Source organism: Nocardia halotolerans (genome assembly GCF_042650145.1).
Classification (GTDB): Bacteria; Actinomycetota; Actinomycetes; order Mycobacteriales; family Mycobacteriaceae; genus Nocardia; species Nocardia halotolerans.
The window spans coordinates 1-55914 of sequence record NZ_JBHSDL010000045.1; the positions used below are offsets into that span (position 1 = coordinate 1).

A 55914-nucleotide genomic window follows, 5' to 3' on the forward strand; every position below is an offset into this window, starting at 1 on the left:
GCCGATGGTACTGCACTCGACAGGGTGTGGGAGAGTAGGTCACCGCCGGACAATTATTGTGAAGAGGCCCTCCAGCTGATGCTGGAGGGCCTTTTTGCGTTGCGGAACGTCACCCGCCCCCGGGCTTTCGGCCCAGGCCCGGGGAGGCGGTACTGTGCTGGGGTGCGCCTTGTCATTGCTCGTTGCCAGGTCGACTATGTCGGTCGATTGACCGCCCACCTTCCGATGGCTCGCCGGCTGTTGCTGATCAAGGCCGACGGTTCGGTACTGGTGCATTCCGACGGCGGTTCGTACAAGCCGTTGAATTGGATGAGTCCGCCGTGCCGGCTCGAGGAACGCGATATCGCGACGCTCGAGCCCCCGTCGGAACTGCCCAACGGTGTACGGCCACTGCGGGAGGGGCAGACGGCGGTGCCGCACAACATCAAGGCGTTGTGGGTGGTGACCAACAAGGCCGGTGAGGAGCTGCGGATCTCGATCGAGGAGATCGAGCACGACTCCTCGCACGAGCTCGGTGTCGATCCCGGTCTGGTGAAGGACGGCGTAGAGGCACACCTGCAGGAGTTGCTGGCCGAGCACGTCACCAAGCTCGGGCCCGGCTACACCTTGGTGCGCCGCGAGTACATGACCGCGATCGGACCGGTGGATCTGCTGTGCCGCGACGCCGATGGCGCGTCGGTGGCGGTGGAGATCAAGCGGCGCGGTGACATCGACGGTGTCGAGCAGCTCACCCGCTATCTCGAACTGCTCAACCGGGATCCGCTGCTGGCGCCGGTGTCCGGGGTGTTCGCCGCCCAGCAGATCAAGCCGCAGGCGAAGACTTTGGCCGAAGACCGGGGGATCCGTTGCCTCACGCTCGATTACGACGAGCTGCGTGGCACGGAGAGCAACGTTTTCCGGCTTTTCTAGGGACCGGTGCGATGCCGCGTCGTAAACCACGCCAGGACCGCCACAGCGGCTCGAGGCCGATCGGTGATGTGTACGGTCGCACCGAGGCAGGGCCGCGCGGCGACGAGACCTACATCGTGCGAACGGTTCCCGGTGCGCGTGCGCTGAAGAGCTACCGCTGTCCGGGCTGTGATCACCAGATCACCCCCGGCGTCGCCCATATCGTCGCCTGGGCGGCGGAGGGCGGCGAGGACGACCGCAGGCACTGGCATCAGGGCTGCTGGAACGGCAGGCGCACCCGCGGGATCACCCGGCGCTGGTCCTGACCGCACCGGAAGCCGGCAGTAACGGCGAAAACCGGAGGCCGCCTCGATGATTCGAGGCGGCCTCCGGTTGTTTCAGGTGCCGGTGATGTCGTCGTGGAGCCGACGGATCAGTTGCTGACGTCGGCGTCTTCGCGATCCTCGTCGACGACGTCCTCATCGGAGACCTCGGGGATGGCCTTGTTCTGGCGCGAACCCGACACCGACTTGCCGTTGTTGTTGCTGTTGTTGTTGCTGATCGACTTGCGCTCCGGAGCGCCGTCGAGCAGTTCGCTCTCCCGGTTGACCGCCGCGAGCATGGCGGGCACCGAATCGAGCTGACCGCGGATACCGAGCAGCTGGGCCAGGACCCGGCCGCGCAGCACGCGCATCTCCTCGGCCAGTTCCTTCGCGTGCGCGATCTTGCGCTCGGAGGTCTGGGTGGCGGAGCTGATGAGACGGTTGGACTCATCGGTCGCGTCCTTGATCCGCTGAGCGGCCTCGGCGCGACTGGTGGCCTCGAGCTCCTCCATGGCACGAGTCAGCTTGGTGCGCCGATCGTTCATGGTGGCCTCGAAGTCCTGCTGGGTGGCCTTGCGCTTGGCCTCGGCCTCCTTGCCGAGACGTTCCACCTCGGCCTGGGCGGCCTCGATGATCTTGGCGGACTCGGTGCGCGCGTTCGCGAGGGTCTGCTCGAACTCGACTTCGAGGGCCTCGCGCTTCTCCTTGGTCTCCGCCAGCAGCGACTCGTACTTGCCACGCATCTCGGTGGCCTGCTGCTCGGCGATCGACACCATCTCCGCGGCCTCGGCCTGGGCCAGCGCCCGGACCTCGGACGCTTCGTCCGAGGCCAGGCGCAGCATGCGCGAGATACGGTCGGACATGCCTTCGGCGGTGGTCGGCGGCACGGAAAGCCGGTCGACCTCCTTGCGGAGCTCGTCGATCTCGTCACGCGCGTCTTCCAGCTGGCTGGCGAGATTGCGGGCCTGCGCGGCGGCAGCGTCCCGGTCGGTGGCGGTGACGCGAAGCTCCGCGTCGAAGCGGTCGAAGTAGTTGCGCACCTCGTCTTGCGCATAACCCTTGCGCACAACGGTGAAGGGCAGTGCAACGAAGCGATTGCGATCGGACTCAGGTGACGACATGGCACACAAAATACAGCCTTTACCGATCGGATGGAGACTCGACCGGGAATGTGATCTCGCTGAGATTTCCCGGTCGGACCGCCCTACTAGTGCGTAACATCCGGGTTGGGCTCCACCAGCTCCACCAGCACACCGCCAGCATCCTTCGGATGGATGAAATTGATGCGGGAATCGGCGGTTCCGCGCCGGGGGGCCTCGTACAGCAAACGCACGCCGCGCTCGCGCAGGAAGCCCGAGACGGCCTCGATATCGGTGACCCGGTAGGCCAGCTGCTGCAGACCGGGGCCGCTGCGGTCGATGAACTTGGCGATGGTGGAGTCCGGTCCCAGCGGTGCCAGCAACTGCAGGGCGGTCGCCCGGTCGGCGGCCGCCGGGCACGACAGCATCGCTTCCACGACGCCCTGTGCCTCGTTCACCTCGCGGTGGGTCTCGACCATGCCGAGGTTGTCGGTGTACCAGGCCACCGCGGCATCCAGGTCGGGCACGGCGATGCCCGCGTGGTCGATGGCGATGACGTAGTCGGCGGGGATGAAGTTCGCATTGGTCACCTCACGAAGTTAGCCGAGGTGGGTCCACCTGGATGCCGCGCCCGCGTACCCGCCGGTTACCGTGGAGTACAACTCCTGTGCGTGCGTGGCGCCGCCGAGTGCGCCGGGTGCGGTTCGACTCTATGAATGCGAGGCTTTCGTGACGACTTCTGTCATCGTGTCCGGTGCGCGTACCCCGGTCGGTCGGCTGCTGGGCGGTCTGAAGGACTTCAAGGCCTCCGACCTCGCCGGAGTGGCGATCAAGGCGGCCCTGGAGAAGGGTGGCGTGGCGCCCGAGCAGGTCGACTACGTGATCCTGGGCCAGGTGCTGCAGGCCGGCGCCGGGCAGCTGCCCGCCCGCCAGGCCGCCATCGCCGGTGGTATCCCGCTGGATGTGCCCTCGCTGCTGATCAACAAGGTGTGCCTGTCGGGCATCAACGCCATCGCGCTGGCCGATCAGCTGATCCGCGCCGGTGAACACGAGATCGTGGTGGCCGGTGGCATGGAATCGATGAGCCAGACCCCGCATCTGCTGCCCAAGAGCCGTGAGGGCTTCAAGTACGGCAACACCACCCTCGTCGACCACATGGCCTACGACGGCCTGCACGACGTCATCACCGACCAGGCGATGGGCCTGCTCACCGAGGATCGCAACGACCTCGACAAGGTGAGCCGTGCCGACCAGGACGCGCTGGCCGCTGCCTCCCACCAGCGCGCGGCCGCCGCGTGGAAGAACGGTGTGTTCACCGACGAGGTCGTGCCCGTCGCGGTGCCCCAGCGCAAGGGCGACCCGGTCTATGTGACCGAGGACGAGGGCATCCGCGCCGACACCACCGTGGAATCGCTGGGCAAACTGCGTCCGGCCTTCCGCAAGGACGGCACCGTCACCGCGGGAACCGCCTCCCAGATCTCCGACGGCGCGGCCGCGGTGATCGTGATGAGCAAGACCAAGGCCGAAGAGCTGGGACTCGAGTGGATCGCCGAGATCGGCGCCGCCGGTCAGGTCGCCGGACCGGACTCGACCCTGCAGGACCAGCCGGCCAACGCGATCCTGGCCGCATGCGCCAAGGAAGGCATCACGCCCGCCGACCTGGACCTGATCGAGATCAACGAGGCGTTCGCCGCGGTGGGGGTGTCCTCGACGCGCAAGCTCGGCTACGACCCGGAGAAGGTCAACGTCAACGGTGGGGCGATCTCCATCGGGCATCCGCTCGGGATGTCGGGGGCTCGGATCCTGCTGCACCTGGCATTGGAGCTGAAGCGTCGGGGTGGTGGCGTGGGTGCTGCCGCGCTGTGTGGTGGTGGTGGTCAGGGCGATGCGCTGATCATTCGCGTGCCGTAGGTGGTTGCTCCCGGGGGTTTGGTGCTCGGGAAACGGTGTGGGCTGTGTTTTTGGAGCGCTGGCGCGCTCGAGCGCGGCCCCCAAGGGCCGCGAGTTAGCCGCCGTTGCTGGCGGCTGCGCCGCGGACGCAACGGCGGCTAACTCGCGGCCGGGCCGCTACCGCCGCTGCGCGGCGGGACCCTCCTCGAGGTCGGGTCGTGCGGGGCTGGGAGTGCGGGAGGGGGGTGGACCCCGGGGGTGGCTGAGAGTGCGGGAGGTGGCGTACTCGGGTGCGGCCGGGCGGCGCACTTCCGGGGGCGTTGGGTGGCTGGGAGTGCTGGAGGTGGTGGGCTCGGGTGCTCTTGTGCGTGGGTGTGACCGGGTCAACTACGTGGTGTCGTAGAGCATGCTGCAGAATGGGTGTATGGGTTTCTTTGATCTGCGGTCTGTTGCTAGTCGGTTTCGGTTCTTCGCGGTGCTCGAGGCGCTGTCGTGGGCCGGACTGCTGATCGGTATGGCGTTCAAGTACCTGCCCGCCGAGGGCAACGAGGTCGGGGTGAAGATCTTCGGGCCGGTGCACGGTGCGATCTTCGTGCTGTTCGTGATCACCGCGCTGATGGCCGCGCGGGAACTGAACTGGAACTGGAAGACCACCGTGCTGGCGCTGGCCTCCAGCATCCCGCCGCTTTTCACCGTGATCTTCGAGGTCTGGGCGGTGCGTACGGGGCAGCTCGGTGAGCTCAGCGCCGACACCGAGGGCACCGCGGCTGCCTCGCCGAGCGCTTCGTGACAAACTGGAAACCGTGACTCGACCCGCTGCCCGTCGTCCTTCGCCCGCCGCCGCCGCTGCCATGTCCGGTGCGGTGGATCTGTCCGGTCTCAAGCAGCCTGCCGCCGCCCCCGGCGGAGCGGGCACGCCCGGTGATCACGCGGTCACCGAGGCGGATTTCGAGACCAAGGTCATTCGCCGCTCGATGCAGGTGCCCGTGGTGGTCGCGCTGTTCTCGCAGCGCAGTCCGGGCAGCGTCGAGCTGGTGCGCACCCTGGAACAGCTCAACGCCGGTGACGGGGGCACCTGGGACCTGGCCGTCATCGAGGCCGAAGCCAACATGAACATCGTGCAGGCGCTGCGCGTGCAGGGCATCCCCACGGTGATCGCGGTGGCCGGCGGTCAGCCGCTGGCCGACTTCGAAGGTGTCCAGCCCGAACCGCAGGTGCGGCAGTGGCTCGACGCGGTGCTCGACGCGACCGCAGGCAAGCTCGAGGGTGACGGCGGCACCGAGCCCGAACCCGAGGCCGAGGACCCGCGCTTCGTCGCCGCCGAGGACGCGATGGCCGAGGGCGACATCGCCGGTGCCGAGGCCGCCTACGAGGCGATTCTCACCGAGGAGCCCAACAACGAGGAAGCCAAGGGCGCGCTGCGTCAGCTGCGTTTTCTGACCAGGGCCCAGCAGATCGACCCGGCAGTGCTGGCCACGGCCGATGCCGACCCGGCCGACGTCGAGGCCTCCCTCGACGCCGCCGACGTGGAACTGCTCGAGCAGCGCCCGGAGGCGGCCTTCGACCGGCTCATCGGTCTCATCAAGCGCACCGCCGGGGACGAGCGCACCACGGCCCGCACCCGGCTGCTCGAACTGTTCGAACTGTTCGACAAGGCCGAACCGGTCGTGGTGGCCGCGCGCCGCAAGCTCGCGACCGCGCTGTACTGAGCAGCAACCCCCACGGGGCCGTCCCGCCTGGAATGCCGGGGCGGCCCCGTTTTCTGTGTCTGGGAGCAGCGGACAGGTGTCAGTGCCCAGCACGCGGACGCGGTAACAGCTCCCAGGTGCCGCGCATTGCCGATCGACGGGCTGGAACGCCGAGCCGCGTTCAGGCCGGCGCGGCCAGCCAGAGTGCACTGTTGGGTGCCAGGGTGACCGTGGCCGAGGCGGGGTGGCCGTGGGCCGGGGTGGCCGCGGCGGTGACCGCGCCGAGGTTGCCGATGCCGGAGCCGCCGTATTCGTGGGCGTCGGTGTTGAGGATCTCGCGCCAGGAGCCGGTGTGCGGCAGGCCGATCCGGTAGTTCTCGTGGGTGGTGCCGGAGAAGTTGAAGACGCAGGCCACCGCGTTGCCGTCGGCACTCCAGCGCAGGAACGCGAAGACGTTGGCGGTGCTGTCATCGGCCTCGATCCAGGAGTGGCCCCCGGGGTTGGTGTCCTGGGTCCACAGCGCCGGGTGCGTGGTGTAGGTTCGGTTGAGGTCGGTGACGAGGGTGGAAATACCCTGGTGCAGTGGGTTTTCCAGTTCATCCCAGTCCGGGCCGCGCTCGTTGTCCCATTCGCGGTACTGACCGAACTCCTGGCCCATGAACAGCAGCTGCTTGCCGGGATGGGCCCACATGTAGGCGAGCAGGGCCCGCACGCCGCTCGCCTTGGCGAAGTCGTCGCCGGGCATCCGGGTCCACAGCGTGCCCTTACCGTGCACCACCTCGTCGTGGCTGATCGGCAGCACGTAGTTCTCACTCCAGGCGTAGACCAGCGAAAAGGTCATCTCGTTGTGGTGCCAGGTGCGGTGGATCGGGTCGCGGCCCAGGTAACCGAGGGTGTCGTGCATCCAGCCCATGTTCCATTTCATGGTGAAACCCAGGCCGCCCACGTCGGTGCCGCGGGTGACGCCGGGCCAGGTGGTGGATTCCTCGGCGATGGTGACCACGCCGGGGTGCGCGCCGTGCACGGTGTCGTTGAGTTCCTGTAGGAAGTCGACGGCTTCCAGGTTCTCCCGGCCGCCGTAGATGTTGGGCTCCCAACCGCCGGCGGGACGCGAATAGTCCAGGTACAGCATCGAGGCGACAGCGTCCACGCGCAGCCCGTCGATGTGGAATTCCTCGATCCAGAACGCGGCATTGGCCACGAGAAAGTTGCGGACCTCGTTGCGGCCGAAGTCGAAAACGTAAGTGCCCCAGTCGGGTTGTTCACCGCGGCGGGGGTCGGGGTGTTCGTAGAGTGGGGTGCCGTCGAAGCGGGCCAGCGCCCATTCGTCGCGTGGGAAGTGCGCGGGCACCCAGTCCAGGAGTACGCCGATGCCCGAGTTGTGCAGGTGGTCGACGAAGTAGCGCAAGTCGTCGGGGGAGCCGAACCTGCTGGTGGGGGCGTAGTAGGAGGTGACCTGATAACCCCAGGAGCCGCCGAAGGGATGCTCGGCGACCGGCAGCAGCTCCACGTGGGTGAAGCCGGTGGCGCGCACGTAGGCGGCCAGCTGCTCGGCCATTTCACGGTAGTTCAGCCCCGGCCGCCAGGAACCCAGGTGGACTTCGTAGACGCTCATGGGCGAGCGGGTGGCGTCGGTGCGCGCGCGCCGGTCCAGCCAGGCGTCGTCGGTCCACACATGGTCGGTGCCGGTGACCACCGAGGCCGTCGCGGGCGGTACCTCGGTGGCGAAGGCGAACGGGTCGGCGTGGTCCACGACGCGGCCGTCGGCGCCGTGCACCCGGTACTTGTAGCGGGTGCCGGGTCCGGCGCCGGGCACGAAGACTTCCCACACCCCGGAGTTGCCGAGAGCGCGCATCGGCGCGGAACGGCCGCCCCAATGGTCGAAATCACCGAACACGGTGACGCCGCGCGCATTCGGGGCCCACACCGCGAACGAGGTGCCCGCGACCTCGCCGTCGAGGGTGGTGTAGCGCCGCGCATGCGCGCCGAGCACTTCCCAGAGTCTGGCGTGGCGGCCCTCGCCGATGAGGTGCAGGTCGAGCTCGCCGACGGTGGGCAGGAACCGGTAGCCGTCGGCGGTGACCACTGTCCGGCCGCCGGGATACTCGGTGCGCACCCGGTAGTCGTCGATCTCCGGGTACGGGAGCACTTCGGCGAAGACGCCGTGCCCCAACGATTTCAGGCTGTGTTCGGTGCCGCCGACGAGGACGGTGACGGTGTCGGCGTGCGGTCGCAGTACGCGCACCGTGGTGCCGTCGGGATGTGCGTGCGAGCCCAGGACGGTGTGCGGGTCGGGGTGGGTGCCGGCCGCGAGCAACATCAGGTCGCGACGTTTCATCGCAGGGTCCGGCGGTAGGCCAGGGGTGCGCGGGCCGCGGCGGGGACCGTGGGCAGCGCCAGGATGTGCGCGACGGCGCGGGCCGGGTCCAGGCGCACGAAATTGTGCTGGCCCCAGTGGTATTCCTCGCCGCTAACCTCGTCGAAGACCACCGGATGGTCGTGCCATTCGCGCCCGATCGCGGGCAGTTCGAGCGAAATGTGGCCCTGCTCGGCGGCGTACGGGTTCAGGTTCACGATCACCAGTACGGCGTCGCCGGTGGCCGGATCGAACTTCGAGAACGCCAGCAGTGCGTCGTTGTCGATGTGGTGGAAGTGGATGCAGCGCAACTGTTGCAGCGCGGGATGATTGCGGCGGATCTCGTTGAGCCGGGTGAGCCACGGTTCCAGTGACTCACCACGATCCAGGGCGCCGGCGAAGTCGCGGGGACGCAGTTCGTACTTCTCCGAGTTCAGGTATTCCTCGCTGCCCGGTCGCACCGCCTCGTGCTCGAACAGTTCGTAACCGGAGTAGACACCCCAGGTGGGGCCCAGGGTCGCGGCGAGCGCGGCGCGGATGGCGAACATGCCCGGCCCGCCGTACTGCAGGCTCTCGTGCAGGATGTCGGGGGTGTTCACGAACAGGTTCGGCCGGGCCTCGTCGGCCTTGGCGGCCAGCTCGTAGCCGAAGTCGGTGAGTTCCCACTTGTGTACGCGCCAGGTGAAATACGTGTAGGACTGGCTGAAACCGCGCCGGGCCAACCCGTAGAGCCGGGCCGGGTAGGTGAACGCTTCGGACAGGAAGATCACGTCGGGGTCGGTGCGGCGCACCTGCGCGATCAGCCACTCCCAGAAGTCGGCCGGCTTGGTGTGCGGGTTGTCGACGCGGAAGATGGTGACACCCGCGGCGATCCAGTGCCGCACCACGCGCAGCACCTCGGCGTAGAGGCCGTCGGGGTCGTTGTCGAAGTTGACCGGGTAGATGTCCTGGTACTTCTTGGGTGGATTCTCCGCGAAGGCGATGGTGCCGTCGGGCAGCGTCGTGAACCACTCCGGGTGACTGGTGACCCACGGATGGTCGGGCGCGCACTGCAGCGCGAGGTCCAGGGCCACCTCGAGGCCCAGATCCTGTGCCGTCGACACGAATTCGGCGAAGTCGGCCTCGGTGCCGAGCCGCGGGTGGATGGCGTCGTGGCCGCCCGCCGCCGAACCGATCGCCCACGGCGAACCGACATCACCCGGCTCGGTGGTGAGGGCGTTGTTGCGGCCCTTGCGGTTGATTTCGCCGACCGGGTGGATCGGTGGCAGGTACACCACGTCGAAACCCATCGCCGCGATGCGGGGCAGTGCACGCGCCGCGGTCGCGAAGGTGCCGTGGACGGGGTTGCCCTCGGCGTCGCGGCCACCGGTGGAACGGGGGAAGAACTCGTACCAGGAGCCGACCAGGGCACGGCGGCGTTCGGCCAAGACCGAGAACTGGGGGCCGCGGGTGACCATCTCGCGCAGCGGGGTGGCGCGCAGGATCTCGGCGACCTCGCCGGTGAACGCGGGCGCTACCCGGGCCGGGAGCTGTTCGTCGCTGCGCAGGGCGGTGGCCACGGCGCGCAGGCGCTCGAACTGTTTCTTCGGCACGGCCTGGGCGGCGCGCTCGAACAGGGTGGCGCCGATCTCGAGGTCGTTGGCCAGGTCGGCGGCGCTCTGGCCGACCGACAGTTTCGCTTCCACGGCGCCGCGCCAGGTGGCGATCGGGTCGCTCCAGCCTTCGATGCGGTAGGTCCACAGGCCGGGTGCGTTGGGGGTGAACACGGCGTTGAACACGTCGGGCTCGTAGTCGGGCGACATCCGGATGCGGGTGATCCGCGAGGTGCCGGGCGCGCGCACGGCCAGGGTGGCGGCAACCGCGTCGTGACCTTCGCGCCAGACCACGGCGCGCACGGGGAACACCTCGCCGACGACGGCTTTGGCCGGGCGTCCGCCGGGGATGGACGGGGCGATGTCGTCGATGGCTATCCGGCCGCTCACTCCGCCAACCTACCTCGCGCAGGCGCCCTGTCGCTGCACGGTGACTCGGCGAGCGGCGCGTTCGGCGGTGATGCGCGGACGACGTGGGCAGTATCGACGTGCCGTCTGCCGGGATGCGAGGGGGAGGACCGGTGGCGCCCAGAACGGCTCGGTGGGTGCCTGTCGCGTGGCGTCAAGGCGTGAGTGGCCGGTCCGGTGTGGGATCACTGATGCGCAGGCCGGTGAGGAGGCGGTCGAGGGCGGTGACGGTTTCGGGGAGCGCGCCGGGGTCGGTGGCCAGCCAGAGGGCGGCTTCGTTCATCGCGCCCGAGAGCAGGCGGGTGAGCGGGGCCGCCGGTTGCGGGGGCAGGACGCCGTGGTCGATGAGCGATTGCAGGGCGTCGTGGAGGTGGCGCGCCGAGTTGGCCTCGTCCATCGCGCGCCATTCGTGCCAGCCGAGGACGGCGGGTCCGTCGATCAGCATGATGCGCTGGATCGACGGGTCGGCGCAGGATCGCAGGAAGGTGGCGCATCCGGTGGTGAGCTGGGTCCAGGGGTCGGATTCGGCGTCGGCGGCGGCCGACACCTGCGCGCCCACCTCTTCCTGCACCTGGGTGAGAACCGCCGTGAACAGGTCGGCTTTGCTGTCGAAGTGGTGGTACAGCGCGCCCTTGGTGACGCTCGCGGCCGCCACGATCTCCGACAAGCCCACGGCGGCATAGCCTTTCGTCGCGAACAGGGCCCTCGCCTCGTGTAGCAGGGCCCGCCGCGTCTGCTCGCGCTGCCGCATTCGTGCCGTCGAAGTCATCGACCGCCTTCCCATTGACCTACCGCTGGTATGTGAACTATCGTACGATACATACCAACGGTATGTGAAAGGGAACTCATGAAGCTCAGTAGCTGTTACCCCGTCCTCGCCACCTCCCGGATCGCGGAATCGCGTGACTTCTACACCCGCTGGTTCGGCTTCGAAATCGTTTTCGAGGCCGACTGGTACGTGAGCCTGCGCCGCCCGTCCGCCGACGGTGAGCCCGACTACGAACTCGCCCTGCTCGATCCCACCCACCCGACGATCCCCACCGGCTGCGGCAAACCGGTGCAGGGCCTGCTGCTCAATTTCGAGGTGGACGACGTCGACGCCGAGTGGGACCGCCTGGTGGTGACCGGCGGCCTGCACCCCGAACTCCCCCTGCGCACCGAAGACTTCGGCCAGCGCCACTTCATCGTCGCCGACCCGGCAGGTGTGCTCATCGACCTCATCACCGAGGTCGCGCCCACCGAGGAGTTCGCCGCCAACTTCAGCTGACCCACGTTCCGGCTCGCCCTCGAACGCGTCCGAGCGCAGGTCACGGCCCGGTCCTGCCGGCCGTCGCCCGGTCATGTGCGACCGGCTGCCGACAGGCCACGCGCCGGACGGCCCGTTGACCACGCGGCCCGATGGGCCAGTAGGGTCGTCGGGGTGAAGGCACTCCGTCGGTTCACTGTTCGTGCCCATCTGCCGGAGCGGCTCGCCGCTCTCGGTGAGTTGTCGACGAATCTGCGGTGGTCGTGGCACGGCCCGACCCAGGATTTGTTCGCCGAGCTCGATCCGGTGTTGTGGCGCACCGTCGGCCAGGACCCGGTGCGGATGCTGGGGGAGGTGCCCGCCGAGCGGCTCGACCAGCTCGCCACCGACCCCGCCTACGTCGCGCGTGTCGACGCGGCCGCTGCCGGTTTGCGGGACTACCTGAGCAGGCCGCGCTGGTTCCAGGAGCAGTCGGGTACCGAAGTGGCGGGAATCGCGTACTTCTCGATGGAGTTCGGTGTCACCGAGGTGCTGCCGAACTACTCCGGCGGGTTGGGGATTCTGGCCGGAGACCACCTCAAGGCCGCCTCGGACCTGGGCCTGCCGTTGATCGGGGTCGGGTTGCTGTATCGCTCCGGCTACTTCCGGCAGTCGTTGTCGGCCGATGGCTGGCAGCGCGAGCACTATCCGGCGCTGGATCCGCAGGGGCTGCCGTTGCGGCTGTTGACCAGCGATGGTTCGCCGGTGCTGATCCATGTCGGGATGCCCGAGGGGCGCGTGCTGCGGGCCAGGGTGTGGATCGCGCAGGTGGGCCGGATTCCGTTGCTGCTGCTCGATTCCGATATCGCCGAGAACGACCCGGAGCTGCGTGCGGTGACCGACCGGCTCTACGGCGGGGATCAGGATCACCGGATCAAGCAGGAGATCCTCGCGGGCATCGGCGGGGTGCGCGCGGTGCGCGCGTACACCCGCGCCCACGGTCTGCCCGACCCCGACGTGTTCCACATGAACGAGGGGCACGCCGGCTTCCTCGGTGTGGAGCGGATCCGTGAATTCGTGGCCACCGGACTGGATTTCGACACCGCCTTGGCCGCGGTGCGCGCGGGCACGGTGTTCACCACGCACACCCCGGTGCCCGCGGGCATCGACCGGTTCCCGATGCCGTTGGTGCGCAGGTATTTCGGAGGTTCGCACGGCGAGACCGAGTCGGCTCTGCTGCCGGGGCTCGCCGTCGACCGGATTCTGGGTTTCGGCCGGGAATCGGATCCGTCGGTGTTCAACATGGCGCACATGGGTTTGCGAATGGCCCAGCGCGCCAACGGTGTATCGCTGTTGCACGGCGAGGTCAGCCGGGACATGTTCGCGGCGCTGTGGCCGGGCTTCGACGCCGCCGAGGTGCCGATCGGTTCGGTGACCAACGGCGTGCACGCCCCCACCTGGGCCGCGCGCGAATGGATCGACAAGGCCCGCGAACTCGTCGGCCCGGAGCTGGTCGAGGAAGCGCGCGGCTGGGAGCGGCTCAGCGACGTCGACCTGGGGCAGCTGTGGTCGACCCGCGATGTGTTGCGCGGCGTGCTGATCGAGGAGGTGCGCCGCCGGCTGCGCGCCTCCTGGCACCAGCGCGGCGCCGCCGACGCCGAATTGGGCTGGATCGACGACGTTTTCGACCCGAACGTGCTCACCATCGGCTTCGCCCGCAGGGTGCCCACCTACAAGCGGCTCACCCTGATGCTGCGCGACCCCGACCGGTTGCGCGCGTTGCTGCTCGATCCCGACCGGCCGGTGCAGCTGGTGGTCGCGGGCAAGAGTCACCCCGCCGACGACGGTGGCAAGGCCCTGATCCAGCAGGTGGTGCGGTTCGCCGACGACCCGGCGGTGCGGCACCGCATCGTGTTCCTGCCCGATTACGACATGTCGATGGCCCGCTACCTGTACTGGGGTTGCGATGTGTGGCTGAACAACCCGCTGCGCCCGCTCGAGGCGTGCGGCACTTCGGGGATGAAGTCCGCGCTCAACGGCGGGCTCAACCTGTCCATCCGCGACGGCTGGTGGGACGAGATGTTCGACGGGGAGAACGGCTGGGCCATCCCCACCGCCGACGGCGTGCGCGACGAACAGCGGCGCGACGACCTCGAGGCCACGGCACTCTACGAACTGGTCGAACGCACCGTCGCCCCCCGCTTCTACGATCGGGACGCGGCGGGTGTGCCGGTCCGCTGGACCGAGATGGTGCGCCACACCCTGCAGACCACCAGCCCGCAGGTGCTGGCCTCGCGGATGGTGCGTGATTACGCCGAGCGGTACTACGGACCGGCCGCCGCCGCTTTCGAGCGCGTGGCCGCCGACGACTTCACCGGTGCGGCGCAGCTTGCCGAGTACCGCCGCCGGGTGGAGGCGGCGTGGCCGTCGGTGCGCATCACCCAGGTCGACAGTGCCGGCCTGCCCGACACCCCGGTGATCGGCGCCGAGCTGGCGCTGTCGGCGCGGATCGAGCTCGGCGGGCTGGCTCCCGCGGATGTGGTGGTGCAGGCGGTGCTGGGCCGGGTCTCACCGGCCGACGACCTGTCCGACACCACCACCATGGAAATGCGCCACACCGGCAGCGATGGCGGCACTCAGCTCTACGAGGTGCGTGCGCCGGTACCGCTCTCGGGTGCCGTGGGTTACACCGTGCGTGTGTTGCCTCACAACGCGTTGCTGGCTTCGGCCGCAGAACTCGGGCTGGTGGCCGTCGCGGGCGCGTGAACGGTACACCGTGTCACGGTCGGTGAGTTCTACGATCGGGTGAACTTTCCGCTACCGTTCCGGGGCATCCTTCTTCTTTGAACCCCGGACTGGAGAGTCATGGCCAGCGATGTCCTAACGCGCGCCCGCACGCGCATCGACGGATACTTCGGTGTCTCGTCGAGTGGGTCCACCTTCCGGCGCGAGGCGATGGCGGGCACGATCACGTTCCTGGCGATGTCGTATGTGCTGGCGGTGAACCCGTCGGTTCTCGGCGACGAGGGTCCGCTGGGGGACAAGGGCATCCCGATGCAGGCGGTGTTCACCGCGACGGCGGTGGCCGCGGTGTTCGGCACCCTCGTGATGGGCATCTGGGCGCGCTACCCGATCGCGCTCGCACCCGGTATGGGGCTCAACGCGTTCTTCGCGTTCACCGTGGTGCTCGGCATGGGCATTCCCTGGCAGGTGGCATTGTCGGGCACGTTGCTGTCGGGCATCATCTTCTTCGTCCTCGCGATCACGAAAGTGCGCGAGAAGATTCTCAACGCGATTCCCTTGCAGTTGAAGTTCGCGGTGGCGGCCGGTATCGGCATGTTCGTGGCGTTCCTCGGGTTGAAGAACGCGGGCATCGTGGTGAACAGCGACGCCACGCTGGTGACGCTGGGCGACTTCACCGAGGGCACCACCCTGCTGGCGCTGTTCGGGCTGGTGGTGACGGTGATCTTCCTGGTCATCGGCTGGCACGGCGCGGTGCTGTACGGCATCGTCGCGACCACGGTCGTTGGCATGGTGTCGGGTCTGGTGGCGGTGCCCGATGGTGTCGCCGAGATGCCGAAGGGCCTGGATCAGACCTTCGGGCAGGCGATCACCCATCTGCCCGACGTGTTCACCGGGCAGATGGTCGTGGTGGTGCTCACCATGCTGTTCGTCGACTTCTTCGACTCCTCTGGCACCCTGATCGGCGTCGCGAACCAGGCGAATCTGCTCAACAAGGACGGCACGCTGCCGCGCGCGGCGAGTGCGCTGGCCGCGGACTCGGTGGGCACCACGGCCGGTGCGATCATCGGTACCTCCACGACCACCGCCTACGTGGAATCCACGGCGGGTGTGTCGGCGGGTGGGCGCACCGGGCTCACCGCGGTGTCCACGGCCGGGTGGTTCGCGATCGCGATGTTCTGTTATCCGATTTTCTCGGTGATCGCCGGGGTGGGCGAGGTGACCGCGCCCGCGTTGATCGTGGTGGGTGTGCTGATGGCGCGCGCGCTCGGTGACATCGACTGGCAGCATCTCGAGTATTCGGTGCCGGCTTTCGTCACGGTGATCATGATGCCGCTGACGTATTCGATCGCGAACGGTCTGGCGATGGGCATGATCTTCTACCCGATCGTCATGGTGGCCAAGGGGCGCGTCAAAGAGATCCATCCGGTGATGTGGGCGCTGATGGCGATGTTCCTCGGGTACTTCTTCTTCCTGGTCGAGTAGACGTGTGCGACATAGGTATGTCTATACTCAGCCTAGGCTTGCCTAACTTGAAGGAGATCTACCTATGAAGCGCTCGCTCGTTGCCGCGTCGATGGCGGTTGCCACCATCTTCGCCCCGGTCACCGCTGCCGTCGTCGCCACCGCCCCCGCTGCCATCGCCGCCCCGGCCACCCCGTCGGCCGGCGAGCTGCAGGGCAAGCTGACCGCGGCCATGAACGGCTCGACCGCTGAGCTCGAGTCGGGCGATGCCAGCGGCCTGGCCGTGGTGAACCAGACCGTGAACCGCATCCCCGGCTACAGCTGGGATGTCTCCGGCCCGGTCACCGTCGACGGTGACACCCTCTCGGCCACGCTGAACAGCCGCCTCGGTGACTACACCTTCCCGATCCCGCTGACCTGGAAGAACATCGGCGGCACCTGGAAGCTGTCGCAGGAGTCGGAGTCCACACTGGTCAGCTACGCCACCATGGCCTGGTGAACTGACTTCTCCGCGTCGAGGGCCGTCCCGCTGGGGCGGCCCTTTTCGTGCGCTGTGTTCGGCGTCACGTAATTGCCGGGAGCGGCGTGAAATAGTAGCCGACGACCGAGGGTTGTGAACGGCAAAGGCAATCGGACTACGGTCCGGTTGTGGGCAAGTTTCGAATCGCAGATGAGGACACGATGACCGACACCGCTACCCGCGCCACTTCGAACACCATCACCAGCGTCGCCGACACCACCACCGCCACAGGTATCGGCCTGCTGGTCGTACGAATCGGCTTCGGCGGTCTGATGGCAGCCTACGGCGCCCAGAAACTGTTCGGCTGGTTCAACGGTCCGGGCTGGCAGACCAACGCCGACGGCTTCACCGCCATGGGGTACAACCCCGGCGAACTCTTCGGGACACTGGCCGGGCTCAGCGAGCTGGTGGGCGGCCTGCTGCTGGTGTTCGGCCTGGGCACGCCGCTGGCCGCCGCCATCGTGCTCGGGACGATGATCAACGCGATCCACGTGATGTGGAGCGGTGGCCTGTTCCCGTCGGACCCCGCGGTGCCGGGGTACTCCACCCCGCTGCTGTTCGCGCTGGTCGCGGTCGCGCTGGCCTTCACCGGTCCCGGCCGCTTCTCCCTCGATGCCGGCCGCCCGTGGGCGCGCCAGGGCGTGGTGTTGGGCGCGATCGCCGTCGGGGCGGCGGTGGTCGCCGCCGTGCTGACGCTGATCGCCAAGGCCGTGCTGTGAGCTGATCCGATCGCGAGACGGGCGGCGTGGTGACTTCGGTTGCCGCGCCGCCCTTCTCGTATTCGGTGCGGACCGGCCGAGGCTGCCTGTTCGCCCCGGGTATGCGTGGTTGTCGCCGGTGGGCACTACGCTCGTCGGCGGCGCCGGACGACGCGGTGCCTGCATTGTCCGCGCATCGAAGAGGAGAGCTGCGATGAAGGCTTACGACCTGGGTTTCGGAGACTCGGCGGACAAACTGGCCGAAACACCCGGCGGGGAACCGCTGAATCTGACCGCGCCGGTGCGCTCGGGCTGGATCGGCAGCGAAGGCCCCGCCATCGATCCGGCGACCTGGCCGCGCGGACCGGTCACCGGCCTGCCGATGATGCACGCGCTCACCCTGCGCCTGCCCACCGATTTCCAGCGCCGTGGCCCCGAGTTCCCCGCCATCGCCTTCTTCCAGGGTGAGGGGCAGTACGCCGATGCCACCAACCCGGTCGAAGCCGACGCGAGTTCCGCGGACCCGCTGGCACGCGAGCTGGTCGCCACTCGGCTGCACCCGCAGCTGCGGTTGCTGCACGACGAGATCGGCGGTGTCTTCGCCCTGATCTGGTTGACCGACAAGGAGTTCGGCGACGGACCACTGGCGCCGCCCGCCGATATGCGCCCGCCCGGTTCACCGGTAGCCGACGATGGGGGCTGCAATGCCTGGGACGATGTGCATCCCACGATCGGTGTCTGGCTCGCCGAACGGGTCGGCGACCCGAACGTCGGGGTCCCGCCGGTGGAATACGAACCCGACACCCGCTACGAGGACCCGCTCACCGAGGACTCCGGCTGGAACCCCTGGGCCGAACCCCTGTTCGGCCGCTCCCACCTGGGCGGCACCGCCTTCCCGGTGCAGGCGCTGCCGGAGGGGCTGACGCCGTACTACCTCGAGATCGAAGAAGTCGCCGGTGTGAACTTCGGCGGCGGCAACGCCCAACTCGACTTCGAGTCAGGCGTTTTCGACTGGGCGTGCGGGTAGCTCGACGGCCGCCAGGGCAAAACGTCGCCGAACCCGCAAGCAGCTCTCGGGAGACGGTGTCCGTGGGCGAGGAGGCTGTCGGCGTCGGAACTCACTCTCCTGGCTGCGGAGGTAAATCATCCGCGCGGAAACGGCACCCGGTCACACCACCGAGCATGACAGCCTTGAAGGTGCCCATCCTGATCCGGTTGCCATGATCCGGCGAATGTAGCGTGACGTCGTGATTGCCCGGGCTGTCAGCGTCGATGGTGAGGCTGGTAATGCCGTGTGTCGCGGCGAGATCCCGGACCAGTTGCAGAACTTCGGGCCACTCATCGTCGGAGATCGGCGTCGAAGACGTCAGCATGTCAGTGGTCATCGAGACACTCTGTGAATCTGAATAGGCGCCGAGACAACCCAGCTTGCCCTGGCTACCCTTCACCGCCACCTCCCATTCGAGGTCGGGTGCAACGGTTTTCATGGCTTCAGAAATATTCTGGATCAATGTGGCGAGTCGCTTCTCGGTGTCGGCCAACGATGGAAGCCGCGACATCATGTCCTCGGCATGCGCGATCTCTGCCGGCGAATACTCCTTGTACGGGCTCTCCAACTCGGAGAGACCGCACCCGGCCACTATGGCGACGGCGGCCAAGCATCCGATGACGCGCATCAACGCTGTGCGTTCCATCGTCGTTTTCATCGCACCAACAGCTCCGGGTATTCATCGGCGAGTCCGGCGGTGATGATGGCCATGTTGTACCCGGCTGTACGCAGTTCCCCGTCGGCGCTCGAGCGGGGGGATTCGCTGTGGCCGTTGGCGTCCTCACGGGCGACACCATCGGGAGTGGTGGTTGCACGCACCGATAGTTGCTCGAGGTCGGTGGTCACCGGGTCGGGGCCGAAGGTATGGAAGGTATCGGACATGGCGATCGGGTCGTCCGGAGCGCGCATCACGTAACCGCGACCATTCGCGAGCCCGAGATCGGACTCATCGCGCTCTCTCACCGAGCCCTGGGGCGAGTGGGTAGGCCGACAGCGGTCGTCGGGCTCAGCCGCGCCGGATCCGATTCGGGCGCAGCCGGTTCGACCGCATCCGGTGTGCCCATGCGCACGTGCACGGCGATGCCGATCAGCACGATCAGGTAGACCACGACGTAGATGTTCACCAGCACCTGGTGCAGCGGCCACCACGGTGGCAGCAGGAAGGTGCCGACGCTGACCCAGGTGGGCGTGTACTGGTAGGTCCAGGCCGCGATCGCCACATACAGGCCCGCGGCGGCGAACCACCAGGGCAGGCGGGTCTGGGCACGATGGATCAGGTAGACCAGCAGCGGAACGAACCAGACCCAGTGGTGGCCCCAGGAATACGGCGACACCGCGCAGGCGGTGAGCCCGCCGAGGGCCACCGACAGCAAGGGCTCGTCGCGGCGCTCCAGTGCGGCCGCCAGCCACAGGGCGACCAGCGCGAGCGGAATCGCGATCAGCAACCACAGCCAGATGGGTGCCGGGCCGTGGGTGAGATGGGCGACGGCGCCGCGCAGTGACTGGTTGGCCGGGTGGTCGTCGGCGGCGATCCGGCCGGACTGGAAGAACGTCGAGGTCCAGTACTGGTAGGAATCGCGCGGCAGGATCAGCCCGGTCACCGCGATCGTCGCGAGGAAGGTGAGCGCGGCGGTGCCCGCCGCCCGCCAGCGGCGCTGGGCCAGGTACTGGGCGATGAAGTACAGCGGCGTCAACTTGATGCCCGCGGCGATACCGACACCGAGGCCGCGCAGGCGGCTGTGCTCGCCACGGGAGAAGTCCCACAGCACCACCAGCATCAGCCACAGGTTGATCTGCCCGTAGTACAGCGTGGTGCGCACCGGTTCGGCGAACACGCAGGCCAGCGTGATCAGCACGCTGAGCAGCGCCAGGCGCGGGGTCAGCCGGTAACCGAGCATCCGCCAGCTGCGCAGCACACAGGCGAACAGCACCACCAGATTGAGCACCAGCCAGGTGGTGGTGACATGCGCCCACGGCACCAGCATCAGTGGCAGGAACACCAGTGCCGAGAACGGGGTGTAGGTGTAGAGCAGCCCGTAGTGGGTCGGCTCCAGGTAGAGGGCGCGGTCGTGGAGCAACCGCCAGGCGCCGTCGCGGTAGATGTGGACGTCGAGGCCGCCGACGAGGATGCCGCCGCTGTCCATCCATGGGTCCATGGTGGTGAACAGGGCTGTCACGCCGGCGATGGCGGTACCGAGGAGCAGGAAGAGCGTCAATGTCATGCGCGGGAGTTCCGCGCCTCGAGATCTCTGCGCCACGGTCGTGCTACCGGCCGGCTCGCGTCGTATGCACGAAAGAGAACCTACCGCGCCGGGGAGGTGGGCCCCGGCGGCGGCTCACTTCTGGTAGGCGCGGCCTATGACCCCCGCGGGTGTTCGGCTGCGCGCGGGTGGTCATGGCCTCACACCGTGGTGTGCAGTGCCAGCATGGTGTCGGCGCCGTGGTGGAACTCATAGGCGAGCTTGCGCAGCGAGGTGCGGATGCCCTTGTCGTGCAGTTCGGTGCGCAGGTGGTCGATCAGCTCGTCGAGCGGGGCGCCGGTGTGATCGAGCAACGGGTACACGCGGACTTCGGTGGTGGCCACCCGGGTGAGTTCGAGCAACGCGGCCAGGTGGAAGTCGGCGTCGAGCCGATCGGCGTAACTGAACAACAGGTGTGAGCTCAGGGCCAGGTCGAACGCGCCGTCGGGGCAGGGCAGCGAGGGCAGGGCACCGGCCAGATAGCGGTGCGGTGCGGTGCGCACGTCCGCGGCGAAGCGGGCCGCGGCGCCGCGCCGGATCGTGGCGTGCTCGGCGGTACCGCCGTACCAGTCCCAGCGATAGCGCCCGGCGTGGCGCTGCGCCCAGGCCACCGCACGTTCGGTCTCCGGAGCCGCGCGCGCCGCCAGTTCGGCGGCGGTGGCGTCGTAGATGGGATCGATCGCGGTCACCTCGGCGCCCAGTGCGCTGGCTTCAGCCGTGAAACTCGCTGCGCCACCGGGGCAGTCGAGGATCCGGCGGCCCACCAGATCGCGATCGGAGAGCTGGAACATCGCGCGGTACTCGGCCAAAGATCTTGCGCTGACCAAAAATTCGCCGAGTGCCGCGCCATCGGCGTGGTGCTTCATCAGCCCACGTTCTCACGAGATACGTTCAACCGGTAGCGAATTCACCGGGTGTGGTCACCCGGATTGCACGACCCGGCGACCACGGATGGACCGGCTCACGCCGAATCGGTGAGCCGGCGCAGCGCCTTCGCGACGACCTGGGGATCGGTGGTTTCCCAGTACGGCGGCAGCGAGGCCCGCAGGTAACTGCCGTAGCGGGCGGTGGCCAGGCGGGAATCGAGGATGGCCACCACCCCGCGGTCCTCCACACTGCGCAGCAGCCTGCCCGTGCCCTGGGCCAGCAGCAACGCGGCATGGTTGGCCGCCACGGTCATGAAGCCGTTGCCGCCGCGCGACTCCACCGCCCGCTGGCGCGCGGTGAGCAGCGGGTCGTCCGGGCGAGGGAACGGAATGCGGTCCAGGATCACCAGACTCAGCGACGGACCCGGCACATCGACGCCCTGCCACAGCGTGAGCGTGCCGAACAGCGAGGTGGCCGGGTCGTCGGCGAATTTGCGGACCAGCGCGCCCATCGAATCGTCGCCCTGACACAGCACCGGGGTGTCGAGCCGTTCCCGCAGCGCCTCGGTGGCGGCCTTGGCGGCGCGCATCGAGGAGAACAGGCCGAGCGTGCGTCCGCCGGCCGCGGTGATGAGCTGCTCGATCTCGTCGAGGTAGGTGGGCGAGAGCCCGTCGCGGCCCGGTGCGGGCAGATGCTTGGCGACATACAGGATGCCGGACTTGGCGTGGTCGAACGGGGAGCCGACATCGAGGGAACTCCAGCGCACCGACTCCAGGTCGGCCGGGGGCTGGGCGCCGTTGGCCAGCGCCGGATCCATCGTGCCGCGGGACTGCGACGGCAGACCCCACGTGATCGCCAGGCCGTCGAAGGAACCACCGATCTGCAGGGTCGCCGAGGTGAGCACCACGGTCGCGGTGCCGAACAGCCTGCTGCGCAACAGCCCGCCCACCGACAGTGGCGCCATCCGCAAAGTGCGTCGCGCGACCCCGCGCAGCTCGTCGGCCGAGAGCCAGATGACATCGCGCCGCGCCGCCGGATCGGATTCCTCGAAGGCGGTGAGCGCGCGCACCGCGGCGTCGTGCACGTCGTCGAGGGCGGCCACCGCCATGGTGCGGGCGGCGGCATTGTCGGGGTCGTCCTGGGTTTTCACGCTGCCCTGCGGCGCGATCGCGGTGCGCGCGTTCCACGCGGCGTCGCGGACCAGGGCCAGTACGGGGGCGATGCCGTCGGGCAGCTGATCCCAGCGGCCGGGCGGCAGCTCCTCGATCGCCTCGTGGAAGGCCTCGGCGGCGCCTTCGAGCCGGTCGACCTCGCGTTCGTCGATCAGTTTGGTGCAGCGGCGCGCGGCGGCGCTGATCGCGGTCGCGGCGAGCTCGGCGGTGGCCACGCCGGTGACCCGGTCGACCAGTTCGTGCGCCTCGTCGATGACGACCACATCGTGTTCGGGCAGCACCCCGATGCCACTGATGGCGTCGATGGCCAGCAGCGCGTGATTGGTGACCACCACATCGGCCTGCGCCGATTCGGTGCGTGCCTTCTCGGCGAAACAGTCCTGACCGAACTGGCAGCGGGACTTGCCGAGACATTCGCGCGAGGACACACTCACCTGCCGCCACGCGCGGTCGCTCACCCCGGGCGCGATCTCGTCGCGGTCGCCGGTCTCGGTGTCGGAAGCCCACTCGTTGAGCCGCTGTACCTCGCGGCCGAGCCGGGAGACGGCGAAGGCGTCGAACAGTTCCGCCTCGCCGCCGGTGTCTTCGGGGATCACACTGTTGATCTTGTTCAGGCACAGGTAGTTGTTGCGGCCCTTGAGGATCGCGAACTGCGGTGAGCGCCCGAGTGGTTCGGTGAGGGCCTTGGCCAGGCGTGGCAGATCCCGGTCGACGAGCTGACGTTGCAGTGCGATGGTTGCCGTGGAGACCACCACGGTGCGGCCGGTACGCACGGCATGACGCAGGCTCGGCACCAGGTAGGCCAGCGACTTTCCGGTGCCGGTGCCCGCCTGCACGGCCAGATGCTCCCCGGTGTCGATCGCGTGATCGACCGCGCTGGCCATGGTCGTCTGCCCGGTGCGCTCGGTGCCGCCGAGCGCGTGCACGGCGGTGGCGAGCAGGTCGGCGACGGGGGGAAGTTCGGGCACGCAGGCAGCTTATAGGGAGCCTCGGACAGGTTCGCCCGAGTGCCGTCGAAGCTGTGCGAGCGCCGGCTCAGCGGTCGGCGACGAAGTCGTCGAGGTGGTCGCGGACGTAGTCGAGCACGCGTTGTTCGAAGTCCTCGGGTTCGTTGACGTCGTAGATCTCGTCGGGGTCCTCGGCGCGGTCGCCGGCCGGGCGGCGGATCTGGCCGGGATTGGCCAGCACCTGGTGCTCGTCTTCCCAGAAACGGTCCAGGGCGTCGTCGGCGCGGCTGAGCGAAGCGTCGCGGGCGGCCAGGATCGCGGCGGCGGCCAGGCGGGGCATACCCGCGGCACGCAGACCGCGGGTGGCCCAGGGCAGTTCGGTGCGGCGGGTGCGCAGGTAACCGCTGAATCCGGCGTCGAGGACGCTGGTGTGCAGGCTCGCCAGGGCCAGCAGATGGGCGAAGGCGGGTGGGAGCTGACCGAAGGCGCCGATGCCGATGCGGTGCAGGTCGTCGGTGGCCGGGTTGGACCAGAAGACGATGTCGGCGGCATCGTGGATGCTGTCGACCTCGGCCAGCGCGGTGGTCAGAGCGGCCCGGGCCTGCGCCGGAAATCGGTAGTCCATGTGGCAAGTATTCAGGGGTGCGTGCGCACCCCGGCGTCGCGGAGGGTGCGAACAGCGGTCTCGGTCGTGTCGGGGGCCACCCCGGCGGTGAGCTCGAGCAGGACATGAGTGTCGAACCCGGCCGCGCGCGCGTCCAGGGCGGTGGCGCGCACGCAGTGGTCGGTGGCGATGCCCACGATGTCGACGGTGTCGATGCCGCGGGTGCGCAGCCAGTCGGCCAGCGCGGTGCCGTCGGGTGCGGCGCCCTCGAAACCGGAATAGGCGGCGGTGTATTCGCCCTTGGCGAAGATCTCCTGGATGCCGGAGGTGTCGAGTGCCGGGTGGAAATCGGCGCCGGCGGTGCCCACCCGGCAGTGCGGTGGCCAGGTGTCGACATAGTCGGGGTCGGTGGCGAAATGGGCGCCGGGGTCGATGTGCCAGTCCCTGGTCGCGACCACCGCGTCGTAGGGCTCGCGGGCGACGTGGTCGCTGATCGCCGCCGCCACCGCCGCACCACCGGTCACCGCCAGCGACCCGCCTTCACAGAAGTCGTTCTGCACGTCCACGATGATCAATCCGCGTGCCATCTCGTCCTCCTTCGTCGATGACACCATTGTCCACCGATCTCCCCGGCGTCTCAGTCCAGGAAGGTGGTCGGCACCGCGGGCTCACCGTCGGAGAGCTTGAGCCCCTCCCACGGCAGGCTCACCAGCCCCTGGGCGACCAGCTCACGACTGCGCGCCAGAGTCGCCACCCCGTCGACCGGTTCGCCCGCGCGGACCAGCGGCACCTGCAGCTCCCTGACCTGGAACCCGTCGGTGGCCGGAGCGGGCGCACCGGCCGGGTACACGATCTCCTCGACGATGGTGCCCGTGGCCCGCGCCAACCGCACCGCCTTCTTGGTGCCACCGCGCGACTGCTTGTGGCTGCTGCGCTTGGCCACCGGAATGCCGTCGACCTCGACGAGCTTGTAGACCATGCCCGCCGTGGGCGCCCCCGAACCGGTGACCAGCGAGGTGCCCACGCCGTACACGTCGACGGGTTCGGCGCGCAGGGCCGCGATCGCGTATTCGTCCAGGTCGCCGGAGACCACGATGCGGGTGCCGGTGGCGCCGAGTTCGTCGAGCTGATCGCGGACCTGCCTGGCCAGCACACCCAGGTCACCGGAGTCGATGCGCACCCCGCCCAGCTCGGGCCCGGCCACCTCGACGGCGGTGGCCACGCCCCTGGTGATGTCGAAGGTGTCCACCAGCAAGGTGGTGCCGACGCCGAGCGCGTCGATCTGACCGCTGAACGCGGCCGCCTCGTGCTCGCCGTCGGCGCCGCTGTGCAGCAGGGTGAACGAGTGCGCGCTCGTGCCCGCCCCCGGCACACCGAAGCTGCGCACGGCCTCGAGATTGGAAGTGGCGTCGAAACCGGCGAGGTAGGCAGCGCGCGAACTCGACGGCGCGGCGAGCTCGTGGGTGCGGCGCGAGCCCATCTCGATCAGCCGGCGTCCGGCCGCCGCGCTCACCATCCGCGCGGCCGCCGAGGCGATGGCGCTGTCGTGATTGAAGATCGACAGGATCAGGGTCTCCAGCACCACGCAGTCGGCGAAATTGCCGCGCACCGACAGGATCGGCGAGCCGGGGAAGTACAGCTCACCTTCGGCGTAACCGTCGATGTCGCCGGTGAAGCGATATTCGCGCAACCAGTCGACGGTGTTCGCGGGCAGGAACTTCGCCGCCACCGCCAGCTCGCCGGGTCCGAACCGGAACCCGGACAGCGCGTCGAGCAGCCGTCCGGTGCCGGCCACCACGCCGTAGCGGCGACCATGCGGCAAGCGTCTGGCGAACACCTCGAAGGTGCACTGCCTGCGCGCCGAACCATCGGCCAGGGCAGCGGCCAGCATGGTGAGCTCGTACTGGTCGGTCAGCAGCGCGGTGCTGGCTTCGTCACGGATCTGCACACCCGAAACTCTAGTCACCGCGGGTGTTGTTTCTGGGCGGGCTCGTCGTACCCTGGGGTTTATGGCCCTGTGCAATTCCGTTCGAGCCGGCGCCGTGACCGACGCCGTGAACGCCGCACTGTCGGCGCCACAGGCGACGCCGGAGGCTACCGAACACACCGAAATTCTCGAGGCCGAGGACCGGCCGTGGGTGACCGTCGTCTGGGACGACCCGGTCAACCTGATGCACTACGTCACCTACATCTTCCAGAAGCTGTTCGGCTACAGCAAAGCCAAGGCGACCGAGTTGATGCTGCAGGTGCACAACGAGGGCAAGGCCGTGGTGTCGTCGGGCTCGCGCGACAAGATGGAACAGGACGTGCGGCGTCTGCACGCCGCCGGCCTCTGGGCAACCATGCAGCGCGACGACTGAGCAGAGCGCTGCGCATCTGAGTAACCTGGCCCTGTGCGCAAGTGGAGCAGAAAGAACTCGCTGAGCGGTCTCAAGCTGCGATCCGAAATGGACGAGCACGAGGCCACCGTGTTGCGCTCTCTGATCGGTGCGGTGTCGGGCCTGCTCAGTGACCGCGCCACCGAGTCACCCGAGGACGAACTCGCCGCGCTCACCGGGCTGCGAACCGGCAACGCCCGCCCGCCCGAGGACCCGCAGCTGTTGCGTCTGCTGCCCGATTTCCACCGCGCCGAACCGGGTTCGCCCGACGCCAAACGCGCCGACCTCAACAGCGCCCTGCGCAGCTTGCACGAGCCCGAGATCATCGACGCGAAACTGGCCGCGGGCCGGGTGGTGCTCGACAGCTGCCCCGAATCCGGCGGCAAAGTGGTGCTCACCCCCGAGCAGGCCGACGCCTGGTTGGCCGCGCTCACCGATGTGCGGCTGGCCCTGGGCACCCTGCTCGACATCGATGACGACACGCCCGAGCACTTCGATCCCGAAGACCCGCGCGCCCCGCACCTGGACGTGTACCACTGGCTGACCTGGATGCAGGACTCGCTGCTGCAGGCCCTCGCGCCCTGATGCCCGGCGCCACGGGGCCCCGCGATTCGATCACCGATGTGGCCGGTGTGCTCGTCGGTCACCATCAGCGCCTCGACGAGCGGGTCACCCTCGGTTCCGGCGCCGCGACCGGTACCACGGTGGTGCGGGTGCCGGGTGGCGCCACCGCCTCGGTGGACGTGCGCGGCGGCGGACCGGGCACCAGGGAAACCGATCTGCTCGACCCCGCCAACACGGTCCGCCAACTGCACGCGGTGCTGCTCACCGGCGGTAGCGCCTACGGGCTGGCCGCCGCCGACGGGGTGATGCGCTGGGCCGAGGAACACGGCGAAGGCATCCCGATGGACCCCGCCGACCCCAGCCGGGTGGTGCCGATCGTGCCCGGCGCGGTGATCTTCGATCTGCCCGTCGGCGCCTGGGACATCCGGCCCGACGCGGACTTCGGTTACCGCGCCGCCGCCGCGGCCGCCACGGAATTCGCTCGCGGCACCGTCGGCGCGGGTGTGGGCGCTCGCGCCGGAGCACTCAAAGGCGGGATCGGTTCGGCCAGTGTGGTGCTCGGGGACGGGCCCGGCGCGGGCGTCACCGTCGGCGCGTTGATCGTGGCCAATCCGGTCGGTTCGGTGGTCGACCCGCGTACCGGTCTGCCCTGGGGCGCGGGTACCGACGGCCCGGAGTTCTTCGGGCTGCGTCCCGGCACCGCCGCCGAACTCGCGGCCCTGGCCGAGATCCCGGTGAAGGGCACGGCCCTCAACACCACCATCGGCGTGGTCGCCACCGACGCGGACCTGGATCCGGCGGGCTGCCGGCGCCTGGCCGCCACCGCCCACGACGGGTTGGCGCGCGCGATCCGGCCCGTGCACTCGCCCCTGGACGGCGACACCGTCTTCGCCCTGGCCACCGGTGCGGTGCGCGTCCCGGCCACTGCGCTGCCCGCGGCCTTCCCACCGGACCTGCTGTTGCTCGACCAGCTGTGCACCGCCGCCGCGGTGGTGGTCGAACGCGCGATCGTCGACGCCGTACGCAGCGCGACCTCGATCGCCGGCATCCCCGCCTACCACGATCTGTTCCCCCGCTGAACCGGTCGTCGCAGGTGGGGACCGGCGTGCGGGACCCCCGGAATACCCGCATAGGGTGAGGTGGTTGTGCCGGATGTGGAAAGGGTCGACAAGTGCTGGTGATCAGAGCCGATCTCGTTGACGCGATGGTGGCGCACGCGCGCGCCGATCACCCCGACGAGGCATGCGGTGTCATCGCGGGCCCCGAGGGCAGTGATCGGCCGGAACGCTTCATCGCGATGGTCAACGCCGAACGTTCGCCGACGTTCTACCGGTTCGATTCCGGTGAGCAACTGCGGATCTGGCGCGAAATGGACGATGCCGACGAGGTTCCCGTCGTCGTCTACCACTCCCACACCGCCACCGCGGCCTACCCGAGCCGCACCGACATCTCCTACGCGGGCGAACCGGAGGCGCACTACGTGCTGATCTCCACTCGCGATCCGCAGGAGCACGAAGTGCGCAGCTACCGCATCGTCGACGGCGAGGTCACCGAGGAACCGGTGCGCATCGTCGAGTCCTACGACGCCTGAAACCGACAAAAGTCATCACCTGAGGAGTTCCCATGCCGGTAACCGTGTCCATTCCGACCATCATGCGTGGTATCACCGGAGGTGAGAAGCGGGTGCAGGGCGAAGGCGCCACCCTGTCCGCGCTGATCGACAACCTCGAGGCCAACCACCCGGGGCTGGCCGAGCGCCTGCTCAAGGACGGCAAGCTCAACCGCTACGTCAACATCTACGTCGACGACGAAGATGTGCGCTTCTCCGGTGGGCTCGCGGCCGAGGTCCCCGACGACGCGTCGGTCACCATCCTGCCCGCCGTCGCGGGCGGCAGTGTCGACCTCGGCACGCACCGCTGAGCCGTGGCCCGCTACGAATCGCTGATCGCGACCCTCGGCAACACCCCGCTCGTCGGCCTGCGCACCCTCTCACCCCAGTGGGACGGTGACGATCACGTCCGCCTGTGGGCCAAACTCGAGGACCGCAACCCCACCGGGTCGATCAAAGACCGGCCCGCCCTGCGGATGATCGAACAGGCCGAAGCCGACGGGCTGCTCACCCCAGGTTGCACCATCCTGGAACCGACCAGTGGCAACACCGGTATCTCGCTGGCCATGGCGGCCAAGCTCAAGGGCTACCGCATCGTGTGCGTGATGCCGGAGAACACCTCGGTGGAACGGCGTCAGCTGCTCACCATGTTCGGGGCCGAGATCATCGATTCGCCCGCGGCCGGTGGTTCGAATCAGGCGGTGGCGCTGGCCAAGCAGATCGCCGCGGAGAACCCGGAATGGGTGATGCTCTACCAGTACGGCAACCCGGCCAACGCGCTGGCGCACTACGAGGCCACCGGTCCCGAACTGCTGGCCGACCTCCCCGGGATCACCCACTTCGTCGCGGGCCTGGGCACCACCGGCACCCTGATGGGCACCGGCCGATACCTGCGCGAACAGGTCCCCGGCATCGAGATCGTGGCGGCCGAACCGCGCTACGGCGAACTGGTCTACGGGCTGCGCAACATCGACGAGGGTTTCATTCCGGAGCTCTACGACGAGAAGGTGCTCACCACCCGTTTCTCGGTGGGCCCCTACGACGCGGTGAAGCGCACCAGGGAACTGGTCGGTGAGGAAGGCATCTTCGCCGGCATCTCCACCGGCGCCATCCTGCACGCGGCGCTCGGCATCGCCAAGAAGGCGCACAAGGCGGGCAGGCGGGCCGACATAGCGTTCGTGGTGGCCGACGGTGGCTGGAAATACCTGTCCACCGGCGCCTACGACGGAACCCTCGACGAAGCCGAGGAGAAGCTGGACGGCCAGCTCTGGGCCTGAGCCCCAGCCGGTGTTCGAGACGTGGCGCGGCAGTCGAAATATGTTCGCTCCAGCTGGGAGGCGCGATTTCGGTACGCTCGGTGGTAATGGGCTGAGAATCGGTCCTGGCTCGAGTGGAGGCGGTGCACGGTGAGCGGTGGGGTCGGTGCCTCGTTCGATCCGGAGCGGATCGCGGGGTTGAGCGGACAGACCGGCGAGCCGCCCCCGCGGCGTGCGGCTGGTTGGGTGCGGGCCGCGGTGGTGATGCTCGGGTTCGTCGGCACGCTGTATGTGATCGAGGGCGTCGACATGGTGCTCTCCAGCGATCGGCCGGTGGGCGCACCGGGGCAACTGGACGCGGCGGGCATCGAACCGCGCTCGGCCGACGGGCTCGACGGCATCCTCTGGGCCCCGCTGCTGCACGGCGGCTGGGACCATCTGATCGCCAACACGCTGCCGCTGCTGATACTCGGCTTTTTCGTCCTGGTGTCGGGTCTCGGGCGTGGGATCGCGGCGACGGCGATCATCTGGGTGGTCGCGGGGGTGGGTACCTGGCTCACCGGTTCGGCGGGCAGTGTGCACGTGGGCGCCTCCTCGATCGTGTTCGGGTGGCTCACGTATCTCATCTGTCGCGGCTGGTTCGCGCGCAATACTTGGCAGATCGTCGGCGGGCTGGGGATCTTCCTGTTCTACGGGTCGATGCTGTGGGGAGTGCTGCCCAGCGACCCCCGGATTTCTTGGCAGGGGCATCTTTTCGGGGCGGTGGGTGGAGTGCTGGCAGGCTGGGTACTCTCTTCAGATGAACGTCGACGCCGCCGTGAAGCACCGTTCGGCCGCGCAGTCCCAACGCGGTAGCCGGGGATCCGGTCTGGAAAATGGGGGGATCCCGCAGTGAGTACCAGCACGTCGTGGCAGCATGATGGCATGCGCCTTACCGTCCTCGGGTGCTCGGGCAGTGTGTCCGGCCCGGATTCCCCCGCGTCGGGATATCTGCTGACGGGCCCGGATATGCGGCCGACCGTCATCGATTTCGGCCCCGGGATCTTCGGCGCGCTGCAGAAGCACATGAACCCGGCCGAGGTCGACATCTTCCTCACCCACCTGCACGCCGATCACTGTCTGGATCTGCCCGCGCTGCTGGTGTGGCGCCGCTACCACCCGAGCCCGCCCACCGGGCAGGCCGTGGTGCGCGGCCCCTCCGACGCGGCGCTGCGGATCGGCAACGCCTCGGCCGAGATCGGCGGGGAGACCGACGACTGGTCCGACGTGATCGACTCGCAGGTGTGGGCCGAGAATGTCGCGGTCCCGTTCGGGCCCGGGCACACCGTGGAAGCCCGGCGGATGTATCACCCGCCGGAGTCCTACGGACTGCGCATCACCGCGAACAACGGCCGGGTCTTCGTCTACACCGGTGACACCGCCATGTGCGACGCGGTGGTCGAGCTGGCGCGGGGCGCCGACGTGCTGATGTCGGAGGCGTCGTGGACCCACGATCCGGCCAATCGCCCTCCGGGCATTCATCTTTCGGGCACCGAGGCGGGCGAGATCGCCACCCGGGCCGGCGCCAAGGAACTGCTGCTCACCCACATTCCGCCGTGGACTTCCCGCGAGGACGTGATCGCCGAGGCCAAGGCCGCTTTCGCCGGGCCGGTGCACGCGGTGTCGCCGGGGGAGACGTTCGACCTCTGAGGCGTCGAGGTTAGTGTGTGAGCCGTGTCGAGACGAGCCGATGGCAGGGCGGATGACGAACTCCGCGAGGTAAAGATCACCCGGGGCTTCACCGAACATCCCGCGGGGTCGGTGCTGGTCGAATTCGGGCAGACCAGGGTGATGTGCACGGCCAGTGTCACCGAGGGGGTGCCGCCGTGGCGCCGCGATTCGGGCCTGGGCTGGCTGACCGCCGAATACGCGATGCTGCCCGCCGCCACGCACACCCGCAGCGGGCGTGAGTCGGTGAAGGGCAAGGTCGGCGGTCGTACCCAGGAGATCAGCAGACTGATCGGACGTTCGCTGCGTGCCTGCATCGATCTGGCCGCGCTCGGCGAGAACACCATCGCCTTGGACTGCGACGTGCTCCAGGCCGACGGCGGTACCCGCACCGCCGCGATCACCGGCGCGTACGTGGCGCTCTCGGATGCGGTGACCTATCTGGCCGCAGCGGGCAAACTGGCCGATCCGCAACCGATCTCCTGCATGATCGCCGCGGTGAGTGTGGGTGTGGTCGACGGGCGCGTGCGCCTGGATCTGCCCTATGAAGAGGACTCGCGCGCCGAGGTCGACATGAACGTGGTGTCCACCGACACCGGCACGCTGGTCGAGATCCAGGGCACCGGCGAGGGCGCGACCTTCCCCCGCTCCACCCTCGACAAGCTGCTGGACTCCGCGCTGGCCGGCTGTGAGGAACTGTTCGCGATCCAGAAGGCGGCTCTCGCGCTGCCGTACCCGGGCGTGCTGCCCGAACCGGCCGCGAAGCGCTAGTCGTGGCCGTGCGAGTGCTGGTGGCCAGCCGAAATGCCAAGAAGCTGAACGAACTTCGCCGCATCCTCGACGAGGCGGGTGTCGCCGGCATCGAGCTGGTGAGCCTGAACGAGGTGCCGCCCTACGCGGAGGCACCCGAGACCGGAGTCACCTTCGAGGAGAACGCCGTCGCCAAGGCGCGCGACGGCGCCCTCGCCACCGGAATGCCTTGCGTAGCAGACGATTCCGGCATCGAGGTGGACGCGCTCAACGGAATGCCCGGTATCTTGTCGGCGCGCTGGGCGGGCAAGCACGGCGACGACGCCGCCAACAACGCGCTGCTGCTCGCCCAGCTCGCCGATGTCCCCGACGAACGCCGCGGCGCCCGCTTCGTCTCCACCTGCGCGCTGGTCCGACCCGATGGCACCACCACCGTGGTGCGCGGCGAATGGCCCGGCACCATCGCCCGCGCCCCCCACGGCGAGGGCGGCTTCGGCTACGACCCCCTCTTCCTCCCCGAAGGCGCCACCACCAGCGCAGCCACCCTCACTCCAGCCGAAAAAGACGCCGCTTCCCACCGAGGCCGCGCCCTGACCCAACTCCTCCCCACCCTCGCCGCCCTCACATAACCACTACGCCCGGCCCCCGGCATCGCCCGAGTGGGCCACCACCGCCAGCGCGTAATGATCAACTGACCATCAGGCTCTGGTGGCGAAGGCTACTCGGCCGATGTTTACGTGAGTGCCTGGTGGTCCTACGTCCAGGACGAAGGCCGCCGGGGTGGGGGCTAGAGGGCGTACTGGTGTTTGACGTCTTTGGCGTTGCGGTGTTCTACGAAGAAGGAGAGTAGGGGGATGGTGCCTGCCAGTAGGGTGCCTACGGTCCGGCCGATGGGCCAGCGGACCTTTACCGCGAGGTCGGCGGTGACCAGTAGGTAGGCGAAGTAGACCCAGCCGTGTACGACCGCGATCCAGCTGGGGGTGTCCGCGCCGAAGCCGTACTTGGCGACCATCTCGACGGTGAGCAGCAGCAGCCACAGGCCGGTGAACCAGGCCAGGGCCCGGTAGCGCAGCAGGGCCGATGCGATCTTCGCCGTCGGGGCGCTGCCCGGGGCGGCGGTGTCCGCGGGCGGCGACGGGGCGGTGGTGGGGTTGTCGGTCACCCGGCGTTCCTCTCAGGGGAGTGCAGGTCGGCCTCGCGAACCTGCGCGTCGATATCGCTGGCGTGCAGGTGCGCCAGGTACTGGTTGTAGGCGGCCGTCTCCGGGTCGTCGGCGGGCGCGGCCTGCGGGCGCTCCGGCAGAATTCCCGCCGGGATCTCGCGCGGCGCCTCGTCGGCCGCACTGCGCGCGGACGCGGGCTGTTCGACTTCACGCTCGAGTCGTACGAAGCGCACGTAGGCGAACACCGCGAACGCGGCGAACAGCGGCCATTGCAGGGCGTAGCCGAGATTCTGGCCGGTGCCGGTGGCCGAGTCGAAACGCTCCCACTGCCACCAGGCCAACGCGAGACACCCCAGCGCGACGACGATGACCAGCGCGATCAGGGCCGCCCGATTGTGCGCCGGGCGCGGAGATGGAACGGACACGCGTTCCACGGTACCCGCCTACTACAGCTCACGTAGGACCAGGTCGCGGCCGGGACGGAGGTCACAGTTGTGCCCGCGACGCGGCGCGCCGATCTGCCGGTGACGACAGACCGAGGCGGCGAGTCAGCGTGCCGCCCTGGCACGGAAGGTCTGTCGGTAGGTGGTGGGCGAGACACCGATGGTGGTGGCGAGGTGCTGGCGCAGGGAGGCGGCGGTGCCGAGGCCGGCTTCGGCGGCGACACGGTCGATCGGGAAGTCGGTGACCTCGAGCAGGTGGCGAGCGAGATCGATGCGCTGGCGGGTCAGCCATCGGCCGGGTGGCAGCCCGGTTTCGGCACGGAAGCGGCGGCAGAAGGTGCGCACACTCATGCGGGCGTGCTCGGCCAGCTCGGTGAGGGCGAGCGGACGGTCCAGGTGGGTCAGTGCCCAGGCGCGGGTGTCGGCGGTGCTCTCGGCGGCGGTTTCCGGGATCGGGCGATCGATGAACTGGGCTTGGCCGCCGTCGCGCCACGGCGGCACGATGCACAGGCGCGCGACCCGGTTGGCGACGGCGCTGCCGTGATCACGGCGCACCAGGTGCAAGCACAGATCGATGCCCGCGGCGCTGCCCGCCGCCGTGAGGATGCGGTCGTCGTCGACGAAGAGGACATCGGCGTCCATCCGCACACGGGGGAACAGTGCGCGGAACCGGTCGGCCTGGGCCCAGTGGGTGGTGGCTTGGCGGTCGTCGAGCAGGCCGAGCCCGGCCAGGGCGAAGGCCGCGGTGCAGAAACTCACGATGCGGGCACCGGAGCGCAGCCGCGCCAGGGCATCGGGTAATTGCGGTGGCAGCCAGTCGGTTTCGGCGCCATCGCAACCGGTGAACGGCGGAATCACCAGGGTGTCGGCCTCGTCGAGCGCGGAGCTGTCATCCGATACCGAGATCAGATAGTCGGCGTTGGTCGGCACCGGTGCGCCGTCGAAGCTGCAGGTGCGGACGTCGTAGAGCGGTGTGCCGCCGGGGCCGACGGCGGTGCCGAAGATCCTGGCCGGAATGCCGAGTTCGAACGGATACACGCCGTCCACGGCCAGAACCACCACACGATGCATGGCAAGATCCTTGCACATATTGGCCTCCTTGCCACTCGTCACCGGATGGCCGGCCCGGCATCGTGGTGCCCACACGGCCGGTTCACCACGAATCGGACTGGGAGACAAAGGGAGACAACTCATGCGGGCAATCGGTCAGGACACCTTCGGCGGACCCGAGGTGCTGCGGGTGATCGAGGTCGACAAGCCGACGCCGGGCCCGACGGAAGTGCTGATCCGGGTGCACGCGGCCGGGGTGAACCCGACCGACTCCTGGCACCGCAGCAGCGGTGGCATCATCGGCGAGATCATCCCGCTGGGCTGGGACGTATCCGGCGTGGTCGAGGCGGTCGGTCTCGGTGTGACCCTGTTCGCCCCCGGTGACGAGGTGTTCGGCATGCCGCTGCTGCCGCGTCCGGCGGGCGCCTACGCCGAATACATCACCGCACCGGCGCGGCACCTCGCGCGCAAACCCGCGAATCTCACCCACATCGAGGCGGGCGCGTTGTCACTGGTCGCGCTCACCGCCTGGCAGGCGCTGGTCGACACCGCCGATGTGCGGGCGGGCCAGCGGGTGCTGATCCACGCCGCGGCGGGCGGGGTGGGTCATGTCGCGGTGCAGATCGCCAAGGCACGCGGCGCGTACGTGCTCGCCACGGCGCGCGCCGACAACCACGACTTCGTGCGCGGCCTGGGGGCCGACGAGGTGATCGACTACTCGACAACCGATTTCGTCGAAGCCGCCCGCGACATCGACGTGGTCGTCGACACCGTCGGCGGTGCGTACGGCCCGCGCTCCCTGCGGACGCTGCGGCCCGGCGGCATCGTCGTCTCGCTGGCCTCCCCGGCCGAGGCCGCGCTGACCGAACAAGCGGAGCCGCTCGGGGTGCGTGCCGGGTTTATGATCGTCGAGGCCGACGCGGCGGGGATGAAAGCCATCGCTGAGCTGGCCGAGGCGGGCGCGCTGCGACCGCACGTGGACAAGGTCCTGCCGCTCGAGCTCGTGAGCAAGGCGCACGAGATCAGCGACACCCAGCGCGCCCGCGGCAAGATCGTGCTCGCGGTCGCGGAGTGAATCAGAACTTGTAGCTGATGCCGGTCATCCGCTCGGATTCGGTCCACAGCCTGCGCAGCAGTTCGGGATCGCGGGAGATCTTGCTCGACGGGCAGGCCTCGACCGGGCCCTGGGACTGCATCCACCGGTTGGGGCCCCAGTAGACGGCCGGGTCGGCGTCGGGTTCGGTGGCCGCGAACAGGGTGGAGTGGGCGGCTTTGGCCGGCGCGTGGCCGATGAGCTTGATGAACGGCTTGCTGACCCGGTCGAGCGGGGTCTCGGTGCGGGCGAACAGGTCGGTCGCCGAGACCCCGGGGTGCACGGCGTAGGACTTCTGGGCCGAACCGGCTTCGGTGAGCCTGCGCTGCAGTTCCCGGCCGAACATCAGGTTGGCGAGTTTGGCCTGGGCGTAGGCCAGGTTGCGCTGGTAGCGGCGGTTCTCGTAGTTGAGGTCGTCGATCCACAGCTTCGGTGTCTGTTTGTGCGCGATGCTGGCGATCGACACCACCCGGTCGCGGATGCGGCCGAGCAGCAGGCCGGTGAGCGCGAAATGGCCCAGGTGGTTGACGCCGAACTGGGTTTCGAATCCGTCGGCGGTGCGCGAGAACGGCACGTTCATCAGCCCGGCGTTGTTGATGAGCACATCGAATTCGCCCTGCTGGGCGGCGAATTCGCGCACCGAAGCCAGATCGGCGAGGTCGAGCGCGGCCACCCGCACGTCACCGTCGATGGCGTCGGCGATCGGCTGTGCCTTGCTCGCGTTGCGGCAGGCCATGATCACGGTCGCGCCCTTGCCCGCCAGTACCCTGGTGGTTTCGGCACCGAGGCCGCCGTTGGCCCCGGTGATCACGAACGTGCGCCCGGACTGGTCCGCGATGTCAGTTGGTTTCCAAGCCATCCCCTGACCTTACTCTGGAGTAAGGTCAGGGGGAAGCGCTAACCGAGCAGCCCGGTCAGCGTACGGACGCAGGTGGGACTGCGCAGCTTGGTCATGGCCTTGGCTTCGATCTGGCGCGCCCGTTCCCGCGACAATCCGAGCTCCGAACCCACCTCCGCCAGTGTGCGTCCCGCACCGTTGTCGAGGCCGAACCGCAGCCGGATGACGGTGGCCTCGCGTTCGGTGAGCACCGTGAGCGCCCGCTCGAGGTAGCCGCCGAGCAGGCGGTCGGCGACCACGTCCGCCGGTGCGGGGGCGGTGTCGGGCAACAGTGAACCCAGCTCGGTGTCCTCGCCGACCGGCGCCTGCAGCGAGACCGGCTCGGCCTCGTAACGCAACACCGCCTCGACCTGGGCGACGGTGAGCTCGGTGGCCACGGCCAGTTCCTCGGTGGTGGCCGCGCGCCCGAGCTGATGCGCCAGCTCGCGCCGTATCCGGATCACCCGGTGCAGCACCTCGGCCACATTCGAGGGCAGCCGGATGGTGCGGCCCTGATCGCTGAGCGCCCGCCCGATCGACTGCCGGATCCAGTAGGTCGCGTAGGTGGACAGCTTGAGGCCGCGCTGGTGATCGAACTTGTCCACTGCCCGCATCAACCCGAGCGTGCCCTCCTGGATCAGGTCGAGCAGCGACATGCCGGTGGTGGTGGGGAACCGGCGCGCGATGGAGACGACCAGGCGCAGATTCGCCCGCACCATGTGGTCTTTCGCGCGCCGCCCGTCGATGTCGCGGCGGTGCAGTTCCGCTCGCTCGCTCGCGGTGAGCTCAACGCCGGCCGTGTTGTTCTCGGCCAGGGCGGCGCGGGCAGCGGCGCCGGCGGCGATGCGGGCGCCCAGCGCGTACTCCTGTTCGGCGGTCAGCAAGGGGGTGTGCCCGATGGCGCTGAGGTAGTCGCGAATGGGGTCGGCGGTAACGGTCAAGAGCGGCTCCCGTTTCGAAGGGTGGCGAAGGTGGTGGGCCGGGTGGCACACTGGGCGACGAACACAAACTTATAACCAACCTAAAAATATGTCAAGAACATTTTTGGGTCGACTTCAGTTACGCTGAGGGACATGAGCACGCAGGGGCTGAGAGCCAGGAAGAAGCAGCAGACCAGGGAGCAGATCTCCCACCGCGCCACCGAGCTGTTCCTCGAACGTGGCTTCGACAAGGTGACCATCGCGGAGGTGGCCGCCGCCGCCGACGTCGCCAAGATGACCGTCACCAACTACTTCCCCCGAAAAGAGGACCTCGCCCTGGACCTCGGCGCGATCTTCGTCGAGCAACTCGCCGCGATCGTGCGCGACCGCGCACCGGGGCAGTCCGCGCTGGCCGCGCTGCGCGAGGCATACCTGGCCGCGGTGGCCGCCCAGGACCCGGTGATCGGTTTCAGCGGCGCCCCGTTCGCGAAGATGATCACCGACAGCGCCGCCCTCACCGCACGGCTGCGCGAGTTCCACGACGACCGCGAGGCCACCTTGGCCCGCACCCTGGCCGACGAGACCGGCGCCGCACCCGACGACATCACCCCGCGGGTGGCCGCGGCCCAACTCGCCGGCGTGCACCGCGTGCTGTTCGAGGAGATCCTGCGCCGCACCCTCGCCGGGCAGGACGGTTCCGAGATCGCCGCCGCGCTCACCGGATACACCGAGACCGCGTTCGCCGCCCTCGAACCGGCGCTGGGCGGTTACGCCGTGCGCTGAGTACCGGCGCCCGATTGCTGCCGTGTCACTGGGTGTCCGCACACGTATGGAACGCCCATACTGGGGCCATGCCGGAAGGTGTTGCTGTAGACGACGCGCCGATGAGCAAGTCCAAGATCAACATCGTCTTCGCGACGGTCGTGCTCGGCATGCTGATGGCCGCACTGGACCAGACCATCGTCTCGGCGGCGCTGCCCTCGATCGTCGCCGACCTGGGCGGTGCGGGGCACATGGCCTGGGTGGTCACCTCCTACCTGCTCGCCGAGGCCGTCGCCACCGTGCTCGCGGGCAAACTCGGTGACCTGTTCGGGCGCAAACTGCTGTTCCAGCTCAGCGGCGCCATCTTCATCGTCGGATCGGCCCTGGCCGGGGTGGCCAACGGCATGGTCATGCTGATCGTGGCCCGCGGTATCCAGGGCATCGGCGCGGGCGGGCTGATGGTCACCTCGATGGCGCTGATCGCCGACACCATTCCGCTGCGTGAACGCGGCAAGTACCAGGGCGCGCTCGGCGCGGTCTTCGGTGTGACCACGGTGGTCGGACCCACACTCGGCGGCCTGTTCACCGACCACGCGAGCTGGCGGTGGTGCTTCTACGTGAATGTGCCGTTGGCGATCATCATGGTGGTGATGGCCGCGCGCACCTTGCCGCAACTGCGCACGGTGTCGCGCCCGATCATCGACTACCTCGGTATCGGCCTGATCGCCATCGGCGTCTCGGCGCTGATCCTCGGGCTCGAGTTCGGCGGCAACGAATTCGCGTGGGTCTCCTGGCAGATCTTGGGATTGTTCCTGCTCGCCGCCGTGCTGATCGTGGCCTTCGTCCGGGTGGAGCAGCGGGCGAAGGAACCGATGCTGCCGATGCGGCTGTTCAGCAGCCGCGTGTTCACGGTGTCGTCGGTGCTCAGTTTCATCGTCGGTTTCGCCATGCTCGGCTCGATGACCTACCTGCCGGCCTACCTGCAATATGTCGACGGCACCTCGGCGACAGTGTCGGGTGTGCGGACCCTGCCGCTGGTCGTCGGGCTGTTCGTCACCTCGATCTTCTCCGGGCAGGTGGTCGGGCGCACCGGCAAGTACCGGTATTTCCCGGTGGTCGGCATGGCGGTGATGGCGGTGGGCCTGGCGCTGATGTCGACGATGAACCGCACCACGAGCGCGTGGCTGGAATCGCTGTACATGCTCGTCCTCGGTGCCGGACTCGGCTTGTCGATGCAGGTGCTCACCATCGTGGTGCAGAACACCGTGCCCTACGCCGACCTGGGCACCGCCACCTCGGGTGTCACCTTCTTCCGCACCCTGGGCAGCGCCTTCGGTACCGCGGTCTTCGGCACCCTGTACAGCAACGCGAGCGAATCCGCGCTGGCCCGCGCACTGCGCGAGGTGCCGGGCGTCTCGCCCGAGACGGTGTCGAACCCGAAGTTGCTGCGCGAACTGCCCGCCGAGCAGGCCGGGCCCATCGTCGACGCCTACGCGCAGTCGATCGACCACGTGTTCCGCTGGGTGGTTCCGGTGGCGCTGGTCGGTTTCGTGGTGGCCTGGTTCCTGCCGCAGGTGCGGTTGCACGACAGCGCCCGCCACGGTGCGGCTGACGTGGGTGAGGGGTTCGCGGTGCCCGACTCGCACGACCGGGTGGTGCAGTTGGAGCGTTCGGTCGCCGCGACGGTGCGCAAGGCGAGGGCGCGCGGGCCGATCATCGGCGAACTCATCGCGGCCTCGGGCAGCACCCTGAGCCCGGACATGGCTTGGGCGCTCGGCCAGGTGTATCTCTACGGCAAACAGGGGATGGAAGCCACCGCGTACGGCATCGCCTACCGCCATCGGCTCCCGGTGGAGGTGCTGGTCCCGATCTTCCGCCGCGGCGTCGACGACGGACTGCTGCGCAACGAAGCGGGCACCCTCACCCTGACCGAAGCCGGTGCCGCCGAGGTCGACGAGCTGCGGGCGGGCTGGCGCCGCTGGCTCGGTGCTCGCCTCGACGACTGGAACAGCGAAGACCCCACCGACCGCGCCCTGCTCGACGAGGCCCTGTCGAAGATCGCCGCCAGATTGCTCGACGAGGGCGCCGATAGCGACCGGGTATCGAAGATCGAGACGGCTTGACAGACCTTGCCGTTGAGGAACGGGGTGAGCTACCGGAGCTCGGCGTCGGGCTCGGCCGTCGCCGGCAGTTCGCGCACCGGGTGCAGACGGGCGAACAGCGTGACGCACACCGTCAACCACAGCAAACCGATGGTCCAGCCCGCGAGGACGTCGGTCGCCCAGTGCACTCCCAGGTAGATGCGCGACAAGCCGACGGTGATCGGGAAGGCGATGGCCACCGCGACGGCCGCCACCCGGAGCCAGTGGTTACGCAGTCGCGGGATCAGCACGATCGCCACGATCCCGACGACCGCCGTCGAACCCAGAGAGTGTCCCGACGGATACGACAGGCTGAGTTCGGTGACCAGGCGGGACTCCATCGGCGGGCGGTGGCGGCCGATGACGCGTTTGATCACCCAGATCAGTGCCCACGCGCCGAGCGAGGTGACCCCGACGAGGGCGGCGACGGGCAGGTTGCGTTGCGACAGGAACCAGCACCCGGTGAGCACGGCGAGAATCGCCATTGCCACGGTGCCGCCCAGATCGGTGATCACCCGGGCGATCCCGGTCAACGGTTCGCCCCGATGGTCGATCATCCAGTCGAGCACCCGCAGGTCGAGCCCGGTGCCGCTCATGTCGCCGTGCACCGCCCAGGTGAGGACACCGAACAGGGCGGCGGCGGTGACCACGAGCGCCGCGGCCAGCGGAACGCGGCGGGCGAGGCCGGACCAGGCGACCTGAGTAGGTGGGAGTCGTCGGTAGTCGGTCGGCATAACCACCAGGTTGCCAGCCGGCGGGTCAGGCTTCGAAGACCACTGCGTTTCCGGCCACATCGCGGGTACCCGCGACCTTCTTGATCGCCTTCACCAGGTCGGCGACGCACTCCCAGGTGTGCGGGGGTTCGGCTTCGATGTTGCCGATGGTGTACCAGCGTTCGGTTCCGCGATAGCGCACGAGACCTTTGCCCGAATCGTCGAGCATCACGTCGAGGTCGCCCGACACCGTCCCTTCCTCTTCGGTCATGACGGCGCAGTGGGCGGTGATCTCGATGATCTCGGCGGGGTCGCTTATTTGAACTCTCCTCGGCGGAGGCAGTCGTCGACTGCGGTGCGCAACGCGGTGTGCTCGGCGGTATCAACGGTCAACGAGTACTTTATCTTGACCTTCACGTAGTGCTCCACATAGGCGCACCGGAAATTGCCGGGTGGCAGGTAGCTCGCCGGGTCCTGGTCGCCCTTGGACCGGTTGGCCGACGGGTCGGACGCGATCAGGTTGAGTGCGTCGTTGGCGATGCGGCGGCGGGTGTCCTCGTCGCGGTCGGCGGCACCGGAACGCCACGCTTCGGCCAGGGCCACGATGTGTTCGGCGTCGACCTTGGAGGGGTCGGTGATGAACTTGTACGGCCCGAGCTCACCGGTCTTCTTGTCGACGAACCCGTAGTGGTCCTGCCAGCCCGCCCCGGCGGGGACCGTCAGGTCGCAGGTCTTGGGGTCGAGGGTCACCTTGCCGGTGGCGTCGCGCAGCATCATCACGTCGCGGCTGGTGCATTTGGGGTAGTTGGTCAGATCGCCGGTGAAGCCGTGTTCGGGCTTGTTGGTGTCCCAGTGCGGGAACTCGTCGCGGTCGTAACCCGTCATCGGGCCTTCCTTGGCGACGACGAGGGTGGCGACCAGATCGCTGATCTCCTTGCCCGACACCGAGGCGGCACCGGCCGAGCCGGGGCCCGGTACGGTCGGATTCACCTTGTCCAGCAAGGTGTTCGCGAGGGTGACCGCGAGAGCGAAGACCATCGCCGCCGCGAGTGCGAGCAGTGCGCGCCCCAGCCGAGAGCCACTGATCGAGGACCACTTCATGCCCGTACCACCCATATGCCTTCGTGAAAAATGAACCGGCACAACCTAACGGCAGCGACGGACCGACCACAACACCGCCGAATCAGCGCGGCTCGATAGCGTTGTTCTATCGGTGGAGGTGACCGCCGCGAGGACGTGCCGTCCCCATGGTGACACAGAACACCGCGCCGGACTCAGTCGGGCAGCGAGCCCGTCTCGGGTGGGATCCCGGTGTCCAGGAATCGGATCAGCCGGGCGATGCGCGCGGCGTGGTCCACGCAACGCTGGAATTGACTGCCCAGCAACGCCAGATCGATCGCGGCGCCGGTGTCGACCCCGGCTTCCGGGGCGGTGAGTACGCCGCTCAACTGCTTGCACAGTTCGTCCATGGCGGTGGCGTCGGAGCCGTCGTCTTCGACGAAACGTCCGGTGGCCACCGAGGTGCCCACGCGCGCAACGCATTCGGCGGCGAGGGTGCCCATCGACACCAGTGCCGCGATCACCGGGTCCGGCGCCACCGCCTGCGGATGCGCCCGATACACGTACTGGCCGGCGGTTTCGGTGCGCCGGCCGATCCGGGACAATTCACCGGCAACCTGGATGGCGGTCACCACATGGCGCAGATCGCGGGCGACCGGCGCCTGTAGTGCCAGCAGCGCCATCGTGCGCGACTCGCAGGCGGCGAACATCTGCTGTAGCTGCTCATCGAGCGCGAACACCTCGTAGGTGGCCGTCAGGTCGGCGCCGGCCAGTGCCGTGGTGATGCGCTCGGTCGCGTCATGAGCCAGGCGTGACATCAGGGTGAGGTCGTTGGACAGAGCCAAGAGCTCGAGGGTGAACTGGGTCCGCACGCGCTGAATTGTTCCCCATCGGGGCGCTGTGAGTGAATCCATCGGCGTATCCGGGACCCGGACAGGGCGGGGCAGTGCCGCGGAGCTGGAACTATGTAAACCATGATCGCCAAATTGACGACCAGATGGACCCTCTATGTGCCCTTGATCGCGCTGCTGTTGCTGGCGGCCACCTGGGGGCGGGAGCTGCCCGGGGCAGTGGTGGCGCTGGTGACCGCCGCGTTGGTCGGTGCGGTGCTGTCGGCGGTCTATCACGCCGAGGTGGTGGCGCACCGGGTCGGTGAACCCTATGGCGCGCTGATCCTGGCGGTGTCGGTCACCGTGATCGAAGTGGCGCTGATCGTGACGATGATGATCTCCGGTGGCGAAAAATCGGCGTCGCTGGCCCGCGACACCGTGTTCGCCGCGGTGATGATCACCTGCAACGGCATCTTCGGTCTGGTGTTGCTGGTCGGCGCGCTGCGCAGGCGGGTGGCGGTGTTCAATTCCGAAGGCACCGGCGCCGCGCTGGCCACGGTCGCCACGCTGGCCACCTTGAGTCTGGTGCTGCCGACGTTCACCACCAGCAAGCCGGGCCCGGAGTTCTCGCCGCCGCAGCTCGCCTTCGCCGCGGTCGCCTCGCTGGCGCTCTACGGGCTGTTCGTGATGGTGCAGACGGTGCGCCATCCCGACGACTTCCTGCCGGTGGAGGTCGACGGTGCGGGGGAGTACCTCGTTGACCCGCACGCGCACGACGAGCCGCCGACGAACCGGGCGGCGCTGGTCAGCCTCGGCATGCTGCTGGTCGCGCTGGGCTGCGTGGTCGGCCTGGCGAAAGGGGTCTCGCCCGCGCTGGAGTCGGCGGTGGCCTCGGCCGGGTTGCCGCAGTCGGCGGTCGGTGTGGTGATCGCGATGCTGGTGCTGCTGCCCGAGACCTTGGCCGCGGTGAAGTACGCGCGCCGCAATCAGGTGCAGATCGGCCTGAATCTGGCGCTGGGTTCGGCGATGGCCAGCATCGGCCTGACCATCCCGGTGATCGCGATCGCCATGATCTGGCTGAGTGGTCCGCTGATGCTGGGCTTGGGCGCCACCCAGATGGTGCTGCTCGCGATCACGGTGGTGGTCGGCACGTTGACCATCGTTCCCGGGCGCGCCACTCTGCTGCACGGTGGCGTCCACCTGGCGTTGTTCGCCGCGTTTGTGTTCCTGGCCGCAAGCCCGTAGCTGGAGTGTTTCGGATCACACATGGTGGTGCTCTGTCATGGAAATGACGGAAAAGCGACGAGGGTCACCACCCAGAAATTTTGTTGTGACGCAGAGTACCGGCTAGCTTGCTGGAGTTGGCACCGACGCCGAAGCCAGAGAGTGCGGTATGAAATTCACCATGCCCCGCGCTTCACGAGCGGGCCGGAGGCATCCCTGATGTCCACCGATCTGCATTCCGCGAAGCCGGATTCCGCCACCCAGATCGTCCGCAAGAACTTCACCGACACCGTGGTGTCGTCGTTGCGGACCTTCGGGCGGGCGGTCGACCTCGCCCAGGCGTCGGTCAGCGGCACTGTCGCCGATGTCGCCCGCGGCCACTTCCAATGGCGCGAGACCCTGATCCAAGCCTGGCGCCTGATCACCGTCACCGCGATCCCCGCGATCCTGATGGCCATCCCGTTCGGCGTGATCGTCTCGGTCCAGGTGGGCAACCTGATCCACAGCCTCGGCGCCGACTCCATGCTCGGCGCCACCGGCGGACTCGGCGTGATCAAACAGGGCGCCCCGATCGCCACCGGCTTCCTGCTCGGTGGCGCGGGCGCCGCGGCCATCGCCGCCGACCTGGGCGCGCGCACCATCCGCGAGGAGATCGACGCGCTCAACACCATGGGCATCAACCCGGTGCACCGGCTCGTGATCCCGCGCATGATGGCGATGCTCATCGTCGCCCCGATGCTCAACGTGCTGATCATCTTCGTCGGCGTACTGGCCGGCTACGCGGTTGCCGTGGCGGGCCAGGGCGTCACCCCGGGCAGTTACTGGTCGACGTTCGGTTCCTTCGCCACCGCAGGCGACGTGTGGGTCTCGCTGCTCAAGGCCCTCATCTTCGGCTTCCTCGTGGTGGTCATCTCGTGCCAGCGCGGGCTCGAGGCCAAAGGCGGCCCGCGTGGTGTCGCCGACGCGGTGAACGCCGCGGTGGTGCTCTCGGTGGTCTCGATCGCGATCGTGAACCTGCTCGCCACCCAGATCAGCGCCATGTTCATTCCGACGAAGTTGGCCTGATGTCTGCCTCTTCCTATATCCCCACCTCGCTGCACTGGGTGCGCACACCCGCGCGCATCGGCAAACGGATCGTCACCGCCGGTGAATCGCTCGGCTTCGTGGCGGTGTTCGTGTGGCAGGTGCTGTCCTCGGTGCCGCTCACGCTGCGCCGCTACCGCGACGAGACGCTGCGCGCGGTCACCGACATGACCTGGGGCCGCGGGTCGATCATCGTCGGCGGCGGCACCGTGCCGATGATGATCGTGCTCGGACTGGTCATGGGCGCCTCGGTGGGCGTCGAATCCTTCGTCACCCTCGACATGCTCGGCATGGGCCCGGTCACCGGCGTGATCTCGGCCTACGCCACCACCCGCGAGCTGGCCCCGATCGCGGCGGCCATCGGCTTCGCCGCGCAGGCGGGTTGCCGCATCACCGCCGAGATCGGTTCGATGCGCATCTCCGAGGAGATCGACGCGATCGAAGCGCTCGGCCTGCGTTCGGTGCCGTTCGTGGTGACCACTCGCGTGATCGCGGGCGCCATCGCCATCGTGCCGACCTTCCTGATCGCGCTGATCCTGTCCTACGGTGCCTGCCGCGGGCTGCTCACCATGGTCTACGGGCAGTCGGCCGGGGTGTACGACCACTACTTCTTCCAGTTCATCTCCGGGTTCGACATGATCGCCGCGGTGATCAAGGTGGCCGTGTTCGGCACGGTGGTGATCCTGGTGCACAGCTACTTCGGGTTCTTCGCCACCGGCGGGCCCGAGGGCGTCGGCATCGCCTCCGGGCGTGCGGTCCGCGCCAGCTCGGTGGCCATCGTCGCCATCGACATGGTGCTGTCGATCATGCTCTGGGGCTTCAACTCGGCGATCAGTTTTACGGGGTGAGCTAGTGCCGAACTATGGAATGCCGGGCGTCGCGGCCGATCGGCGCACCTCACGGCTGACCGGCGTGATCATCCTCGGATTGATCGCGGTGGTGGTGTGCGTGAGCGTCGCCTACAGCAACCTGCGCACCGAAGAGGGGCTGCGCATCGGATTGCACACCGAACACCTCGGTGACGGCATCGAAGCGGGCAGCCAGGTGCGCATCGACGGTGTCACCGTCGGCGAGGTCGCCGAAGTCACCCCCGGTGCGCGCGGCACCCAGCAGATCGCGCTGCTGCTCGACGAGCACCGGCTGCACGGCATCGACGACAGCCTGGCCGTCGACTACGCCCCGACCAACCTGTTCGGCATCGCCGAACTGGAACTGCGCCGCGGCACCGGCGGTGCCCCGCTGCGCGAAGGCACGGTGCTGGATCTGACCGGCCCGGCGGCCGACCGCGTCTACGACGCCACGATGAGCGCGATCCTGCGCAGCCTGTCGCAGGTGGGCATGACGGTGACCAGCCCGCAGATGGCGACCGTGATCTCGCAGCTGGCCGCCGACTTCAAGGCGTTCACCCCGCTGGTGCAGGCCCTGATCACCGTCGCCAAGACCATCGCCGACAACCAGGACGTGCCCCCGTCGGAACTGTTCGGCAAGCTCGGTCCCGCCTTCGACGGCGGCGGCCAGTTCGCCGGCGCCACCATGCAGGTGATCAACAATCTCAGCGAGATCAAGGTGACCCAGGTCGACAAGGACCGTTACGACATCGGGGTCGGCGTGATCGGCGGCGACATCCTGCCCGCCCTGACCACCACGTTGAACACCGCGGGCGGACACTTCGCCGAGACCACCGACATGCTGGCGCCGATGCTGTTCGCCCTGGCCCAGATGTCGCCCAACCCCCGCCAGACCGGCGCCGAGCTCACCGCCCTGTTGCAGAACTTGCGCGGCGCCATGCCCGACAGCCCCGACGGTCCCGTGCTCAACCTCGATGTCGAGCTCAGCGGGGTGCCCGCGATCGCGGTTCCGCTGTTCGGAAAGGCCGGTGCGTGATGAAGATTCGCGGTGTCGCTCTGCGACTCGGCGTGTTCACCCTGGTGATGGTCACCGTGCTGGGGTTCGTGTTCACCCTGATCAAGCGACCGGTCTCGGGTGACACCCACGCCCACGACGTGCTCTTCACCGACGCCAACGGCCTCAAGGTCGGCAACGACGTGCGGATGTTCGGTGTGCAGGTGGGCAAGGTCGAAAAGATCGGCCTCGAAGGCGACAAGGCCGAGGTCGCGATCACCGTCAAGACCGACACCCCGCTCTACGACAACTCCACGCTGGCCATCCGCTACCAGAACCTCACCGGGCAGCGCTATATCGATCTGCAGCAGGCGCCGAACCCGGGCACCCGGATCGAGCCCGGCGCCCGGATCGGCGCGGACATGACCGTGCCGTCCTTCGACGTGACCAGCCTGTTCAGTGGTCTGAAGCCGGTGCTGGCGACACTGTCGCCCGAGTCGATCAACCAGTTCACCGCCAGCATGCTCGCGGTGATCGAGGGTGACGGCAGCGGCCTGGGCCCGGCGCTGACCGCGATCGACGAACTCGCCGACTACGCCGACAACCGGCAGCAGGTGATCAGCACGCTGATCCGCAACCTGTCGGCCCTGTCCGAGCGCCACGGCGGCAAGGTCGGTCACCTGTTGCCACTGCTGGCGCGGCTCACCGACATCTTCGAAGCGATGCAGCGCAATATCGGTGGTGTCGCCGACTTCGCGATGAGCGCGCCGTCGGTGCTCGCACCGGTGGACCGGCTGCTGGCCTCGCTCGGCCTGGTCTCCGGTGGCAGCGCCGAGGTCGACGCGCTGATCCGCGGCCTGTTCCCGAACCCGCAGGAGGCGGTCGAGGTGTTCGGGCGCCTGCCCGGACTGCTGGCCACCGTCGACGCCTCGCTCGCGCGCGGCTTCACCGACTTCACGCCGCACTGCAGCAACGGCGCCGCCGAGGTGCCCGCGCCGCTGCAGGTGCTGATCGCCGGACAGAAGGTCACCGTATGCAACCGCTGAAGAAGCTGACCGGGATCTTCGCCGGTGATCGGCCGATCCTGGACGAAGCCGGAAAGCGTGCCCGCGAACTGCGGATGGGCGTCATCGGCCTGACCGCGGTGTTGCTGTTCATCATCGCCGCGGGCGTGGTGTACGTGGTGCCGCTGGGCAAACACACCTACACCGCCGAACTCAGCGAGGCGCAGTCGGTGCGCGAGGGCGACGACGTGCGCCTGGCCGGGATCTCGGTCGGCAGCGTCACCTCGCTGGAACTGCGGCCCGACAAGGTGCTCATGCGGTTCACCGTGGACAACGAGGTGTTCGTCGGCGACAAGACCTCCCTCGATGTCCGCATGCTCACCGTGGTCGGTGGCCACTATGTGGCGCTGTACCCGGCCGGTTCGGCCCCGCTGGGCGACCAGCCGATCCCGGCCGACCGAATCCGCTTGCCGTACAGCCTGATCGAGACATTCCAGGACGCCACCGCACCGCTGGCCGCCGTCGACGGCGACACCGTGCGCCAGAATCTGGCCGCGGCGAACACCGCGCTGGAGAACTCTCCGGAAGCGTTGCGCGGCACGCTCGACACGGTCGGCAAGTACGTCGACATGCTCGATCGTCAGCGCTCCCAGGTGTCGAAATCCATCGCGATCCTCGATGAATACATCTCCATGTACGACGGCGCCAAGTCCGATCTGGGCCGGCTGATGGACAACGTGAACCTGCTCGAAGACGTGCTGCTGAGCAGGCAGGCCGAGGCGGCCGAAGCGGTCCGGTTGCTGGTCTCGGTGGTCAACCGCTTGGCGGGTCTGGCTCCGAGCTGGGACTCCACCCTGAAACCGCAGGCCCAGGCCCTGGCCGAGGCCCTGCCGCGACTGCAGGAACTCAGTGGCCGGTTCGAACCCGTCATCGGAACCGTCCACGACCTGCAGACCAGGCTGACCCAGCTGGTGACCCCGGCCGACGGTGTCGTGGTCGACCAGTCCGACGCCCGCGTGTGCGTACCGCTGCCCGGGAAGGCGTGCTGATGCTGAAACGACTGCTCGGATCCCAGGCGTTCATGTCGATCGCCGGGGTCGCGGTACTCACCGCCCTGGTCACCGGCGGCTACTTCATCGCCTTCGAGCCGCTGAAGAAGACCCAATCCTATTGCGCGCTCATGCCCGACGCGATCGGCCTCTACCCGGGCAACCACGTCACGATGCGCGGCATCGACGTGGGCGAGGTGACCGCGGTGCGCAACGAGGGCCCCAAGGTGCGCGTCGAGTTCGAGGTCGACGCCCAGTACCCGGTCTACGCCGACGCTTCGGCGACCACCGTCGCGTATTCGGTTGCCGCCGACCGCAATCTGGCCGTGCTCGCCACCGGCGAGGACACCCGCGTGCTCGAGGGCGGTTGCATCACCAAAACCCTGACGCCCAAGAGCATCACCGAAACGCTCACCGCGCTGGCGAGCCTGTCCGAGCAGCTCTCGGGCGACGCCGCCGGTCAGCCCAGTGCCCTGGTCGACGGTCTCGCCTCACTCGACCGCGCCACCGCGGGCACCGGCCCCACGATCAACGAGCTGATCACCAAGCTCGGGTCGGCGATGAACAAACCCGACGCCGACATCGGTCATCTCGCCGGGCTCTTCGACGCGTTCGCCTCGGTGTCGAACCGTGTCGCCGCCAACTGGGGCGACCTGCAGACGATGCTCGTGCGACTGGCGCCACTGCTCAACATGGCCTCCGAGGATCTGCTCGGCCCGGCCACCTCGCTGTTCGACGGTCTGCGCGAACTGCTGCCGATGCTCAACGACCTCACCACCATCCTGGGCGACCCACTGATCGGTGCCCTCGACGGTGCGGTGCCGCTGGTGAAGATGTTGCGCGCCAACGTGGGATCGCTGCGCGAGATCGTGCTGATGATGCCCGCGCTCACCTCGGCGTTCCAGAGCGCCGCCGGCGGCACCGCCATCACCTATGCCGCGCCGAAGGTGGCGCTGCCCGCGGGCGAGGCCGACCAGGTGTGTGCCGCGGTGAACGCGGTGATCCCGGGGCAGTGCCCCGACCCCGCGCAGGGATTGACCGATGTGAACCTCGTGCAGGTCGTGCTGGGAATGGCAGGAGCCCGATGAACGCGCAGCGACGAAAGACCTTGCGGCACGGTGTGCTCGCGCTCGTGCTCGCCGCCGGTCTCGCGGTCGGCGGATGTGGTTTCGATCCCGCGGAGGTACCGGTGCCCGGTTCCACGGTGAGCGGGTCGACCTATCGCGTGCAGATCGAGTTCGCCAGCGCGCTGAACCTGCCGTCGAAGTCGAAGGTGATCGCCAACGGCGCCGAGATCGGCACCGTCGACGCGGTGCGGGTGGTCCAGCCCGCCGACGCGCCGCCCGGTCGCGGCGGGTACGTCGTGGTGGAGGCCGACATCCTCGACACCGTGGCCCTGCCCACCCACAGCATCGCCGAACTGCGCCAGGACACCATCCTCGGTGACATCCACGTCGCGCTCACCACCCCGAAGGACGGCTTCGGTGACCTGCTGCGCGACGGCGGCACCATCCCCATCGAACGCACCAAACCCCCGGTGCAGCTGGAAGACACGATGGCCACCATGGCCCTGTTCGTGCAGGGCGGGGCGATCGGCCAGCTGCAGGACATGATCGGGCGGGTGAACTCGGTGATGCCGCAGGACCCGAAGGAGACCGCGCGCATCTCGGCGGTCATGGGTGCCGACGCCGCCGACCTGGCCGCCAACCTGGACCAGGTGGACCTGCTGGTCAACGGCCTGTCCGCCAATGCCGAGATCATGCACAACATCGAGGACGAACTGACCGCCATCCTCACCCCCGAGGCCGTGCGCGCGCTGGCGGGGACCCAGGACTCGATCGCCAAGACCATGGTGATCTTCGACCAGCTCGGCCCCCTCGGTGACTCGCTGACCTGGTTGGCGCCGATCGCGAACGCCGGCGACGCGGCCGCGACCGCGTTCCTGCCGCTGGCCGGCGGTTCGGCCGACCTGCGTTCGCCCACCAACATGGCGCTGCTCACCGCCCTGCTGCGCGACAAGATCATTCCCTTCGCCGAGCAGGGACCCAAGGTGAACCTCAGCAGCGTGCGGGTCTCCGAACAGGACCAGCTGGCGCAGATCGTCACCGCGCTGCGGATGATCGGAATGGTGCGATGAAGATCGGAACCCTGGCCTCGCTCGGCGGCATCGCCGCGATCACCGTGCTCGGCGCGACCTACCTGACCTTCGGGGTGGTGCGCATCGACCCGCTGGCCGACTACACCGACGCCTCGATCGCGGTGCCCAACTCCGGCGGACTCAGTGTCGGTTCGCCGATCCTGTTGACCGGCATCGAAATCGGTGAGGTCACCGCCGTCGACACCGCCGCCACGGGCGGGGTGGAGGTCGGCTTCCGGGTGGCGGCCGAACACCGGGTGCCGATGAGCAGCATCGTCACCATCGAACACCTGTCGGCCCTGGGTGAACCGTACGTGCAGTTCGTACCGCCCAGCGCGGACGGGCCGTATCTGACCGACGGGCAACGCCTGGCCGGGGAGAACGTGCGCACCCCGATGTCGATCCCCGAGGTGGCGCGGCTGGTCACCAAAACCGTCGAACAGCTCGATCCCGCGGTCGTCGACTCCCTCGTCGGCACGCTGGGCACGGCCATGACCGGCACCGAGAACGTCATCCCGGAACTGGCCAGGGCCGGTGACCTGCTCGCGGCGGCCATCATGAGCCGCGCGCCCGCGATCGCCGAACTGCAGAACAACTTCGAGTACGTCTCCGGCGATATCGCCTGGGCCGGGCCGGCCACCACTGCCGCCGCGCCGGCCTTCGTGCGCCTGAGCCAGGTGATCGACCAGTTCGTCGAGTCGGTCGGACGGGTCAGCGCCGAGGGCGGCGACCCGGAGATGTATCTGCGTGAAGGCGGCCTCGTCCCGTTCCTCACCGAACTCACGGCCAGGTTGGACGAGCTCGGTCCGGAACTCTCGGCCCTGCTGCCCGGCCTGCGCCCGCTCACCGAGGCGGTCACCGCCACCGGCCCACAGCTGGATCTGAGCACCCTGATCTCACAGGCCCTGCACAACACCGACGCCGACGCGATCAAGGTCCGGGTCGCGATCAAGTAAACATCCGGCAACCACTGTGTATAGGTATTCGCCCTGCGCAGTGGTAGCCCGCTCGAGCCGGGTCCGTTGTGAGCAACCGTGCGGTAGCCTCGCGGAACGAGGGAGTCCAGGTCCGCGGCGAAGGCGGTGCGATGGCAGAGAGCAGCGAGGGCCCCGAGGAACAGGCCCGCAGCAGTACTCGCATGATCGCGATCGCGGCGGTGCTCGCCGCACTGCTCGCGCTGGTGGTCGCGCTGGGCCTGGTGCTGCGCGCCAACCAGGGTGACGACGACGAGGTGGACCAGATGGGTGCCAATGGCCTGTCGGTCGACGGTCAGCAGGTCAGCGCCACCGACGCGGAATTCGCCCCACCGTGGCCCGCCCGCCGCGTCGGCGGCAACTGTTCGGCCGGCGGCGTCGTCGCCCACTGGCAGGTCGACCCCGACGGAAGCTGGCAGTGCACCGTCACCACCCCCGACGCCGTGACACCACCCCCGCCGCCACCCCCACCCCCGGACCCCGCGCCGGTCCAAGCCCCGCCCCCGCCCTACGCACCACCCCCACCACCCCCGGTCGAACCCCCGCCCGCCTACGATCCGCCCCCACCTGCCTACGAACCCCCGCCTCCCGCCTACGAACCCCCACCTCCCGAACCGCAACCGGCCCCCGCTCCACCACCGCCCCAACCGCCACCACCCCCGCAAATACAACTCCCATTCCCGCTACCACCCATCCTGCTGCCACCCGCAGCCGCCGTACTCCCGTGACTGCCGCACTCCGGTGGCTGCCGCGCTTCCGTGACCGCCGACTCCCGCCTACTCCCGTGACCGCCGCACTCCCGTGACCGCCGCGCTCCGGTGGCTGCTGCACTCCGGTGACCGCCGCGCTCCGGTGGCTGCCGCGCTGCCGTGACCCCCGACTTCCGCCGACCCCGGTGGCTGCTGCGCTGCCGTGACTGCCGCACTCCGGTGGCTGCCGTGACTGCCGCACTCCGGTGGCTGCCGCGTTGCCGTGGCTGCCGACTCCCGCCGACCCCGGTGGTTGCTGCGCTGCCGTGACCGCCGACTCCCGTGGCAGCTGCGCTGCCGTGACTGCCGCCTGCTCCCGTGATCGCCGGGTTTCGGGACCGCTGCGCCGCACGGACTCTCGCGGTTGCGTGACCGGCGTAGTCTCGCCGCTGCCGTGCTCAGTTGGGGGTGGTGCCTTGCCCGAACGACGTGCATCCGTGACCGGCATGCTCCTGCGGCGTGTGCGCTGCGTTGAGTGCGGCGCTGCCGTGACTGTCGTCATCTCGTGACGGGCGGCGGGTCGCCCCGCTACGGCCTTCGCGGTCGGTGACACTGGGTTGCTATGGACCAGTTGGTGCTCACTCTGGTGATCCTGCTCGCGGCCGTGCTCGCCGAGCCGGTCGGTGCCCGGATCGGCGTGGCGCCGTCGATCCTGATGACCGTGTTCGGCTGTCTGCTCGCGGTGATCCCGGTGGTCCCCAGCTTGCGCATTCCGCCCGAATTGATCCTGCCGCTGGTCCTGCCGCCTTTGCTCTACGCCGCGGCCCGGCGTACCTCCTGGCGGCAGTTCGCGGAGAACTGGCAGGTCATCGCGTTGCGGGCGGTGGGTTTGGTGATCGTCACCGCCATCGCGGTCGCCGCGGTGTTCCACGCGTGGAGTCCGGCCACCGCCGTCGCCGCGGGGGTGGTTCTCGGCTCGCTGGTCGCCCCACCCGATCCGGTCGCGGCCACCTCGATGGCGGGTCGGCTCGGGTTGCCGCGGCGGCTGATCGTCACCCTCGGCGGCGAGGGATTGTTCAACGACGTCACCGCGATCGTCATCTACACCGTGGGGATCCAGGCGGTGGTCACCGGATTGTTCTCACCGTTGCACGCGCTGGGTGACTTCCTGATCGCGGCCGGTGTCGGCCTCGGTGTCGGCCTGCTGCTGGGTTGGCTCGGCACGGTGCTCACCCGATGTCTGCGCATAGCCACCTGCCAGGTCGCGCTGGGTCTGCTGTTGCCGTTCGCCGCCTACGCCATCGCCGAACACTGGCACGGCTCGGCGGTGCTCGCGGTGCTGGTGTGCGCGCTGTATCTCACCGACACCGTCACCGCGATCGGCAGTCGTGACTACCGCCTGGTCGCCGACTCGTTCTGGGACATCGCCGAAATGCTCATCACCGGTTTCGCGTTCGCCCTGATCGGTCTCGAATTGCGGGTGGTCATCGAGACGACCGGCCGCAACTGGCCCGCGCTGGCCGGCGTGACCGCCACCGTGATCGCGGTGGTCGTCGGTTTGCGGCTGGCTTGGTTGATGGTCACCTGGTTGCTGATCCGCCGCTGGGGTAGTGACGAGGAACCGTTCACCTGGCGCGAGGTTGTGGTCACCTGGTGGGCGGGCATGCGCGGGGTGGCCACGGTGGCCTTGGCGCTGGCGATCCCGTTCACGATCGACTCCGGCGCCGACTTCCCGCACCGCTCGGAAATCCTGTTCGTCGCCTTCGCGGTGGTGCTGTTCACCCTGCTCGTGCAGGGACCGACGCTGCCGCTGGTCGTCCGGATCACCGGCGTGCACGCCGACACCAAGCAGGAACGCGCCGTCGAACACGAACTGTGGCAGCGCGTCGTGCACGCCGAGCTGGCCGAACTGAAGCGGATCGCGGCCCGCGAGGGCTTGCCCGAAGACCTCTACGAGAAGGTCAAGGCCACCGTGCGTGACCTGTCCGCCAAGGCCGACCCCGAAGCCGCCGATGCCGACGCCAAGGCGACCCAGGACCGCGAACGCGCGCTGGCATCCCAGCTGCGCACGGTCCGTGTCGCGGTGACCGAAGCGGGCAGGCGCGAAGCCCAGGCCGCGCGCCGCGAACCCGGCGTCCCACCGGATGTGGTGGACCGGGTCACCCGCCGCCTCGACCTCGGCCCCACCCACTGATTCGCGGGCCGCGCAGCCCTGTCGACTCGCGTTCCGCGCACTGATTCGCGGGCCGCGGAGCCCTGTCGACTCGCGTTCCGCGCACTGATTCGCGGGCCGCGGAGCCCTGTCGACTCGCGTTCCGCGCACTGATTCGCGGGCCGCGCAGCCCTGTCGACTCGCGCTCCACCCGCCGACTCGCGCGCCGCGCAGCCCCCGCCGACTCGCGCTTCGGCCGGTGGATTGCCGTCGGGCTCGGTCATGAGCCCGCTCGGGTCAGTGCTCGGGTAGGTGCGCGGAGGCGGCGTCAGCCGGTCAGCGCATCGGTGAGCGAGCCGATCCCGTAGGTGATCGCCATCGCCAGTGCCCCGCCCGCCACCACACGCAGCACCGCGCGCACCCGCGAACCACCGCCCAGGCGCGCACTCACCGAACCCGTGATCGCCAAGGCCAGCAGCACCGCGGCGAAGGTCACCGGCACCCGCCACTGCTCGGGCGGCAGCACGATCGCCAACAGGGGGAGCAGCGCGCCGCAGGTGAACGCGACGGCCGAGGACAGCGCCGCGGCCCACGGATTGGTCAGTTCGCGCGGGTCGAGGCCGAGTTCGGCTTCGGCGTGCGCGGTGAAGGCGTCATGGGCGGTGAGTTCGGCGGCCACGGTGCGCGCGGTCGCG

Annotated in this window: 58 protein-coding genes (1 of these 58 only partly in view); 35 read left to right on the forward strand and 23 right to left on the reverse strand. The window is 68.7% G+C overall.

Translation table 11 applies throughout. The features are described 5' to 3' along the window. Positions 1–162 precede the first annotated feature (162 nt). Together nucS and ACFO5K_RS27185 are read left to right on the forward strand one after the other, a co-directional pair. Positions 163–909, forward strand: a complete 747-nt coding sequence (gene nucS / locus ACFO5K_RS27180; protein WP_378568777.1) for an endonuclease NucS — start codon at positions 163–165, stop codon at positions 907–909. An 11-nt stretch (positions 910–920) separates the two neighbouring features. Continuing rightward, complete coding sequence (locus tag ACFO5K_RS27185; RefSeq protein WP_378568779.1) at positions 921–1214, forward strand: ATP/GTP-binding protein; 294 nt, start codon at positions 921–923, stop codon at positions 1212–1214. Positions 1215–1321: 107 nt separating this feature from the next. On the opposite strand, the gene ACFO5K_RS27190 is transcribed toward ACFO5K_RS27185, so the two are convergent. Together ACFO5K_RS27190 and mce are read right to left on the reverse strand one after the other, a co-directional pair. Further along, the gene (locus ACFO5K_RS27190) at positions 1322–2332 is read right to left on the reverse strand and encodes a hypothetical protein (protein ID WP_378568781.1); all 1011 of its coding nucleotides are present in this window, start codon (positions 2330–2332) and stop codon (positions 1322–1324) included. An 86-nt stretch (positions 2333–2418) separates the two neighbouring features. After that, positions 2419–2880 carry a methylmalonyl-CoA epimerase gene (gene mce, locus ACFO5K_RS27195; protein WP_378568783.1) on the reverse strand — a complete coding sequence of 154 codons (462 nt, stop codon included), beginning with the start codon at positions 2878–2880 and terminating at the stop codon, positions 2419–2421. A 139-nt stretch (positions 2881–3019) separates the two neighbouring features. Between mce and ACFO5K_RS27200 the strand changes: the two genes are divergently transcribed. The 3 genes from ACFO5K_RS27200 (at position 3020) to ACFO5K_RS27210 (ending at position 5889) form a co-directional block, all read left to right on the forward strand. After that, positions 3020–4201, forward strand: coding sequence for an acetyl-CoA C-acetyltransferase (locus tag ACFO5K_RS27200; RefSeq protein WP_378568785.1), 1182 nt, complete (start codon positions 3020–3022; stop codon positions 4199–4201). A gap of 403 nt (positions 4202–4604) precedes the next feature. Beyond that, entirely contained in the window at positions 4605–4970 is a 366-nt protein-coding gene (locus tag ACFO5K_RS27205; RefSeq protein ID WP_378568787.1) for a DUF3817 domain-containing protein, read from the forward strand. 61 nt (positions 4971–5031) lie between these two features. After that, positions 5032–5889, forward strand: coding sequence for a co-chaperone YbbN (locus ACFO5K_RS27210; RefSeq protein WP_378568897.1), 858 nt, complete (start codon positions 5032–5034; stop codon positions 5887–5889). A gap of 160 nt (positions 5890–6049) precedes the next feature. Here the strand turns inward: ACFO5K_RS27210 and glgB are convergent, their stop codons facing one another. The 3 genes from glgB to ACFO5K_RS27225 form a co-directional block, all read right to left on the reverse strand. Beyond that, the gene (gene glgB / locus ACFO5K_RS27215; RefSeq protein ID WP_378568789.1) at positions 6050–8206 is read right to left on the reverse strand and encodes a 1,4-alpha-glucan branching protein GlgB; all 2157 of its coding nucleotides are present in this window, start codon (positions 8204–8206) and stop codon (positions 6050–6052) included. Beyond that, a complete protein-coding gene (locus ACFO5K_RS27220; protein WP_378568791.1) occupies positions 8203–10206 on the reverse strand; it encodes an alpha-1,4-glucan--maltose-1-phosphate maltosyltransferase in 2004 nt (667 codons plus the stop codon). Before ACFO5K_RS27220 ends, glgB begins: the two co-directional genes overlap by 4 nt. Before the next feature lie 172 nt (positions 10207–10378). Further along, positions 10379–10993, reverse strand: a complete 615-nt coding sequence (locus ACFO5K_RS27225; RefSeq protein WP_378568793.1) for a TetR/AcrR family transcriptional regulator — start codon at positions 10991–10993, stop codon at positions 10379–10381. Positions 10994–11071: 78 nt separating this feature from the next. On the opposite strand from ACFO5K_RS27225, the gene ACFO5K_RS27230 reads away from it, so the two are divergent. From ACFO5K_RS27230 to ACFO5K_RS27255, 6 genes are all read left to right on the forward strand, one after another. Further along, positions 11072–11491 (forward strand): VOC family protein, encoded by a 420-nt coding sequence (locus tag ACFO5K_RS27230; RefSeq protein WP_378568795.1) that lies wholly within the window; start codon positions 11072–11074, stop codon positions 11489–11491. A 153-nt stretch (positions 11492–11644) separates the two neighbouring features. After that, a complete protein-coding gene (gene glgP, locus ACFO5K_RS27235) occupies positions 11645–14215 on the forward strand; it encodes an alpha-glucan family phosphorylase (protein ID WP_378568797.1) in 2571 nt (856 codons plus the stop codon). Between the two features lie 99 nt (positions 14216–14314). After that, entirely contained in the window at positions 14315–15676 is a 1362-nt protein-coding gene (locus ACFO5K_RS27240) for an NCS2 family permease (protein ID WP_378568799.1), read from the forward strand. Positions 15677–15740: 64 nt separating this feature from the next. Next, entirely contained in the window at positions 15741–16154 is a 414-nt protein-coding gene (locus ACFO5K_RS27245; protein WP_378568801.1) for a hypothetical protein, read from the forward strand. Positions 16155–16336: 182 nt separating this feature from the next. Further along, complete coding sequence (locus ACFO5K_RS27250) at positions 16337–16894, forward strand: DoxX family protein (protein WP_378568803.1); 558 nt, start codon at positions 16337–16339, stop codon at positions 16892–16894. A 193-nt stretch (positions 16895–17087) separates the two neighbouring features. Then, positions 17088–17900 carry a hypothetical protein gene (locus ACFO5K_RS27255; RefSeq protein WP_378568805.1) on the forward strand — a complete coding sequence of 271 codons (813 nt, stop codon included), beginning with the start codon at positions 17088–17090 and terminating at the stop codon, positions 17898–17900. Positions 17901–17991: 91 nt separating this feature from the next. On the opposite strand, the gene ACFO5K_RS27260 is transcribed toward ACFO5K_RS27255, so the two are convergent. From ACFO5K_RS27260 to ACFO5K_RS27295, 8 genes are all read right to left on the reverse strand, one after another. Continuing rightward, positions 17992–18567, reverse strand: coding sequence for an LppA family lipoprotein (locus tag ACFO5K_RS27260; protein ID WP_378568807.1), 576 nt, complete (start codon positions 18565–18567; stop codon positions 17992–17994). 8 nt (positions 18568–18575) lie between these two features. Then, a complete protein-coding gene (locus tag ACFO5K_RS27265; protein WP_378568809.1) occupies positions 18576–18830 on the reverse strand; it encodes a hypothetical protein in 255 nt (84 codons plus the stop codon). Positions 18831–18880: 50 nt separating this feature from the next. Continuing rightward, entirely contained in the window at positions 18881–20143 is a 1263-nt protein-coding gene (locus ACFO5K_RS27270; protein WP_378568811.1) for a glycosyltransferase 87 family protein, read from the reverse strand. A gap of 179 nt (positions 20144–20322) precedes the next feature. Then, positions 20323–21027 carry a hypothetical protein gene (locus ACFO5K_RS27275; protein WP_378568813.1) on the reverse strand — a complete coding sequence of 235 codons (705 nt, stop codon included), beginning with the start codon at positions 21025–21027 and terminating at the stop codon, positions 20323–20325. Positions 21028–21122: 95 nt separating this feature from the next. Next, positions 21123–23168, reverse strand: coding sequence for an ATP-dependent DNA helicase (locus ACFO5K_RS27280; protein WP_378568815.1), 2046 nt, complete (start codon positions 23166–23168; stop codon positions 21123–21125). Positions 23169–23235: 67 nt separating this feature from the next. Next, complete coding sequence (locus ACFO5K_RS27285; protein ID WP_378568817.1) at positions 23236–23772, reverse strand: DMP19 family protein; 537 nt, start codon at positions 23770–23772, stop codon at positions 23236–23238. Positions 23773–23783: 11 nt separating this feature from the next. Next, a complete protein-coding gene (locus ACFO5K_RS27290; RefSeq protein WP_378568819.1) occupies positions 23784–24338 on the reverse strand; it encodes an isochorismatase family protein in 555 nt (184 codons plus the stop codon). A 50-nt stretch (positions 24339–24388) separates the two neighbouring features. Next, the gene (locus ACFO5K_RS27295; protein ID WP_378568821.1) at positions 24389–25699 is read right to left on the reverse strand and encodes a nicotinate phosphoribosyltransferase; all 1311 of its coding nucleotides are present in this window, start codon (positions 25697–25699) and stop codon (positions 24389–24391) included. Between the two features lie 61 nt (positions 25700–25760). On the opposite strand from ACFO5K_RS27295, the gene clpS reads away from it, so the two are divergent. The 10 genes from clpS to rdgB all read left to right on the forward strand — a co-directional run bounded on the left by clpS (position 25761) and on the right by rdgB (position 32644). Further along, a complete protein-coding gene (gene clpS / locus ACFO5K_RS27300; RefSeq protein ID WP_378568823.1) occupies positions 25761–26111 on the forward strand; it encodes an ATP-dependent Clp protease adapter ClpS in 351 nt (116 codons plus the stop codon). 33 nt (positions 26112–26144) lie between these two features. Next, a complete protein-coding gene (aosR, locus tag ACFO5K_RS27305; RefSeq protein WP_378568825.1) occupies positions 26145–26714 on the forward strand; it encodes an oxidative stress transcriptional regulator AosR in 570 nt (189 codons plus the stop codon). Then, a complete protein-coding gene (locus tag ACFO5K_RS27310; protein ID WP_378568827.1) occupies positions 26714–27772 on the forward strand; it encodes a P1 family peptidase in 1059 nt (352 codons plus the stop codon). Before aosR ends, ACFO5K_RS27310 begins: the two co-directional genes overlap by 1 nt. 92 nt (positions 27773–27864) lie before the next feature. Beyond that, entirely contained in the window at positions 27865–28284 is a 420-nt protein-coding gene (locus ACFO5K_RS27315) for a Mov34/MPN/PAD-1 family protein (protein WP_378568829.1), read from the forward strand. A gap of 32 nt (positions 28285–28316) precedes the next feature. Beyond that, entirely contained in the window at positions 28317–28613 is a 297-nt protein-coding gene (locus ACFO5K_RS27320) for a MoaD/ThiS family protein (RefSeq protein ID WP_378568831.1), read from the forward strand. A 3-nt stretch (positions 28614–28616) separates the two neighbouring features. Next, positions 28617–29579, forward strand: a complete 963-nt coding sequence (locus tag ACFO5K_RS27325; protein WP_378568833.1) for a PLP-dependent cysteine synthase family protein — start codon at positions 28617–28619, stop codon at positions 29577–29579. 243 nt (positions 29580–29822) lie between these two features. Further along, positions 29823–30413 (forward strand): rhomboid family intramembrane serine protease, encoded by a 591-nt coding sequence (locus ACFO5K_RS27330; protein WP_378568899.1) that lies wholly within the window; start codon positions 29823–29825, stop codon positions 30411–30413. 69 nt (positions 30414–30482) lie between these two features. Beyond that, entirely contained in the window at positions 30483–31247 is a 765-nt protein-coding gene (locus ACFO5K_RS27335) for a cyclic nucleotide-degrading phosphodiesterase (protein WP_378568835.1), read from the forward strand. 24 nt (positions 31248–31271) lie between these two features. Continuing rightward, positions 31272–32036 (forward strand): ribonuclease PH, encoded by a 765-nt coding sequence (gene rph / locus ACFO5K_RS27340; RefSeq protein WP_378568837.1) that lies wholly within the window; start codon positions 31272–31274, stop codon positions 32034–32036. Between the two features lie 2 nt (positions 32037–32038). Further along, positions 32039–32644, forward strand: coding sequence for an RdgB/HAM1 family non-canonical purine NTP pyrophosphatase (gene rdgB / locus ACFO5K_RS27345; RefSeq protein ID WP_378568839.1), 606 nt, complete (start codon positions 32039–32041; stop codon positions 32642–32644). A 158-nt stretch (positions 32645–32802) separates the two neighbouring features. Here rdgB and ACFO5K_RS27350 read toward each other — a convergent pair whose 3' ends face one another. The 3 genes from ACFO5K_RS27350 to ACFO5K_RS27360 all read right to left on the reverse strand — a co-directional run bounded on the left by ACFO5K_RS27350 (position 32803) and on the right by ACFO5K_RS27360 (position 34709). Continuing rightward, a complete protein-coding gene (locus ACFO5K_RS27350; RefSeq protein WP_378568841.1) occupies positions 32803–33177 on the reverse strand; it encodes a DUF3817 domain-containing protein in 375 nt (124 codons plus the stop codon). Further along, complete coding sequence (locus ACFO5K_RS27355; RefSeq protein WP_378568843.1) at positions 33174–33602, reverse strand: transcriptional regulator; 429 nt, start codon at positions 33600–33602, stop codon at positions 33174–33176. Before ACFO5K_RS27355 ends, ACFO5K_RS27350 begins: the two co-directional genes overlap by 4 nt. Before the next feature lie 123 nt (positions 33603–33725). Beyond that, the gene (locus ACFO5K_RS27360; RefSeq protein WP_378568845.1) at positions 33726–34709 is read right to left on the reverse strand and encodes a GlxA family transcriptional regulator; all 984 of its coding nucleotides are present in this window, start codon (positions 34707–34709) and stop codon (positions 33726–33728) included. A 103-nt stretch (positions 34710–34812) separates the two neighbouring features. Here ACFO5K_RS27360 and ACFO5K_RS27365 point away from each other — a divergent pair, with 103 nt between their 5' ends. Continuing rightward, complete coding sequence (locus ACFO5K_RS27365; RefSeq protein WP_378568847.1) at positions 34813–35745, forward strand: NADP-dependent oxidoreductase; 933 nt, start codon at positions 34813–34815, stop codon at positions 35743–35745. A 1-nt stretch (position 35746) separates the two neighbouring features. Here ACFO5K_RS27365 and ACFO5K_RS27370 read toward each other — a convergent pair whose 3' ends face one another. Together ACFO5K_RS27370 and ACFO5K_RS27375 are read right to left on the reverse strand one after the other, a co-directional pair. Then, positions 35747–36622, reverse strand: a complete 876-nt coding sequence (locus ACFO5K_RS27370) for an oxidoreductase (RefSeq protein WP_378568849.1) — start codon at positions 36620–36622, stop codon at positions 35747–35749. Between the two features lie 38 nt (positions 36623–36660). Further along, the gene (locus tag ACFO5K_RS27375) at positions 36661–37581 is read right to left on the reverse strand and encodes a sigma-70 family RNA polymerase sigma factor (protein WP_378568851.1); all 921 of its coding nucleotides are present in this window, start codon (positions 37579–37581) and stop codon (positions 36661–36663) included. A gap of 132 nt (positions 37582–37713) precedes the next feature. On the opposite strand from ACFO5K_RS27375, the gene ACFO5K_RS27380 reads away from it, so the two are divergent. After that, positions 37714–38343 carry a TetR/AcrR family transcriptional regulator gene (locus tag ACFO5K_RS27380; RefSeq protein WP_378568853.1) on the forward strand — a complete coding sequence of 210 codons (630 nt, stop codon included), beginning with the start codon at positions 37714–37716 and terminating at the stop codon, positions 38341–38343. A 68-nt stretch (positions 38344–38411) separates the two neighbouring features. Beyond that, entirely contained in the window at positions 38412–40445 is a 2034-nt protein-coding gene (locus ACFO5K_RS27385; protein WP_378568855.1) for an MDR family MFS transporter, read from the forward strand. A gap of 29 nt (positions 40446–40474) precedes the next feature. Here ACFO5K_RS27385 and ACFO5K_RS27390 read toward each other — a convergent pair whose 3' ends face one another. The 4 genes from ACFO5K_RS27390 to ACFO5K_RS27405 form a co-directional block, all read right to left on the reverse strand. Then, complete coding sequence (locus tag ACFO5K_RS27390; RefSeq protein ID WP_378568857.1) at positions 40475–41197, reverse strand: phosphatase PAP2 family protein; 723 nt, start codon at positions 41195–41197, stop codon at positions 40475–40477. Between the two features lie 25 nt (positions 41198–41222). Then, positions 41223–41447 carry a hypothetical protein gene (locus tag ACFO5K_RS27395; protein WP_378568859.1) on the reverse strand — a complete coding sequence of 75 codons (225 nt, stop codon included), beginning with the start codon at positions 41445–41447 and terminating at the stop codon, positions 41223–41225. A 44-nt stretch (positions 41448–41491) separates the two neighbouring features. Next, the gene (locus tag ACFO5K_RS27400) at positions 41492–42277 is read right to left on the reverse strand and encodes an HNH endonuclease family protein (RefSeq protein ID WP_378568861.1); all 786 of its coding nucleotides are present in this window, start codon (positions 42275–42277) and stop codon (positions 41492–41494) included. 173 nt (positions 42278–42450) lie between these two features. Then, the gene (locus ACFO5K_RS27405; RefSeq protein ID WP_378568863.1) at positions 42451–43107 is read right to left on the reverse strand and encodes a phosphate signaling complex PhoU family protein; all 657 of its coding nucleotides are present in this window, start codon (positions 43105–43107) and stop codon (positions 42451–42453) included. A gap of 102 nt (positions 43108–43209) precedes the next feature. Here ACFO5K_RS27405 and ACFO5K_RS27410 point away from each other — a divergent pair, with 102 nt between their 5' ends. From ACFO5K_RS27410 to ACFO5K_RS27460, 11 genes are all read left to right on the forward strand, one after another. After that, positions 43210–44310 carry a calcium:proton antiporter gene (locus tag ACFO5K_RS27410; RefSeq protein WP_378568865.1) on the forward strand — a complete coding sequence of 367 codons (1101 nt, stop codon included), beginning with the start codon at positions 43210–43212 and terminating at the stop codon, positions 44308–44310. A gap of 198 nt (positions 44311–44508) precedes the next feature. After that, complete coding sequence (locus ACFO5K_RS27415; RefSeq protein ID WP_378568867.1) at positions 44509–45354, forward strand: MlaE family ABC transporter permease; 846 nt, start codon at positions 44509–44511, stop codon at positions 45352–45354. Beyond that, positions 45354–46220 carry an MlaE family ABC transporter permease gene (locus ACFO5K_RS27420; protein ID WP_378568869.1) on the forward strand — a complete coding sequence of 289 codons (867 nt, stop codon included), beginning with the start codon at positions 45354–45356 and terminating at the stop codon, positions 46218–46220. The genes ACFO5K_RS27415 and ACFO5K_RS27420 overlap by 1 nt, the downstream gene beginning before the upstream one ends. A 4-nt stretch (positions 46221–46224) precedes the next feature. After that, positions 46225–47256 carry an MlaD family protein gene (locus tag ACFO5K_RS27425; RefSeq protein ID WP_378568871.1) on the forward strand — a complete coding sequence of 344 codons (1032 nt, stop codon included), beginning with the start codon at positions 46225–46227 and terminating at the stop codon, positions 47254–47256. Next, the gene (locus tag ACFO5K_RS27430; RefSeq protein ID WP_378568873.1) at positions 47256–48260 is read left to right on the forward strand and encodes an MlaD family protein; all 1005 of its coding nucleotides are present in this window, start codon (positions 47256–47258) and stop codon (positions 48258–48260) included. Before ACFO5K_RS27425 ends, ACFO5K_RS27430 begins: the two co-directional genes overlap by 1 nt. After that, on the forward strand, positions 48248–49267 hold the full coding sequence (locus ACFO5K_RS27435) for an MlaD family protein (RefSeq protein ID WP_378568875.1): 1020 nt from the start codon (positions 48248–48250) through the stop codon (positions 49265–49267). The genes ACFO5K_RS27430 and ACFO5K_RS27435 overlap by 13 nt, the downstream gene beginning before the upstream one ends. Continuing rightward, positions 49267–50355 (forward strand): MlaD family protein, encoded by a 1089-nt coding sequence (locus tag ACFO5K_RS27440; protein ID WP_378568877.1) that lies wholly within the window; start codon positions 49267–49269, stop codon positions 50353–50355. Before ACFO5K_RS27435 ends, ACFO5K_RS27440 begins: the two co-directional genes overlap by 1 nt. Beyond that, positions 50352–51404 (forward strand): MlaD family protein, encoded by a 1053-nt coding sequence (locus ACFO5K_RS27445; RefSeq protein WP_378568879.1) that lies wholly within the window; start codon positions 50352–50354, stop codon positions 51402–51404. The genes ACFO5K_RS27440 and ACFO5K_RS27445 overlap by 4 nt, the downstream gene beginning before the upstream one ends. After that, on the forward strand, positions 51401–52360 hold the full coding sequence (locus ACFO5K_RS27450) for an MlaD family protein (protein WP_378568881.1): 960 nt from the start codon (positions 51401–51403) through the stop codon (positions 52358–52360). The genes ACFO5K_RS27445 and ACFO5K_RS27450 overlap by 4 nt, the downstream gene beginning before the upstream one ends. Before the next feature lie 131 nt (positions 52361–52491). Further along, positions 52492–53106, forward strand: a complete 615-nt coding sequence (locus ACFO5K_RS27455) for a hypothetical protein (protein ID WP_378568883.1) — start codon at positions 52492–52494, stop codon at positions 53104–53106. A gap of 583 nt (positions 53107–53689) precedes the next feature. Further along, positions 53690–55261: a Na+/H+ antiporter gene (locus ACFO5K_RS27460; RefSeq protein ID WP_378568885.1), complete on the forward strand. Its 1572-nt coding sequence runs from the start codon at positions 53690–53692 to the stop codon at positions 55259–55261. Between the two features lie 286 nt (positions 55262–55547). Here ACFO5K_RS27460 and ACFO5K_RS27465 read toward each other — a convergent pair whose 3' ends face one another. After that, a protein-coding gene (locus ACFO5K_RS27465) for a VIT1/CCC1 transporter family protein (protein WP_378568887.1) crosses the window boundary here: on the reverse strand, positions 55548–55914 show its 3' portion. It continues 356 nt past the right edge of the window; the window shows 367 of its 723 coding nt (coding positions 357–723); the start codon falls outside the window, past its right edge; its stop codon occupies positions 55548–55550.

Excerpts from the sequence above, each read along its gene's own strand:
- ACFO5K_RS27275 (WP_378568813.1), bottom strand. The coding sequence starts at position 21,027 with ATGAAGCACCACGCCGATGGCGCGGCACTCGGCGAATTTTTGGTCAGC.
- ACFO5K_RS27330 (WP_378568899.1), top strand. The coding sequence starts at position 29,823 with ATGCTCGGGTTCGTCGGCACGCTGTATGTGATCGAGGGCGTCGACATG.
- ACFO5K_RS27445 (WP_378568879.1), top strand. The coding sequence starts at position 50,352 with ATGAACGCGCAGCGACGAAAGACCTTGCGGCACGGTGTGCTCGCGCTC.
- glgB (WP_378568789.1), bottom strand. The coding sequence starts at position 8,206 with ATGAAACGTCGCGACCTGATGTTGCTCGCGGCCGGCACCCACCCCGAC.
- ACFO5K_RS27415 (WP_378568867.1), top strand. The coding sequence starts at position 44,509 with ATGTCCACCGATCTGCATTCCGCGAAGCCGGATTCCGCCACCCAGATC.
- ACFO5K_RS27255 (WP_378568805.1), top strand. The coding sequence starts at position 17,088 with ATGAAGGCTTACGACCTGGGTTTCGGAGACTCGGCGGACAAACTGGCC.
- ACFO5K_RS27260 (WP_378568807.1), bottom strand. The coding sequence starts at position 18,567 with ATGGAACGCACAGCGTTGATGCGCGTCATCGGATGCTTGGCCGCCGTC.
- ACFO5K_RS27365 (WP_378568847.1), top strand. The coding sequence starts at position 34,813 with ATGCGGGCAATCGGTCAGGACACCTTCGGCGGACCCGAGGTGCTGCGG.
- ACFO5K_RS27455 (WP_378568883.1), top strand. The coding sequence starts at position 52,492 with ATGGCAGAGAGCAGCGAGGGCCCCGAGGAACAGGCCCGCAGCAGTACT.
- ACFO5K_RS27435 (WP_378568875.1), top strand. The coding sequence starts at position 48,248 with ATGCAACCGCTGAAGAAGCTGACCGGGATCTTCGCCGGTGATCGGCCG.
- ACFO5K_RS27210 (WP_378568897.1), top strand. The coding sequence starts at position 5,032 with ATGTCCGGTGCGGTGGATCTGTCCGGTCTCAAGCAGCCTGCCGCCGCC.
- ACFO5K_RS27240 (WP_378568799.1), top strand. The coding sequence starts at position 14,315 with ATGGCCAGCGATGTCCTAACGCGCGCCCGCACGCGCATCGACGGATAC.
- ACFO5K_RS27380 (WP_378568853.1), top strand. The coding sequence starts at position 37,714 with ATGAGCACGCAGGGGCTGAGAGCCAGGAAGAAGCAGCAGACCAGGGAG.
- ACFO5K_RS27390 (WP_378568857.1), bottom strand. The coding sequence starts at position 41,197 with ATGCCGACCGACTACCGACGACTCCCACCTACTCAGGTCGCCTGGTCC.
- ACFO5K_RS27245 (WP_378568801.1), top strand. The coding sequence starts at position 15,741 with ATGAAGCGCTCGCTCGTTGCCGCGTCGATGGCGGTTGCCACCATCTTC.
- ACFO5K_RS27460 (WP_378568885.1), top strand. The coding sequence starts at position 53,690 with ATGGACCAGTTGGTGCTCACTCTGGTGATCCTGCTCGCGGCCGTGCTC.
- ACFO5K_RS27370 (WP_378568849.1), bottom strand. The coding sequence starts at position 36,622 with ATGGCTTGGAAACCAACTGACATCGCGGACCAGTCCGGGCGCACGTTC.
- ACFO5K_RS27400 (WP_378568861.1), bottom strand. The coding sequence starts at position 42,277 with ATGAAGTGGTCCTCGATCAGTGGCTCTCGGCTGGGGCGCGCACTGCTC.
- ACFO5K_RS27440 (WP_378568877.1), top strand. The coding sequence starts at position 49,267 with ATGCTGAAACGACTGCTCGGATCCCAGGCGTTCATGTCGATCGCCGGG.
- ACFO5K_RS27360 (WP_378568845.1), bottom strand. The coding sequence starts at position 34,709 with ATGTGCAAGGATCTTGCCATGCATCGTGTGGTGGTTCTGGCCGTGGAC.
- ACFO5K_RS27385 (WP_378568855.1), top strand. The coding sequence starts at position 38,412 with ATGCCGGAAGGTGTTGCTGTAGACGACGCGCCGATGAGCAAGTCCAAG.
- ACFO5K_RS27230 (WP_378568795.1), top strand. The coding sequence starts at position 11,072 with ATGAAGCTCAGTAGCTGTTACCCCGTCCTCGCCACCTCCCGGATCGCG.
- ACFO5K_RS27450 (WP_378568881.1), top strand. The coding sequence starts at position 51,401 with ATGAAGATCGGAACCCTGGCCTCGCTCGGCGGCATCGCCGCGATCACC.
- ACFO5K_RS27190 (WP_378568781.1), bottom strand. The coding sequence starts at position 2,332 with ATGTCGTCACCTGAGTCCGATCGCAATCGCTTCGTTGCACTGCCCTTC.
- clpS (WP_378568823.1), top strand. The coding sequence starts at position 25,761 with ATGGCCCTGTGCAATTCCGTTCGAGCCGGCGCCGTGACCGACGCCGTG.
- ACFO5K_RS27270 (WP_378568811.1), bottom strand. The coding sequence starts at position 20,143 with ATGACATTGACGCTCTTCCTGCTCCTCGGTACCGCCATCGCCGGCGTG.
- ACFO5K_RS27265 (WP_378568809.1), bottom strand. The coding sequence starts at position 18,830 with ATGCGCGCTCCGGACGACCCGATCGCCATGTCCGATACCTTCCATACC.
- ACFO5K_RS27285 (WP_378568817.1), bottom strand. The coding sequence starts at position 23,772 with ATGGACTACCGATTTCCGGCGCAGGCCCGGGCCGCTCTGACCACCGCG.
- ACFO5K_RS27430 (WP_378568873.1), top strand. The coding sequence starts at position 47,256 with ATGAAGATTCGCGGTGTCGCTCTGCGACTCGGCGTGTTCACCCTGGTG.
- ACFO5K_RS27205 (WP_378568787.1), top strand. The coding sequence starts at position 4,605 with ATGGGTTTCTTTGATCTGCGGTCTGTTGCTAGTCGGTTTCGGTTCTTC.
- ACFO5K_RS27335 (WP_378568835.1), top strand. The coding sequence starts at position 30,483 with ATGCGCCTTACCGTCCTCGGGTGCTCGGGCAGTGTGTCCGGCCCGGAT.
- ACFO5K_RS27410 (WP_378568865.1), top strand. The coding sequence starts at position 43,210 with ATGATCGCCAAATTGACGACCAGATGGACCCTCTATGTGCCCTTGATC.
- ACFO5K_RS27185 (WP_378568779.1), top strand. The coding sequence starts at position 921 with ATGCCGCGTCGTAAACCACGCCAGGACCGCCACAGCGGCTCGAGGCCG.
- ACFO5K_RS27225 (WP_378568793.1), bottom strand. The coding sequence starts at position 10,993 with ATGACTTCGACGGCACGAATGCGGCAGCGCGAGCAGACGCGGCGGGCC.
- ACFO5K_RS27290 (WP_378568819.1), bottom strand. The coding sequence starts at position 24,338 with ATGGCACGCGGATTGATCATCGTGGACGTGCAGAACGACTTCTGTGAA.
- ACFO5K_RS27420 (WP_378568869.1), top strand. The coding sequence starts at position 45,354 with ATGTCTGCCTCTTCCTATATCCCCACCTCGCTGCACTGGGTGCGCACA.
- ACFO5K_RS27250 (WP_378568803.1), top strand. The coding sequence starts at position 16,337 with ATGACCGACACCGCTACCCGCGCCACTTCGAACACCATCACCAGCGTC.
- ACFO5K_RS27395 (WP_378568859.1), bottom strand. The coding sequence starts at position 41,447 with ATGACCGAAGAGGAAGGGACGGTGTCGGGCGACCTCGACGTGATGCTC.
- ACFO5K_RS27320 (WP_378568831.1), top strand. The coding sequence starts at position 28,317 with ATGCCGGTAACCGTGTCCATTCCGACCATCATGCGTGGTATCACCGGA.
- ACFO5K_RS27310 (WP_378568827.1), top strand. The coding sequence starts at position 26,714 with ATGCCCGGCGCCACGGGGCCCCGCGATTCGATCACCGATGTGGCCGGT.